57 protein-coding genes and 1 tRNA gene (2 of these 58 only partly in view) are annotated in these 55873 nt (G+C 64.5%); 14 read left to right on the top strand and 44 right to left on the bottom strand.

Translation table 11 applies throughout. The annotated features are described in order from the left end of the window. The 3 genes in view from yidC to rpmH are tightly spaced (at most 27 nt apart) and all read right to left on the bottom strand, a layout consistent with a single transcriptional unit that may run on beyond the window. Positions 1–317: the 5' portion of a membrane protein insertase YidC gene (gene yidC, locus UB31_RS04215; RefSeq protein WP_045009919.1), read on the bottom strand. It extends 1531 nt beyond the left edge of the window; the window shows 317 of its 1848 coding nt (coding positions 1–317); the start codon lies at positions 315–317; the stop codon falls past the left edge of the window. Positions 318–333: 16 nt separating this feature from the next. Then, positions 334–729 (bottom strand): ribonuclease P protein component, encoded by a 396-nt coding sequence (rnpA, locus tag UB31_RS04210; protein WP_045001951.1) that lies wholly within the window; start codon positions 727–729, stop codon positions 334–336. Positions 730–756: 27 nt separating this feature from the next. Continuing rightward, entirely contained in the window at positions 757–891 is a 135-nt protein-coding gene (gene rpmH, locus UB31_RS40190) for a 50S ribosomal protein L34 (RefSeq protein WP_008542748.1), read from the bottom strand. Positions 892–1320: 429 nt separating this feature from the next. Between rpmH and UB31_RS04205 the strand changes: the two genes are divergently transcribed. Together UB31_RS04205 and UB31_RS04200 are read left to right on the top strand one after the other, a co-directional pair. Continuing rightward, positions 1321–2787 carry an ATP-binding protein gene (locus UB31_RS04205; protein ID WP_045009918.1) on the top strand — a complete coding sequence of 489 codons (1467 nt, stop codon included), beginning with the start codon at positions 1321–1323 and terminating at the stop codon, positions 2785–2787. Positions 2788–2954: 167 nt separating this feature from the next. Then, a tRNA-Arg gene (locus tag UB31_RS04200) sits at positions 2955–3031 on the top strand. 112 nt (positions 3032–3143) lie between these two features. On the opposite strand, the gene UB31_RS04195 is transcribed toward UB31_RS04200, so the two are convergent. The 7 genes from UB31_RS04195 to UB31_RS04165 all read right to left on the bottom strand — a co-directional run bounded on the left by UB31_RS04195 (position 3144) and on the right by UB31_RS04165 (position 8145). Continuing rightward, complete coding sequence (locus UB31_RS04195) at positions 3144–3533, bottom strand: type II toxin-antitoxin system VapC family toxin (protein WP_502691246.1); 390 nt, start codon at positions 3531–3533, stop codon at positions 3144–3146. 8 nt (positions 3534–3541) lie between these two features. After that, the gene (locus UB31_RS04190) at positions 3542–3778 is read right to left on the bottom strand and encodes an antitoxin (RefSeq protein ID WP_045001946.1); all 237 of its coding nucleotides are present in this window, start codon (positions 3776–3778) and stop codon (positions 3542–3544) included. A 197-nt stretch (positions 3779–3975) separates the two neighbouring features. Then, a complete protein-coding gene (locus tag UB31_RS04185; RefSeq protein WP_045001944.1) occupies positions 3976–4848 on the bottom strand; it encodes an amino acid ABC transporter substrate-binding protein in 873 nt (290 codons plus the stop codon). 75 nt (positions 4849–4923) lie between these two features. Continuing rightward, a complete protein-coding gene (locus UB31_RS04180) occupies positions 4924–5994 on the bottom strand; it encodes an NAD/NADP octopine/nopaline dehydrogenase family protein (protein ID WP_045009916.1) in 1071 nt (356 codons plus the stop codon). 53 nt (positions 5995–6047) lie between these two features. Next, entirely contained in the window at positions 6048–6776 is a 729-nt protein-coding gene (locus UB31_RS04175) for an amino acid ABC transporter ATP-binding protein (RefSeq protein ID WP_045009915.1), read from the bottom strand. Beyond that, positions 6773–7429, bottom strand: coding sequence for an amino acid ABC transporter permease (locus tag UB31_RS04170; RefSeq protein ID WP_045009914.1), 657 nt, complete (start codon positions 7427–7429; stop codon positions 6773–6775). Before UB31_RS04170 ends, UB31_RS04175 begins: the two co-directional genes overlap by 4 nt. Beyond that, on the bottom strand, positions 7426–8145 hold the full coding sequence (locus UB31_RS04165) for an amino acid ABC transporter permease (protein WP_045009913.1): 720 nt from the start codon (positions 8143–8145) through the stop codon (positions 7426–7428). The genes UB31_RS04170 and UB31_RS04165 overlap by 4 nt, the downstream gene beginning before the upstream one ends. A 392-nt stretch (positions 8146–8537) precedes the next feature. Between UB31_RS04165 and UB31_RS04160 the strand changes: the two genes are divergently transcribed. Continuing rightward, positions 8538–10568, top strand: coding sequence for a methyl-accepting chemotaxis protein (locus UB31_RS04160; RefSeq protein WP_045009912.1), 2031 nt, complete (start codon positions 8538–8540; stop codon positions 10566–10568). A 57-nt stretch (positions 10569–10625) separates the two neighbouring features. Here the strand turns inward: UB31_RS04160 and UB31_RS04155 are convergent, their stop codons facing one another. Continuing rightward, positions 10626–11936 (bottom strand): MFS transporter, encoded by a 1311-nt coding sequence (locus tag UB31_RS04155; RefSeq protein WP_082078400.1) that lies wholly within the window; start codon positions 11934–11936, stop codon positions 10626–10628. Between the two features lie 87 nt (positions 11937–12023). Here UB31_RS04155 and UB31_RS04150 point away from each other — a divergent pair, with 87 nt between their 5' ends. Continuing rightward, complete coding sequence (locus UB31_RS04150; RefSeq protein ID WP_045009911.1) at positions 12024–12620, top strand: TetR/AcrR family transcriptional regulator; 597 nt, start codon at positions 12024–12026, stop codon at positions 12618–12620. A gap of 15 nt (positions 12621–12635) precedes the next feature. Here the strand turns inward: UB31_RS04150 and UB31_RS04145 are convergent, their stop codons facing one another. From UB31_RS04145 to UB31_RS04090, 12 genes are all read right to left on the bottom strand, one after another. Beyond that, positions 12636–12986 (bottom strand): type II toxin-antitoxin system RelE/ParE family toxin, encoded by a 351-nt coding sequence (locus UB31_RS04145; RefSeq protein ID WP_045009910.1) that lies wholly within the window; start codon positions 12984–12986, stop codon positions 12636–12638. A 6-nt stretch (positions 12987–12992) separates the two neighbouring features. Then, positions 12993–13280, bottom strand: coding sequence for a type II toxin-antitoxin system ParD family antitoxin (locus tag UB31_RS04140; protein WP_045009997.1), 288 nt, complete (start codon positions 13278–13280; stop codon positions 12993–12995). Between the two features lie 145 nt (positions 13281–13425). Beyond that, positions 13426–14448, bottom strand: a complete 1023-nt coding sequence (locus UB31_RS04135; RefSeq protein ID WP_045009909.1) for an LLM class flavin-dependent oxidoreductase — start codon at positions 14446–14448, stop codon at positions 13426–13428. A 252-nt stretch (positions 14449–14700) separates the two neighbouring features. After that, positions 14701–16722, bottom strand: a complete 2022-nt coding sequence (locus tag UB31_RS04130) for a YgiQ family radical SAM protein (protein ID WP_045009908.1) — start codon at positions 16720–16722, stop codon at positions 14701–14703. A 114-nt stretch (positions 16723–16836) separates the two neighbouring features. Continuing rightward, entirely contained in the window at positions 16837–17844 is a 1008-nt protein-coding gene (locus UB31_RS04125) for a dimethylarginine dimethylaminohydrolase family protein (RefSeq protein ID WP_045009907.1), read from the bottom strand. Between the two features lie 65 nt (positions 17845–17909). Then, positions 17910–19511 carry a zinc-binding metallopeptidase family protein gene (locus UB31_RS04120; RefSeq protein WP_045009906.1) on the bottom strand — a complete coding sequence of 534 codons (1602 nt, stop codon included), beginning with the start codon at positions 19509–19511 and terminating at the stop codon, positions 17910–17912. Between the two features lie 17 nt (positions 19512–19528). Next, the gene (locus UB31_RS04115) at positions 19529–20323 is read right to left on the bottom strand and encodes an ABC transporter permease (protein ID WP_197087142.1); all 795 of its coding nucleotides are present in this window, start codon (positions 20321–20323) and stop codon (positions 19529–19531) included. 2 nt (positions 20324–20325) lie between these two features. Beyond that, positions 20326–21246, bottom strand: a complete 921-nt coding sequence (locus UB31_RS04110) for an ABC transporter permease (RefSeq protein ID WP_245305944.1) — start codon at positions 21244–21246, stop codon at positions 20326–20328. A 6-nt stretch (positions 21247–21252) separates the two neighbouring features. After that, positions 21253–22329, bottom strand: coding sequence for an ABC transporter substrate-binding protein (locus UB31_RS04105; RefSeq protein ID WP_045009905.1), 1077 nt, complete (start codon positions 22327–22329; stop codon positions 21253–21255). Positions 22330–22372: 43 nt separating this feature from the next. Continuing rightward, the gene (locus UB31_RS04100; protein ID WP_045009904.1) at positions 22373–23467 is read right to left on the bottom strand and encodes an ABC transporter ATP-binding protein; all 1095 of its coding nucleotides are present in this window, start codon (positions 23465–23467) and stop codon (positions 22373–22375) included. A 62-nt stretch (positions 23468–23529) separates the two neighbouring features. Next, positions 23530–24807 (bottom strand): 4-aminobutyrate--2-oxoglutarate transaminase, encoded by a 1278-nt coding sequence (gene gabT / locus UB31_RS04095; protein ID WP_045009903.1) that lies wholly within the window; start codon positions 24805–24807, stop codon positions 23530–23532. A gap of 67 nt (positions 24808–24874) precedes the next feature. Next, positions 24875–25789 (bottom strand): LysR family transcriptional regulator, encoded by a 915-nt coding sequence (locus tag UB31_RS04090; protein ID WP_045009902.1) that lies wholly within the window; start codon positions 25787–25789, stop codon positions 24875–24877. Between the two features lie 315 nt (positions 25790–26104). On the opposite strand from UB31_RS04090, the gene UB31_RS04085 reads away from it, so the two are divergent. From UB31_RS04085 to UB31_RS42040, 3 genes are all read left to right on the top strand, one after another. Then, complete coding sequence (locus UB31_RS04085; RefSeq protein WP_045009901.1) at positions 26105–26392, top strand: hypothetical protein; 288 nt, start codon at positions 26105–26107, stop codon at positions 26390–26392. Continuing rightward, positions 26373–27311, top strand: a complete 939-nt coding sequence (locus UB31_RS04080) for a DMT family transporter (RefSeq protein WP_045009900.1) — start codon at positions 26373–26375, stop codon at positions 27309–27311. The genes UB31_RS04085 and UB31_RS04080 overlap by 20 nt, the downstream gene beginning before the upstream one ends. Before the next feature lie 128 nt (positions 27312–27439). Then, positions 27440–27604, top strand: a complete 165-nt coding sequence (locus tag UB31_RS42040; RefSeq protein ID WP_197087141.1) for a hypothetical protein — start codon at positions 27440–27442, stop codon at positions 27602–27604. A 6-nt stretch (positions 27605–27610) separates the two neighbouring features. Here the strand turns inward: UB31_RS42040 and UB31_RS04075 are convergent, their stop codons facing one another. Together UB31_RS04075 and UB31_RS04070 are read right to left on the bottom strand one after the other, a co-directional pair. Next, on the bottom strand, positions 27611–28306 hold the full coding sequence (locus tag UB31_RS04075; RefSeq protein WP_045009899.1) for a GntR family transcriptional regulator: 696 nt from the start codon (positions 28304–28306) through the stop codon (positions 27611–27613). Between the two features lie 8 nt (positions 28307–28314). Next, positions 28315–29727 carry an FAD-binding oxidoreductase gene (locus UB31_RS04070; protein WP_045009898.1) on the bottom strand — a complete coding sequence of 471 codons (1413 nt, stop codon included), beginning with the start codon at positions 29725–29727 and terminating at the stop codon, positions 28315–28317. Between the two features lie 178 nt (positions 29728–29905). Here UB31_RS04070 and UB31_RS04065 point away from each other — a divergent pair, with 178 nt between their 5' ends. After that, a complete protein-coding gene (locus UB31_RS04065; protein ID WP_045009897.1) occupies positions 29906–30790 on the top strand; it encodes a dihydrodipicolinate synthase family protein in 885 nt (294 codons plus the stop codon). Between the two features lie 9 nt (positions 30791–30799). On the opposite strand, the gene UB31_RS04060 is transcribed toward UB31_RS04065, so the two are convergent. The 4 genes from UB31_RS04060 to UB31_RS04045 are packed head-to-tail and all read right to left on the bottom strand — an operon-like array spanning position 30800 to position 33429. After that, a complete protein-coding gene (locus UB31_RS04060; RefSeq protein ID WP_045009896.1) occupies positions 30800–32029 on the bottom strand; it encodes an MFS transporter in 1230 nt (409 codons plus the stop codon). Beyond that, entirely contained in the window at positions 32026–32355 is a 330-nt protein-coding gene (locus UB31_RS04055; RefSeq protein ID WP_045009895.1) for a hypothetical protein, read from the bottom strand. The genes UB31_RS04060 and UB31_RS04055 overlap by 4 nt, the downstream gene beginning before the upstream one ends. After that, positions 32352–32921: an isochorismatase family protein gene (locus tag UB31_RS04050; protein WP_045009995.1), complete on the bottom strand. Its 570-nt coding sequence runs from the start codon at positions 32919–32921 to the stop codon at positions 32352–32354. Before UB31_RS04050 ends, UB31_RS04055 begins: the two co-directional genes overlap by 4 nt. Before the next feature lie 55 nt (positions 32922–32976). After that, entirely contained in the window at positions 32977–33429 is a 453-nt protein-coding gene (locus UB31_RS04045) for a MarR family winged helix-turn-helix transcriptional regulator (RefSeq protein WP_045009894.1), read from the bottom strand. A gap of 439 nt (positions 33430–33868) precedes the next feature. Between UB31_RS04045 and UB31_RS04040 the strand changes: the two genes are divergently transcribed. From UB31_RS04040 to UB31_RS04030, 3 genes are read left to right on the top strand one after another with little or no spacing between them, the layout of a single operon-like run. After that, the gene (locus tag UB31_RS04040) at positions 33869–36196 is read left to right on the top strand and encodes a TonB-dependent siderophore receptor (RefSeq protein WP_045009893.1); all 2328 of its coding nucleotides are present in this window, start codon (positions 33869–33871) and stop codon (positions 36194–36196) included. Positions 36197–36198: 2 nt separating this feature from the next. Continuing rightward, positions 36199–37221, top strand: a complete 1023-nt coding sequence (locus tag UB31_RS04035; protein ID WP_045009892.1) for an extracellular solute-binding protein — start codon at positions 36199–36201, stop codon at positions 37219–37221. Continuing rightward, complete coding sequence (locus UB31_RS04030) at positions 37214–38461, top strand: PepSY-associated TM helix domain-containing protein (protein WP_197090763.1); 1248 nt, start codon at positions 37214–37216, stop codon at positions 38459–38461. The genes UB31_RS04035 and UB31_RS04030 overlap by 8 nt, the downstream gene beginning before the upstream one ends. On the opposite strand, the gene UB31_RS04025 is transcribed toward UB31_RS04030, so the two are convergent. Beyond that, the gene (locus UB31_RS04025; protein WP_045009891.1) at positions 38342–38956 is read right to left on the bottom strand and encodes a LysR substrate-binding domain-containing protein; all 615 of its coding nucleotides are present in this window, start codon (positions 38954–38956) and stop codon (positions 38342–38344) included. The two genes, UB31_RS04030 and UB31_RS04025, sit on opposite strands and share 120 nt — an antisense overlap. Positions 38957–39043: 87 nt before the next feature. Here UB31_RS04025 and UB31_RS04020 point away from each other — a divergent pair, with 87 nt between their 5' ends. Together UB31_RS04020 and UB31_RS04015 are read left to right on the top strand one after the other, a co-directional pair. Then, positions 39044–40276 (top strand): rhodanese-like domain-containing protein, encoded by a 1233-nt coding sequence (locus tag UB31_RS04020; protein WP_045009890.1) that lies wholly within the window; start codon positions 39044–39046, stop codon positions 40274–40276. Between the two features lie 148 nt (positions 40277–40424). Then, on the top strand, positions 40425–41582 hold the full coding sequence (locus UB31_RS04015; RefSeq protein ID WP_045009889.1) for a radical SAM protein: 1158 nt from the start codon (positions 40425–40427) through the stop codon (positions 41580–41582). On the opposite strand, the gene UB31_RS04010 is transcribed toward UB31_RS04015, so the two are convergent. The 11 genes from UB31_RS04010 to UB31_RS03960 form a co-directional block, all read right to left on the bottom strand. After that, on the bottom strand, positions 41579–42460 hold the full coding sequence (locus UB31_RS04010) for an NAD-dependent epimerase/dehydratase family protein (protein WP_045009888.1): 882 nt from the start codon (positions 42458–42460) through the stop codon (positions 41579–41581). The genes UB31_RS04015 and UB31_RS04010 overlap by 4 nt on opposite strands. Before the next feature lie 9 nt (positions 42461–42469). Beyond that, positions 42470–43381 carry a transketolase family protein gene (locus UB31_RS04005; RefSeq protein ID WP_045009887.1) on the bottom strand — a complete coding sequence of 304 codons (912 nt, stop codon included), beginning with the start codon at positions 43379–43381 and terminating at the stop codon, positions 42470–42472. Next, positions 43378–44193 carry a transketolase gene (locus UB31_RS04000; RefSeq protein ID WP_045009886.1) on the bottom strand — a complete coding sequence of 272 codons (816 nt, stop codon included), beginning with the start codon at positions 44191–44193 and terminating at the stop codon, positions 43378–43380. The genes UB31_RS04005 and UB31_RS04000 overlap by 4 nt, the downstream gene beginning before the upstream one ends. A gap of 15 nt (positions 44194–44208) precedes the next feature. After that, complete coding sequence (locus tag UB31_RS03995) at positions 44209–44865, bottom strand: class I SAM-dependent methyltransferase (protein ID WP_045009885.1); 657 nt, start codon at positions 44863–44865, stop codon at positions 44209–44211. Positions 44866–44895: 30 nt separating this feature from the next. After that, a complete protein-coding gene (locus UB31_RS03990; protein WP_045009884.1) occupies positions 44896–46170 on the bottom strand; it encodes a nucleotide sugar dehydrogenase in 1275 nt (424 codons plus the stop codon). Further along, positions 46167–47096, bottom strand: a complete 930-nt coding sequence (locus UB31_RS03985) for a Gfo/Idh/MocA family protein (RefSeq protein ID WP_045009883.1) — start codon at positions 47094–47096, stop codon at positions 46167–46169. The genes UB31_RS03990 and UB31_RS03985 overlap by 4 nt, the downstream gene beginning before the upstream one ends. Before the next feature lie 7 nt (positions 47097–47103). Beyond that, a complete protein-coding gene (locus UB31_RS03980; protein WP_045009882.1) occupies positions 47104–48663 on the bottom strand; it encodes a PfkB family carbohydrate kinase in 1560 nt (519 codons plus the stop codon). Then, positions 48660–49670 (bottom strand): NAD-dependent epimerase/dehydratase family protein, encoded by a 1011-nt coding sequence (locus UB31_RS03975; protein WP_045009881.1) that lies wholly within the window; start codon positions 49668–49670, stop codon positions 48660–48662. Before UB31_RS03975 ends, UB31_RS03980 begins: the two co-directional genes overlap by 4 nt. Next, positions 49667–50659, bottom strand: a complete 993-nt coding sequence (locus UB31_RS03970) for an NAD-dependent epimerase/dehydratase family protein (RefSeq protein ID WP_045009880.1) — start codon at positions 50657–50659, stop codon at positions 49667–49669. Before UB31_RS03970 ends, UB31_RS03975 begins: the two co-directional genes overlap by 4 nt. Positions 50660–50674: 15 nt before the next feature. Continuing rightward, positions 50675–51445, bottom strand: coding sequence for a transaldolase (locus UB31_RS03965; protein ID WP_045001877.1), 771 nt, complete (start codon positions 51443–51445; stop codon positions 50675–50677). 163 nt (positions 51446–51608) lie between these two features. Further along, the gene (locus tag UB31_RS03960; protein WP_045001963.1) at positions 51609–52193 is read right to left on the bottom strand and encodes an SIS domain-containing protein; all 585 of its coding nucleotides are present in this window, start codon (positions 52191–52193) and stop codon (positions 51609–51611) included. A gap of 354 nt (positions 52194–52547) precedes the next feature. On the opposite strand from UB31_RS03960, the gene UB31_RS03955 reads away from it, so the two are divergent. Further along, positions 52548–53330, top strand: coding sequence for a TylF/MycF/NovP-related O-methyltransferase (locus UB31_RS03955; protein ID WP_045009879.1), 783 nt, complete (start codon positions 52548–52550; stop codon positions 53328–53330). 6 nt (positions 53331–53336) lie between these two features. On the opposite strand, the gene UB31_RS03950 is transcribed toward UB31_RS03955, so the two are convergent. The 3 genes from UB31_RS03950 to UB31_RS03940 all read right to left on the bottom strand — a co-directional run. After that, the gene (locus UB31_RS03950) at positions 53337–54548 is read right to left on the bottom strand and encodes a class I SAM-dependent methyltransferase (protein ID WP_045009878.1); all 1212 of its coding nucleotides are present in this window, start codon (positions 54546–54548) and stop codon (positions 53337–53339) included. Next, entirely contained in the window at positions 54549–55700 is a 1152-nt protein-coding gene (locus UB31_RS03945; RefSeq protein ID WP_045009877.1) for a UDP-galactopyranose mutase, read from the bottom strand. Between the two features lie 80 nt (positions 55701–55780). Next, positions 55781–55873: the final stretch of a D-glycero-alpha-D-manno-heptose-1,7-bisphosphate 7-phosphatase gene (locus UB31_RS03940; protein ID WP_050044717.1), read on the bottom strand. Its footprint extends 522 nt past the window's final position; 93 of the gene's 615 nt are visible here — the last part of the coding sequence; its start codon lies beyond the right edge, outside the window; the stop codon is at positions 55781–55783.

Raw genomic sequence — 55873 nt, 5'->3', positions numbered from 1 at the left:
GCGATGCTGCCGGCGAGGCGCGGTGTGTCGATCTTCACGCGCGGGCTGGCTGCAATCGCGGTGTCGCGGGCCACGACCGGCTGGACCTGCTGGTTCGCGCCCGGGGTCGTCGCGGGCGCCGGCGCACTGCCGGACTGCGGTGTGGCGCCCGGCGTTGCGGACGCCGTCGGCTGCGGCGCGGTCTTCTGGAGCTCGGCCTGCGTCTGCTGCTGGGCGCGCTGCTTCTCCATCGCCGGCACGTTGTAGAAATACTGCCAGGCGATCAGCACCAGGCCGGACAGAATGACGGCGAGGATGGTGTTGCGATTGTCGGTCATCACTATTGTCTCGTCATCAATCCGGTTTGCGGCTGGTCGCTGGGGCGGGCTTTTGGCCGCGTCCCTTGTGCGCCTGCCGCGCGGGCTTTGTGAACGCTGCGCGGAGATCGTCGATCATGGTCGCGAAGTCGCGCGTGAGCGCGTCCCTGCGTCCGACCAGCACATAATCATGATGGGGTAGCATCGATACCGGATCGAGCCGCTTCACCACTTCGCGAAGCCGGCGCCGGATGCGATTGCGCTCGGGGGCGTTGCCGTTCTTTTTGGTAACGGTGAAGCCGATCCGGATCGGGCCGCTGTCGTCGCGGCCAAGGCTTCTGCGGTCAAGGCTTTGCAGGACGAACGCGGGACTATTCACCCGCGCGCCATTGGCAACGGCGACGAAATCCGCCCGCTGCCTCAGCCGATCCATGATGAAATCCCAAAAAGGGGGTCCGGCTCAGGCGCTCAGACGCTTGCGGCCGCGGGCGCGGCGTGCGGCGAGAACCTTGCGGCCGCCGGCAGTGGCGAGACGAGCCCGGAAGCCGTGACGACGCTTGCGCACCAGTTTGCTGGGTTGATAAGTCCGCTTCACGGGTTTTTCTCCGCTGACCGGGCAATTTGCCTGTAGAATTAAGGGTAAAGTCCGGAAGATGCGGCCCAAAATGGGCCATTTCCGGCCCCAAGAGAGCCGCTCCCAGCTTCACGCCGGGTCATCGCGGACAATTTGGCCGGCTTATAAGGGAGCGTCCCCTCTTCGTCAACGTCGCAGGACCGCACAGGTCGGATGAATATCACTGTTTCGGCGGGGTTTTTAACTCTTGAGGTAGCGGCTCGCCGGATCAGCGCTTACATCCCACCTTGGGAGATTAGCGATCCGTAATTTGACCGGCCCTAGTGTGGGTCGCATCCTCCAATAGCCAGTCCTCCAGTAGCAAGGCCAGCAGGGGCGAATTTTGTGGCGACAGACCTCCAGCCGACCCAAGACTTGGATAGAGCTTTGGATCGAGCCACAGATCGGGTCATGGATCAGCCGGACCCGCCGGTGACGCGGTCGCGCGGGCCGGCGGGGCTTGGCCTGTCCGGCAAGCTGCTGCTGCTGACCGTTCCCCTGGTGATGATCGCGGCGAGCCTGCTCTATGTCCCCGCGATCGCCAATTTCTGGGTCAACCGGCTCAACGACCGCGTCGCGGCGGCCAACACGGCGGCGCTGGTGCTCGATGCGGCGCCGCTCGGCATGGTTCCCGATTCGCTGTCGCGGCAGATCCTCAAAAGCATCAATGCGCGCGCGGTCGCGATCAAGATGGGCCAGCAGCGCCGCCTGCTCGCCAGCGACAATCTGCCGGCCACGATCGAGCACGACATCGACCTGCGCGACATGACCGCGTGGGAGGCGATCACCGGCTCGTTCCAGATGATGCTGGAGACCGGCAACCAGCCGATCCGCATCGTCGGCCCCGGTGTCGGCAACGCCCAGTTCATCGAGATCGTCACCGACGAGCTGCCGCTGCGGCAATCGATGTACCGCTTCTCCCGCAACGTCGTGGTGGTCGCGCTGATCATCGCGGCGCTGACCGCGGGCCTCGTCTACCTCGCGCTGCATTATCTGTTCGTGCGGCCGATGCGGCGGCTGACCGCGAGCCTGGTCGGCTTCCACGAGAATCCCGAGAGTTCGGCGCGGATCATCGTGCCGAGCCAGCGCAGCGACGAAATCGGCGTCGCCGAGCGCGAATTGTCGGACATGCAGCGCGATCTGATGTCGATGCTGCATCAGAAGAGCCGGCTCGCCGCCCTCGGCCTCGCCGTCTCCAAGATCAACCACGATCTGCGCAATCTGCTGGCGTCGGCCCAGCTGCTGTCGGACCAGCTCGCCAGCGTGCCCGATCCGCGGGTGCAGCGCTTTGCGCCAAAGCTCGTGCGCTCGCTCGAGCGCGCTATCGCCTTCTGCCAGTCGACGCTGTCCTATGGCCGCGCCCAGGAGGCCGCGCCCGACCGCCGCATGATGCTGATCGAGCCTGTCGTGCTGGAGGTGCGCGAGACCGCGGGTCTCGCCAACGACGCCTCGATTGCCTGGGTCGCCGCCGTCGAGCGCGGGCTCGCGGTCGATGCCGATCCCGACCAGCTGTTTCGGGTGCTGCTCAACCTCGTGCGCAACGCCGCCCAGGCGCTGGAAAGCCATGCGGCCGGCGACGGCGGCGTGCAGCAGATCCGGATCACCGGCAAACGCGAGGGCGCGGTCGCCATCCTGGAGGTCTCCGACACCGGCCCCGGCGTTCCCCCGCGGACCCGGGAGCATCTGTTCGAGGCGTTCCAGACCTCCGGCCGCCCCGGCGGCAGCGGGCTTGGGCTGGCGATCGCCGCCGAGCTCATCCGCGCCCATGGCGGCGACATCCACCTGGTCGAAGGCACCATCGGCGCCACCTTCCGGATCGTCATCCCCGACCGCCCCGTGGAACTCCTCTCCATCCGCAACGAGCGGGCGCGGGCGTAATCGGCCAAAGGCCGACATCGAAATTGTCATTTAGCTGCAAAATCTCCCTAACCCGGACCTTGCCAATCGGGGCAAGAGCGGTTAGTCAGAGCGCTCTTTCGCACCCCTCCGGCGCTGTCCGGAGGCTGCGTGCGGGCTTTGGCCCGCCAACGCTGTTCGCGAAACACGCGCCCGTAGCTCAGCTGGATAGAGCATCAGACTACGAATCTGAGGGTCGGACGTTCGAATCGTTCCGGGCGCGCCATTTTCTCATCATTCAGAATAAAACTGCGAACTCAGGGTCCTGAATCGGCCCTCTCATTGCATCAGCCGCGTCTGTTTGTGTTGCTAAGCTAGGTTGGTTTGCTCGTAAGTTTTCAAGCAAGCCAATTCTCCACGTTCAGGCCGGGGATACGTTTGAATTCACCGGTATTGGCGGTCACGATCGTGGCGCCGGTCGCATAGGCATGAGCGGCGATCAGCAGGTCGTTGCCGCCGATCGGCTTTCCCGCCGCTTCCAGCTTGGCGCGAATTCCGCCGTATTCGGTGTCGGCTGGCACTTCGAATGGCAGCACATTTATCTCGCCGAGCAGGTCTTCGACAGCTTTGAGCAGTCGCTTCGACCCGCTCTTCGTGCAGCCGTAGCGCAGTTCGGCCGCCACGATGATACTGGTGCAGATGTTGTCCTCGCCCAGCTTGGCGATCCGTTTTGCAACTTTGCCCTGCGGATTTCTGATCAGGTCGGAAACGATGTTCGTGTCCAGCATGTAGCGAGTCAAAACACGCTCTCCGGCGCGGGCGGGGGGTCGTCGATTTCAGGAAAACTCTCTTCCAGCGGCTTCATCGTTTTGAGCAGGGCGACCAGTCCGCGCTTACGCACCGGCTCGATCACCAGACGATCGCCGTCGCGGTGCATGATCGCTTCGTCGCCCGGCAGTTCGAACTCCACAGGAATACGGACCGCCTGGTTGCGGCCGTTGCGGAACAGTCTGACGTGCCTCTGCTCAGGCATGGGTTATCTCCAAGCATATGCCGTAGACATATGCCACTGGGCGCGGGATTACAAGGACCCGCCAAGCCGGGTAGTTTCCGTTTCGGCCTGACGCCAAGGGCGCTGACGGATTGCGCAGGCGATCGCCAAGGGACGACCACCCCCGTCGATCCGCCCTGCGCAAGGCGAGGCGAAACCGGCGCGATGTCAGGCCGGGCTCATTCGGCGTAGGACTGGGTGGACCACGCCGCCCTTAGTTTCGGCGTGACGTGAGCGCCGAACTGGCCGAACCATTTGTTGAACAGGGCCTCGGCCTCGCCCGATTTGAACATCTTCCCCATCGAGTGGTTGACGATCCAGAGGATCGTCGGATTGAGCTTGGGCACCATGAAGCCCTGCGGCGCGTAGCCATATTCGTCACCGACGATTTCAAGCGCGTCCGGCTTCTTCGACTGCCGGATCAGCCCGTAGAAGGCGCCATTGTCGCTGAAATAAGCGTCGGCGCGCCGGGTCTCGACGGTGATGAGCCCGGCCGCGTGGTCGTCGACATTCACGATCCGGATGTTCAGCTTCTTTTCGGCGATCAGGTTTTTGAGGTCAGGCTCGCTGCTGCCGCCGGTCGCTACCGCGACGATCTTGCCGTTCAAATCGTCATAGCTCTTGATGCCGGCGCTCTTAAGGACGAGCATCTGGCTCGACGAGACATAGGAGACCGACGAGAAGTCGACCTGCTTGTTGCGGCCGAAGGTGTTGACCGTGCCTTCGCATTCGAGGTCTATCGTGCCATTGGCGACGAGCGCCTGACGGTTCTGGATCGTGACCGGGACGTATTTGATCTTGATCTCGGGCAGCTTCAACTCGCTCTTGATGTCGTCGATGATGCGCGTGCAGAACTCGACCGAATAGCCGGTGGGGTTCTTTTGGTCGTCGAGATAGCTGTAGGGAAACAAGGCGTCCCGAACGCCCATGGTGATGGTCTGGGTGTCGCGCAACTTCTTGACGATGGAGTCCACTTCCTGCGCTCCTGCAGACGAAGCTGCGAGACCGATGGCCAGGAACGCGCCTGTGGCGGCAGCAAGATTGAGTGTCATGGGTCTCTTTCGGTTGTCGCGATCGCTCGCATGGTGATCCGCCCCCGGCGGAGGGCAAGTGTCTAGTATCCTCGTCTAGTATCCTCCGCGTGCCCGCGCCTGGAGTTCCTCCCTCGTCATCTGCGCGAAGCCGAGCGCGGGCAAAAGGTCGTTATCTCCTGCGAAGTCGCGGCCGTAGGCCGCCGAAAGCATCGTCATCCCAGCATCGTGCAACGTCGCCGGCCGCCCGACGAGTTGCCCGAGCAGCACCGTCGGCAGCAATCCGAAGGGCACGTCCTCGAGGACATAGCGGCTGTCCAGCGTCGCGGGGCCGAAGCCGCCGCGCCCGCGGTTATGTAGTTCGGCATTCATCTCGGCGATGCTGGCGACCGGGAGTTGGTAGGAGTAGGCGTAGTGTTCGTGGATGGTGCGGACCGAAACGCCGAAGGCTTCGGCGATCGCCAGCCGCTCGGCGTCGAGCGCTTCCATGACACGCCCGACGGCGGGCGTGACGTTCTCCGCCTGCCCCCAGCGCTCGCCGCGCTCCATGCGGGTCAGGTTGTACAGGGCGATGGCGAGGTGGTTCTGCGGGTTGAGATTGCTGAGCGCGATGGCGAGAAGCCCCTCGCGTTCGACGAAGCGGTCGCCGAACAGCGCCGTGCAGAGCGCGAGACCTTCGGCACTGCCGCCTTGCGGCACCGTCGCGAGATCGATCTTCGAGCGCACCGAGTTGACGGCGACCTCGGTCGGCGAAGTCTTGCGGCCGGTCGTCAGCGTCGTGCCCCAATTGATGATCGGCGAACGGACGCCACGCGCCGCGAGCTGCCGCGAGAGATAGAGCGCGCCAAAGGAGGCGTGCGAGCTGATGATGATCGGCTGTCCCTCCCGCAGGTGCCGCGCCGCTTCATCGAGGGCCATCTTGTGGGCATAGCCTGGCATGGCGAGCATCACGACGTCAGCGTCGGCGATAGCTTTGGCTGCACTGTCAGCGATGCGCGGATGGAAGCTGGTCTCGATCGCCATCGTCGCTCGCAGCGGCTCTCCTGCCGCGAGGGCTTGCGTGCTCCGGCCGGAAGGCGACCACAGCATCGGGTCATGTCCGGCCGTCGAGAGATAGGCGGCAGCGCCGCAGGCAGCGGAGCCGGCTCCAAGAATACTTACGCGCATCGTGCGAGCGCCTTTTCTGGGTCTGGTTGGGGAAAGGCGATCATCTCAGCCGCTCAATGCGTCAGGACGTTGGTGAGGAACTGCCTGGCTCGCTCCGAGGCGGGGGCGGTGAAGAACTGGGCCTTGGGCGTGTCCTCCACGATCTGGCCGCGGTCCATGAACAGCACGCGATCGGCGACCCGCTGGGCGAAACCCATCTCATGGGTCACGACCATCATGGTCATGCCTTCGAGTGCCAACTCCTGCATGACTTCCAGCACCTCGTTGATCATTTCTGGGTCGAGCGCCGACGTTGGCTCGTCGAACAGCATGGCTCGCGGGTCCATGGCCAGAGCGCGGGCGATCGAGACGCGCTGCTGCTGTCCGCCTGAAAGCTGGCTGGGTCGGCTGTCCCGCTTGTCGCCGAGCCCGACCCGCGCCAGAATTTTCTCCGAGCGCGCATCGGCCTCGGCCCGCGAGCGCTTCAGCACATGGATTTGCGCCAGGCTGACGTTCTGCAACGCCGTCATGTGTGGATAGAGTTCGAAGCTCTGGAACACCATGCCGATGCGCGCGCGCAGGGCCGGCAGGTCGGTCTTGGGTGAGGACACTGAGACGCCATCCACCGTGATCGTTCCGCGCTCGAACGGCACGAGCCCGTTGATGCATTTGATCAGCGTGCTCTTGCCGGAGCCGGACGGTCCGCAAACCACCACGACCTCGCCGAGGTTGACGGTCGCGGAGCAGGCGCGCAGGATTTGCTGGTGGCCGTAGGATTTGTGCAAATCGTCGATGACGATCATGACGGAAGGCCCTTCCTGTAGAACTCGGCGGCTTTCGTCGTGCCCAGGCAAATCACCAGATAGACCACCGCGACCAGCGCATACATCTCAGTAGCGCGCCCGTCGCGGGATGCGACGACGCTCGCGGCGGTCAGGAAATCATGCAGCGAGACGACATAGACCAGCGAGGTGTCCTGGAAGACGATGACGATCTGGTTCAGGATCAGCGGCATCATCGCCCGCAATGCCTGCGGCAGGATGATGAGGCGCAGCACCTGGGCGCGCCGCAGCCCGGTCGCAAGTCCCGCATCACTCTGTCCATGACGAACGTTCGAGATGCCGGCGCGGACGATCTCGCAGTAGAACGCCGCCTCGAACAGCACAAACGCCAGCAGTGCGGAGGTGAGCGACCCGACCGGCCTGCCGATGGCGAGTGGCACGAGGAAGTAGAACCAGAACAGCACCAGCACCAGCGGCAGCGTGCGCATCACAGTGACGTAGGTCGAGGCGGGGACGGAGAGCCACCGGTGCGAGGACAGCCGCATCAGCGCAAGCCCGAAGCCCAGGATCAGCCCGCCGACGGTCGCAACCAGGACCAGCAGCGCGCTGAGCGCCATGCCTTCCGCCAGAAACGCCGAGGAGCGGGCGATGATACCCCAGTCGAAATCGCTCATGCCGGCGTCTTTCGCAGGGCTGCGCCGCCGATCCTGATATCGATGAAGCGCATCAGTCCCGTCACGCACAGGCCGATGACGAGGTAGCCGATCGTCGCGAAGGTGAAGGCCTCGAAACCCTGGAAGGTGTAGTTCTCGACATGGCGGCTCTGCGCGGTGAGTTCGAGGACGCCAATCGTGAGGCTGAGAGAGGAGAGCTTGACGGTGATCAGGAATTCCGAGGTCAGCGGCCCGACGATGGCGCGCAGGCCCAGCGGCAGAACGATCAGCCGGTAGGCCTGCGCCGGACGTAGCCCCGTCGCCAGCGCCGCCGGCATCAGCGGCGCGCCGACCGCGTCGATTCCGGCGCGGACCTGCTCGGCGACGCGCGAGCCGGCGAAGAGGCCGATCGCCACGACCGCGGTGACGACCTCCGGATAGGGCAGGTCCCGCTTGAGCCAGAGCCCGAAGGAATCGGGGACCACTTCAGGCAGCACGAAATACCAGAGAAAGAGCTGCACCAGCGGCGGAACGTTGCGGAAGACGTCGATATAGAGTCCGGCCAGCAGCCGGGCACCACGCGAGGGCGAACTCCGGGCGGTCCCGGCCAGCAGACCAACCATGAGCGCGACGGCCCAGCTGGCAAGGCTGATGATCACGGTCCAGAGCAGGCCGCTCCACAGCCAACCCATATAGGTATCTTTGAAGAGGATCGACCAATCCCAACGGTAATTCATGCCGCGGGGGGCCTGTCGCGCAATATCTCCATGATGCAGCGCGGGTCTCGGTCGTCCATCAGCAGCCCTTGAATTCCACTATTCCCGGAATGATTCCGCCATCGATTGAATATTGTCATACCTGCCGGGTGCAAGCGTCGGGCCAATTGGCACCATTCTGGAAAGAGGCGCCTACGATCGGGAAGCCCAACGAGCGACCACACCATCAGAGTTCGGCATCAAACACGTCGGTCACCATCGCAAAGCGTTTTTGACCCGTCAGTCTACGGGGCACGAATTAACCCTAAAATAATGCGCACCGGCTACGCTTTCCGCCGCCTGATTGCGCCTCGTGGGGTTTGATTCGCTCACCCCAGAACTTCTGTCATCCAGAATTTGGACAGTTCGCCAACATGCCCAAGCTCAATCGTATTGGTTACAAACTCGGCGCCGTGGGCCTGTTCGGCGTTCTGCTTTCGGGAGCCATGGTCGCCAACCAGATGGTCTCGGAGCAGGCCATCAATTCAGCCCAACACCGCGCCAGCGTGCTCCAGACGATCGCCGACCACACCCTTCAAGGCAACATTGCCTTGCGGGGAATGGAGCTGGCGGTACGCGATACCAGGCAGTCGAAGAATTCGTCCGAACTCGAGAAGGGCCTGGGCGGCCTCAACGCCGCCTTCACGGCCGTGACCAGGGAGCTCGATGTTGCGATCGGCAATGTCGCCAATCCGGCCGACAAGGAGCGGCTGGAGAAAATCAGATTCCTTGCCGCCGAATATAACAACCAGGCATCGGAGATCGGAAAGGCCCAGCTCAGGATCTTCGAGATCACCAAGAAGCGGAACGATCGCTCCGCCGAGTGGACCAAGACATTTGAAGACCTGCTGCTGTCGTCGGCGCTGATCCGCGCGACAAATCGGTCCGATATCGAAAAGGTCCTGAACGAAGCCGATTCAATGTTCAATTCGGTTCGTTCAGCGACCTGGCAATTGATCGCAACCGGCGACGAGGGCCAGAAGAACGTCATCGACAACCGTACCGCTGGACTGGATGACACGTTGGACAGTGCCAGAAGCATCGTCAGCGACGCTGGGCTTCTGGGGACGATCGATTCGCTCGCGACCATCGTGAAGAAATTTTCGGCAGCAACCCGCGAGGCGATTCAGGCAGAAGCGGACAAGAAGCAGCTCGTCGATGTGAAGGCGCTGCCGGTTGCCAACCAGATCCTCGAGTTGATGCGAACGGCCGTGGAAATTGCCGAAAAGGGCGCCGGGGAAGCCAAGGCGCAGGCCGCGGCCGAATTGGGCCAGGCGAACCGTCTGAGTTTCGTCTTGGCTATCATCATGATGCTGTCGCTGATCGGCTCGGTGATCTTCACGTTTGTTGGCGTTTCACGGCCCCTGACCCGCCTGAGTGGCGCACTCGGCAAGATGGCGGGCGGTGAGCTGAATATCGAAATTCCCGGCGCAAATCGCGGTGACGAAGTCGGCGATGTGGCCAAGACGGTCGTCGTGATCCGCGAGAATGCCGAACAGAGAGCGCGGGATGAAGCCGATGCCAAGGCAAATCAGGACAAGCGCGTCGAGGGGCAGCGCAAGGCTGATATGATCAAGCTCGCCGACACTTTTGAGACCGCCGTGGGCGAGATCGTCGAAACCGTGTCGTTGGCCGCGACCAAGCTCGAAGCCTCCGCCTCGACGCTCAGCTCGACCGCGGAGCGTGCACAGGACCTCACCACGACGGTCGCCGCCGCGTCCGGGGAAGCGTCCACGAATGTGCAGTCGGTTGCCGCCGCCACCGAAGAAATGGCGTCATCCGTGACCGAGATCAGCCGCCAGGTGCAGCAATCGGCGCGGATGGCCAACGATGCGGTCGGCCAGGCCCGCATCACCAACGAGCGGGTCAGCGAGCTGTCGAAGGCTGCAAGCCGCATCGGGGACGTCGTCGAGTTGATCAATACCATCGCAGGTCAGACCAATCTGCTGGCGCTGAACGCCACCATCGAGGCGGCGCGTGCCGGCGAGGCCGGCCGCGGCTTCGCGGTCGTGGCATCGGAAGTGAAGGCGCTCGCCGAGCAGACCGCGAAAGCCACCGGCGAGATCGGCCAGCAGATCGCGGGCATTCAGACCGCGACGGCAGAGTCGGTTGGCGCGATCCAGAACATCAGCAGCACCATCGAAAAGCTGTCCGAGGTTTCATCGACGATTGCAGCCGCGGTCGAGGAGCAGGGCGCGGCGACCCAGGAAATCTCCCGCAATGTGCAGCAGGCTTCGCACGGCACCCAGCGGGTTTCTGCCAACATCACCGATGTGCAGCGTGGCGCGTCCGAAACCGGCACGGCCTGTTCGCAGGTGCTGTCTGCGGCGCGGTCATTGTCTGGCGACAGCAATCGCCTCAAGCTCGAAGTCGGCAAATTCCTGGACTCGGTCCGGGCGGCCTGACGGGCGCAGTCCGAGGGCTCCGCTCACCGAAGCACCTCGGACAATTCGCGTCACCCTTTACGCGGTGGCGAGCGCCGGTTGCACCGGCCGCCGGCCGATCATCAGCGACAGCACGGCGGCGAGGATGCCTGTTACACCTGCGATCATGAAGGCTTGCAGATAATCACCCTGCGTTGAGCGCATGAAACCGGCGAAGAAGGCGGCGCAGGCGGCCCCTAACTGATGACCGGCGACGACCCAGCCGAAGATCAACGGCGCATTCTTGTCGCCGAACGTCTCGTTGGCGATGCGCACGGTCGGCGGCACGGTCGCGATCCAGTCGAGCCCGTAGAACACGGCGAACACCGACAGGCTGACAAACGAGAAATCCGAGTAGGGCAGATAGATCAGCGAGAGCCCGCGCAGGCCGTAATAGAAGAACAACAGCTTGCGTGGATCGAAACGGTCGGTGAGCCAGCCCGACAAAGTGGTGCCGAACAGGTCGAAGAACCCCATCAGCGCGAGCAGGCTCGCGGCCTGCACTTCGAAGATGCCATGGTCGCCGCAGAATGCGATCAAATGGGTGCCGACGAGACCATTGGTGGTGAAGCCGCAGATGAAGAAGGTCGCGAACAGGAACCAGAACGTCTGTGTCTTGGCCGCGCGCACGAGGTTGCTGATCGCGGCGGCGAACGGATTGCCCTGCGCCGGTGGCGCGGGCTGATCCTCATGCGCACCGCCGTAAGAGCGCAGCCCGATCGTGGCGGGCCGCTCCGGCACCAGAATGTACACCAGCGGAATCAGCGCCGCGCAGCACGCGGCCACGGTCAGCACCACCGGCTGCCAGCCGCCCCATTCGACCAGGGCCGCGAGGCCCGGCATGAAAATGAGGGTGCCGGTGGCGGTGCTCGCCGTCAGCAATCCCATGACGAGGCCGCGATTGGTGGTGAACCAGCGGTTGACGATGGTGGCGCCGAGCACGTTGGCCACCGCGCCCGAGCCGATGCCGGAGAGCAGTCCCCAGGTCAGGAACAATTGCCACGGCGCAGTCATGAAATAGCTCGCAGCCGTCGAGAGCGACATCAGCACCAGCGCGCCCAGCACCGTGCGGCGGATGCCGAAGCGCTGCATCACGGCCGCGGCGAAGGGACCGGCGAGGCCATAGAGAAAGATGCCGACCGCGGCCGACGACGAGATCACGCTGACGTCCCAGCCGAAAGTCTTTTGCAGAGGCAGCATCAGCACGCCGGGCGTCGCGCGCAGTCCCGCTGACGCAAGCAGCGCCAGGAAGATCACGGCGACGACCACGAAGGCGTAGTTCCGGCCGAACGGCCGCTTCGAGACGGAGGCGGATTGAACGGAGGCAGGTTGAACGGAAGAAGGGGGCATGTTACTTACCGGTACGTATTGCGATGCGGCATTAGTACGTACCGGTCAGTAACATTGTCAAGCCCATCCGAGAGGCAGCCAAGTCCGATGAAGAAGAAAGTCGACATGCCTGCGGACCCGCCGCTCCGGGCCGCCGATCGCATTCGCGCCTCCGCAAGCGAGCTGTTCTACCGCGAAGGCATCCGCGCCGTCGGCGTCGACGAGGTGGTGGACCGGGCCGGCGTGACCAAACCCAGCCTCTATCGCAGCTTTGCCTCCAAGGACGATCTCGCCGCAGCCTATTTGCGCGATTACGATGTGAGCTTCTGGGAGAACTTTGAACGACCTGGCGGCAAGACCTACAGCAATGCGCGCGATCATGTGCTCGCCTATATCAGCCAGCTGTCGTCGCGCGCCGTGGCCAAGGGCTATCGCGGCTGCGGCCTGAGCAACGCCGCGGTGGAATATCCGTCGCGCGACAATCCGGCGCGCCAGGTCGCCGAAGCGCACAAGAAGGTCTTCCGCAAGCGCCTGCGCGAACTCGCAGCCAACATGGGCGCGCGTCAGCCGGCCGTGCTCGGCGACGCGCTGCTGCTGTTGATCGAAGGCATCTACGTCACCGGCCAGCAATCCGAAGACGGCCCCGCGCAGTCGGCGCTCGCGGCGGCGAAGATGTTGATCGATGCGAGCGTGAAGGCGGGGTGAGGGGCCATCGGAAGATTATGCGCTGCTTTCGTCGGTGGGAATGTGGCGCCGGAAGTCCATCCTGTCGTGGAGGATGCGCACGATTTCGATCGTGCTATTCGGCGCGGCGCGGTACATGAGGAAGTGGCTTCCGCGCCGACCGCGTCGTGCAACGTGGAGCGTGCGAAGACCCGGCGCGATCTCGTCCCGGGTTTTGGAGCCTGTAACCTCAGGGCCATCGGCGAGTTCGCCAATCGCTTGAACCAGCACGTCCCGATAGACGCGCGCTTGGCGCGGCCCGAAATTCTCAGTGGTCCATTTCAGAATATTGGCAAAATCGACTTCCGCGGCAGCACCGAGGCGGACGCGCCATTGTTGCCGGGCCATACGGCTTTATTCGTCCGTTCCGGAGATGACCTTCTCCGAGAGATCAGTCAGATAGGTTTGCAGGTCGTCGATTGTCCTGAATTCTTTGAATTCGCCACGCTCTAATGACCCAATCCCAAGGCGAGCCGCGGCGCGCAACGCCTTGAGCTTGCCGGCGTCCTCGGCCTCGCGTTGCTCCACCAGTCGCAGTCCGTCGCGCAGCACTTCGCTGGCGTTCTGGTAGCGGCCGGACTCGACGAGGGTCTCAATGAGTTCCTGTTGGTGTTTCGTCAGCACGACGTTTCGCGTTGGCATCGTCGTCCTCACTGTTTCGGCCTCTATGGCATAATATGCCACAAGGGTCCTGTCGCTTCAATCTCGCAATCGACGTCGTGCTGTTGGCTGTCGCGGCGCATTTGCGTGGATGCTACGCCGAGCAATGGCGCGGCGAATATGCAGGTCAGCGCCACCCCATCGCCGGCGCGACGTGCGTCAAGATTGCCTCGATCGAATGTGCGCAGTAGTCGACGCCCAACTGGTTTGGAATCGTCAGCAGCAGCGTGTCAGCCTCCGCGATCGCCTCGTCCTGCCGCAGCTGCTCGATCAGCGCCTCCGGCTCCGCGGCGTAGCTCCGTCCGAAGATTGCCCGCGTGCGCGGGTCGATGAAGCCGATCTGGTCTTCACCTCCGCGCTCTCCGCCGAAATAGGCGCGGTCGCGATCGTCGATCAGCGCGAAGATGCTGCGGCTGACGGACACGCGCGGCTCGCGGGTGTGGCCGGCCTCTTTCCACGCCGCGCGATAGGCGCGGATCTGGGCGGCCTGCTGCACGTGAAATGCCTCGCCGGTCTCGTCGTTCTTCAGTGTCGAGCTCTGCAAATTCATGCCGTGCTTCGCTGCCCACACCGCGGTCGCGTTCGAGCCGGCGCCCCACCAGATCCGTTCGCGCAGGCCTTCGGAATGCGGCTCCAGGCGCAGCAAGCCGGGCGGGTTTGGAAACATCGGCTGCGGATTGGGTTTTGCAAAACCCTCGCCGCGCAGGACGTCCAGAAAGACCTCCGCGTGGCGCCGGCCCATGTCGGCGTCACTCTGGTCCTCGGCCGGCTGATAACCGAAATAGCGCCAGCCATCGATCACCTGCTCCGGCGAGCCGCGGCTGATTCCGAGCTGAAGTCGCCCGCCGGCGATGAGGTCGGCGGAGCCGGCGTCCTCCGCCATGTAGAGCGGGTTCTCGTAGCGCATGTCGATCACGGCCGTGCCGATCTCGATCTTGCTGGTCTTTGCGCCGACGGCAGCGAGCAGCGGAAAGGGCGAGGCAAGCTGCCGCGCGAAGTGATGCACGCGGAAATAGGCGCCGTCCGCGCCGAGCTGCTCGGCTGCAACGGCAAGCTCGATCGATTGCAGCAGCGTGTCCCCGGCCGAGCGGGTCTGCGATTGTGGCGAGGGCGTCCAATGTCCGAAGGACAGGAATCCGATTTTTTTCATGCGGTCATCTATGGATGGTGGGGAGGGGTTCGTCTTCTGACATTCGGGTGAGACCGAAGGTGTGGCCAGGAAAGCCCGCGTACCCCGATGATGCCATCCTGCCCCTGTTTTGCCCGACGGAGCAACGTCTCTGCAAGCCACCTAAGCCATTGATCCCGCTCATGCCAGCTACTGTGCATGGGGTTGTTTTCGACATTTTTGTTTGAGGCGGCACGAAGCGGCGTGCGGAGCCGGACCTCATCCGGCTCTCGCCTACTTCATCACCCGCAGACCCTTGGTCGTAAACCGCTGCGTCTTGTCGCCCGGCCGCACGGGCCGCCGCGTGCCGGCGGCCTTGCCGGTGCCGGGCGGTTGGTGCGCCGGCACAAGCTGGTCGGGGCGCGAGCCGATCAGATCGGCGCGGCCCATCTCCTTCAACGCCTCGCGCAGCACCGGCCAATTGTCGGGGTCGTGGTAGCGCAGGAACGCCTTGTGCAGCCGTCGTTGACGAAGGCCCTTGATCGCCTCGACCTTGTCGCTGCCGCCGCGGCGCACGCCGCGCAGCGGGTTGACGCCGGTGTGGTACATCGCCGTTGCGGTCGCCATCGGCGAGGGCAGGAAGGTCTGCACTTGATCGGCGCGATAGCGGTTCTTCTTGAGCCAGAGCGCGAGGTTCATCATGTCCTCGTCGGTCGTGCCCGGATGCGCCGCGATGAAATACGGGATCAGGTAATATTTCTTGCCGGCCTGTTCGGCCGCCGCATCGAACATCCGCTTGAACTGGTTGTAGGCGCCGATGCCCGGCTTCATCATCTTGTCGAGCGGCCCGCGCTCGGTATGCTCGGGCGCGATCTTCAGATAACCGCCGACGTGATGGGTGACGAGCTCCTTGATGTATTCGGGGCTCTCGACCGCGAGGTCGTAGCGCACGCCGGAGGCGACCATCACCTTCTTGATGCCCTTGGTCTCGCGCACCTTGCGATAAAGCCGGATCAGATCGTCATGCGAGGTGTTGAGGTTCGGACAGATCTCCGGGAAGACGCAGGACGGCCGGCGGCACGCCGCCTCGACCTTCGGGTCCTTGCACGCCATCCGGTACATGTTGGCGGTGGGGCCGCCGATGTCTGAGATCACGCCGGTGAAGCCCGGCGTCTTGTCGCGGATCTTTTCGATCTCGCGCAGGATCGAGCCCTCCGAGCGGTTCTGGATGATGCGGCCTTCATGCTCGGTGATCGAGCAGAAGGTGCAGCCGCCGAAGCAGCCGCGCATGATCGTCACCGAGAATTTGATCATGTCCCAGGCGGGGATTTTGGCTTCGCCGTAGGACGGATGCGGCGCGCGCGCGTAAGGAAGGTCGTAGACCGCGTCCATCTCGTCGCTGGTCAGCGGGATCGGCGGCGGGTTCAGCCACAGGTCGCGATCGCCGTGCCGCTGCACCAGCGGCCGCGCATTGCCGGGATTGCTCTCCCGGTGCAGCACGCGCGACGCGCGCGCATAGGCTTCCTTGTCCTGCTCGACCTGCTCCAGCGCCGGCAGCCGGATCACGGTCGGGCCTTTCGTCCGCGAAGCGCCTTCATCCGCTGAGTCGAGATCGTCGGCATGCAGCTCGGAATAGTCCTCAGGCACGCGGCGGAACAGCGCGACGCCCCTGATGTCGTCGAGCTCGCGCGGCGCCTCGCCCGCGGCGAGACGGTTGGCCACCTCGACGACGGCACGCTCGGCATTGCCGTAGAGCAGCAGGTCCGCCTTGGCGTCGGCCAGCACCGAGCGGCGCACCTTGTCGGACCAGTAGTCGTAATGCGCGATCCGGCGCAGCGACGCCTCGATACCGCCGAGCACCACCGGCACGCCCTTGAACGCCTCGCGGCAGCGCTGGGCATAGACGACGGTGCAGCGGTCCGGCCGCTTACCGCCTTCGCCGCCCGCCGTATAGGCGTCGTCATGGCGCAGGCGGCGGTCCGCGGTGTAGCGGTTCACCATCGAATCCATGTTGCCGCCGGTGACGCCGAAGAACACTGTTGGCTTGCCGAGTGCCTTGAACGGCTCGGCCGAATGCCAGTCCGGCTGCGAGATGATGCCGACCCGAAAGCCTTGTGCCTCCAGCAGCCGGCCGATGATCGCCATGCCGAAGCTCGGATGGTCGACATAGGCATCGCCAGTCACCAGCACGATGTCGCAGGCATCCCAGCCGAGCGCATCCATCTCGGCGCGGCTCATCGGCAGGAACGGCGCCGGCTTGCGCGGCCGGGCCTGGGCCATCAGGGGCTCTTCGGCGGTCATGATTTGGGTGTCCATGGCGCCTACGCATAGGACTCCGCGCCCGCGAATACAACCGACGGGCGCGTGAAGAATCGCGGGTTCCGGGCGGGGACGCCCATCCGGGGCGGACAGGGCCCTTGGCGGCCCCTGTCAGAGCGGATCGCGGATCAGCGGCGAGGTGGAGCAGTGGATGCCGCCGCCGCCGAGCGCAACCTTGTCATAGGCGACGATGCGCGTGGTCACGCCGGCCTTGGCGAATTTCTCCATGGTTCGCGGCGAAATCCCTTCGGGCACGATCACGTGCCCGGGCCGAACGGCCAGGCAATTGATCACCCAGTTCTGGTCGTCGGGGCAGACCTCGATCTGGCGGATCTTCAATTCCTTGAGCTTCTCGAGAAACCAGAACGGCAACAATGTCGGGTTCACGAACGCGGTGTCGCGATCGATCATCACGAACATGCCGTCGATGTGTAAACGGTAGCCGGTGAGATGAACGCGCAGCAGCTCGACGCCCTGGGTGCGCAGCACATCCTCGAGCTGGCGCGCGCCTTCTTCATCGACCCGGCTCGACAGCCCGACAACGGCGACCTTTGGCGTGATGAAGGCAAAGCTGCCGCCCTCCATCAGGCCGACGCCCGAGATGGTCCGCAGGATCGGCATTCCGAGATTCGCCAGCGTCCGCGTCACCGGCAGCTCCTCGCCGCGGCGGATCGGTGGCCCGAGGCGCGTGACGATGGCGCCACCGCCCACGGCGATGACGCTGTCGCGGGTGTAGACGCTCTTCATCTTGCCGGGTGCGCATTTGTCGATATAGACGACCTCCGCGCCTTCCTCCCGCAAGGCGCTGGCGAGCGCGTCGTGTTGCGCCTGCTGGGCGGCGAGATCGGGGATCGTGTCGCCGCGCCAATACCATCCCTGCTCCGGATCGCCGAAGGCGCCAATCTCCGGCAGCCGCTTGCTCGGGTCGACGATGTTCAGTTCGGGACCGGGGCGATGCATCAGCACCATGCGGAGCCGGCCGACATCGTTGTTGCAGCCCCATCGACGACCCCACACGCCGATCTGCTGTGACTCCGCCTCGAAGGCCGGCTCGGCCTGCGACGCGAATGTCTTGATCAGCATGTTGTAGCGGTATTCGGGTTCGGAGATGATCGACATGGACGTCTCTCTTTCAAGTCGTAATGAGGGGTGTCATGAGGCCCGGCCGCGGCCGGTGCGGCGTCTCATGATGCGGCGGTCGGAATGGTCCATTCCTCACCGCGCACGGTGGTGACGTATTCCGGCCAGCGGTAGTGCACCGGCGGCGCGAAGTCCTTCGGCAGCAGCGGCGCGACCCATTTCGAGCCTCCGATCCCGCCGCCGGTCCGTTCGCGAAATTCGGCCACGGCCTTGTTCAGCGACACGCCGTCGGTCAGCAGATCGAGAATTGTCGTTGCGATCACTTTGCCGGCGGTGAGCCACATCGGATCGATGCAGGCCGGCACGCCGCCCATCGCATAGCGGGTCCAATCGGGATAGCGATAGCCGGGATCGGGCGCGCGCAGCGTCGGACGGCCGACATAGAGCCGCACGGTCGGCGCATGCCAGGTGTAGTCGACATAATCATCGGCCGCGAGGTTGGTCTGCCAGGGCGGCAATTGCTCGCGAAACGCTTTCTCGCCGTCCCACGGTGCGGTCAGGTGCTGAATCTCCGGCGTGAAGGGGTCCTCCATCGGCGCGATGCCGAGGCTTTCCTGAATCTTGCGGCCGAAGAGCCGCGCTTCGTCGTTGTACTGCGGGGCACCGATCGCCTCGAAATTGCGCCACGCGACCTCAGCCATCGCGTGATTGGCGAGACCTGCCCGTGTCCGCGTGATCCAGCGCGCGGTGACCTTGCAATGGGTCATCGCCGCGCAATGTTCGGCATTGCGGTCGAGCACCTCGAACACACGCGCGCACATGTCGAGCGTCGGGGCGCGCAGCGAATATTGAATCTGGCCGAGGCCAGGTGCGATATTGTCTGCGGCCGCCTGGCCTGCATGCAGGATGAATTCATTCAGGCTCCAGCTGCCGTGATGCGGCAGCATCGATTCCTTCATGAACTTGCTGGAGCTGTACATCAAGCAGACGGCATCGATCGCTCCGGGTGCGCGTGCCGCCGAATGCGAATGGGCGACGCCGGTGACTGCGCCGGAGTTCTGCCAGGTCTCCGGAGATGCACATTCGAACGTGTAGATGCGGCTCCAATAGGGTGCGCTGTGCGTATCCCAGAAGCAGCTGTTGGCGAGCCTCGGGAATGAGTGCGGGTGGAAGCTGATCGCCGCATCGAGATCGTCGTAATAGCCCTTGGCGGCGTGGACCGGCTTGGAGCCGCACATCTTCTCGGCCGGCTCGCCGAAGAATTTCAGCCGCCCCTTGATGCCGCTGCGTTCCATCACATGTTTGGCGGCGAGGAAGCCGGTGAACGACCCCATGCCGAGCGCTGAATGTGGGTCGGTATGGCCGGCGGCGTGGGGACTCACGCCGACGCGGGGCTGTCGGTGCGGCACCGGATCCTGCGAGGCGCCCGGAACCGCGTCGTACTCGGCGTAGCCGCCGATCGTGGGGCCATCGCCGTTCGACCACACCGCGGAAAAGGCGGTGGGCATTCCGCCCGACCCTGCCTCGACCGCGAAGCCTTCCGCCTTCAGGCGCTCGACGTACCAGGCTGCCGATTTGTACTCGCGCCAGGATGGCTCGTGCAGATTCCAGATCGTCAGATGGTCTTCGGACAGGCGTCCTGCATGATCGTCAATCCAGTCGAGGGCCAGATTCTTGTCGGGACTGAAGTCGTTATTGCGCGGCATGATTATCGTTGTTCCGGTTATTGGGAGCGTCGCTGGCGAATGGCGATGTCGATGAACAGGAGGGATACGGTCGTCAGAATCAGCACGGCTGCGACCGCGGCGATGGTGGGGTCGAGACTCTCGTTGATGCCGTCCCATATCCGCTGCGGCAGGGTGAACACGCTGCGTCCGGCGATGAACAGCACGATGACCACTTCATCCCAGCTATGGATGAAGGCGAAGATCGCGCCGGAGATGATGCCGGGCAGGATGTTGGGGACGATCACCAGCCGCAGCGTCTGAATCATGCTGGCCCCGAGGCTCTGCGACGCCTGCTCGAGCTTCGGATCGAAGCCTGCGAGCGCAGTCGAGACCGTGATGACCACATAGGGAAGCCCGGTCACCGCATGGGCGATGATCACGCCGGCGAAGGAGCCGATCAGCTTGAGATCCACCCAAAGCTGATAGATGCCGAGTGCGTACACGATGGTCGGCACGATGATCGGGATCAGCATCAGCACCCGCACCGCGTCGCTGGCACGGCTGTTGATGCGCCAGCAGCCGATCGCGCAGAGCGTGCCGGCCGTCACCGCAATCGCCGTCGAGGCGATCGCGATCACCAGGCTGTGCCAGATGCTCGTCAGCCAGGCCCGGCTGGTCAGCAGGCCGCGGTAATATTGCAGCGACAACCCGTCGTGGGGCAGGGACAAATAGGGTTGGTCGGTCAGCGAGACCGCGAACACGATGCTGATCGGCAGCACCAGGAAGCAGACCACTGCCCACGCCATCGAGCGCGTCATCACCGAGATATTGCCGGGTGCAGGAAATGCCACGGTTACACCGATCCGAACAGCTTGCGCAGGTCGATGATGCGACCGAGGATCGCGAGCAGGAGCCCGATCACGACGAGCAGCGTTGCCGCGAGCATGGTGCCCACGCCCCAGCGCACGATTTCGAGAATCTGGACCTTGATGTATTCGGCGATCATCAGCGTCTTGCCGCCGCCGAGAAGCGCCGGCGTCACGAAGAAGCCGAGCGAGAACACAAAGACCAGGATGCCGGCGCCGATCACGCCCGGCATGGACAGGGGCAGGAACACTTTGCGGAACGCGGCACCGCGGGTCGCGCCGAGGCCGCGGGCCGCGGCGACGCAGCGCTGGTCGATGTCATTCATGTTGGCGTAGATCGGCAGAATGCCGAACGGCAGCATGTAATGCACCATGCCGATCACCACGCCGGTCTCGTTCCAGATCAGGCTGAGCGGACTGTCGATGATGCCGCTGGCGATGAGAACGTTGTTGATGAGGCCCTCGCGGCGCAGCAGGATGAACCAGGCGAACGCGCGCACCAGCACCGAAATCCACAGCGGCACGATCACGCCGAGCAGCATCCAGCGCTTGCCGCGTTCGCCGCTATGCACCAGCGTGTAGGCGACCAGATAAGCGAGAACCAGCGTGATGACCGTGGTGAGAATGCTGATCCGTGCCGTCGTCACCAGCATCTTGTGGATCGACGCGCTGGTTGCGAGCAGCGCAAAATTGTCCAGCCCCGGTTTCGGCTCCGTGACGCTGATCCAGAGCACCCGGCCGATGGGATAGAGATAGAACGCGAGCATCAGCAGCAGTGCTGGCATGATCAGCAGCCAGTAACGCATCGCGCCATGCAGCCGGCGCGGCGACGGCGGCCGCAGCGCCCCGGCGACATCGGTCGCCGGGCTCGTTTCGGTCGAGGCAATGCGCGACAGCAGCGCTCGCATGACAGCTCAGGACGAGATGAAGTCGAGATAGGCCTGGAACGTCTTGGAGTGGTTCTCGATGTACCAGGCCGCATTGATCTTGGCCTGAACCGCGACATTGGCCGGATCGCCCGGGTTCGTCTGGCGCAGGTCAGCCGGCACGAGGCTTTGCGCAGCCGGGTTAGCCGGTCCATTGCCCATCGCGGCGAGCAGCTTCACCTGGCCTTCGGGTTGTTGCATCGATGCGATGGCGCGGAATGCTTCCGCACCCGCCGGATTGCCCTTGGGCACGACCCAAAGGCCCGGCTGCAGCAGCCCGTCCTTGAAGGAATAGGCGATCCGGCCCTTGGTCTCGGCCTTGAGCACGTTGGCGCGCGTATGCCACAGCAAGCCCATGACGCATTCGCCGTCACGCATCAGGCTCTGACTTTCGGCGCCGCTGTTCCAGTACAGCAGTTCCTTCTTGATCGTGGCCATCTTCTCGAAGGCGCGCTTGGTGTCGAGCGGATAGAGCTTGTCCAGCGGCACACCGTCGGCGATCAGGCAGAGCTCCATCATCGCCTGGGAATCCTTGCGCATCATGCGCCGGCCCGGATACTTCTTGAGATCGAAGAAGTCGGCGAGCGTCGGCGTGTCCTTCACCTTGGCGGTGTCCCACGCCATCACCGACGAGAACATGTAGTTCACGACGCCATTCTCATAGGCGAATTCGGCCGGCACCTTGGTCTTGTCGACGATGCCGTAGTCGATCTTCTCCAGCGCATTGCGCGGGTTGAGCTCGGCCAATGTGGTGATGCCGCCATCGCAGATGTCCCAGGTGACATTGCCCGACTGCACCATGGTGAGGATCTTGCCGTTCAACGCGCCGCTGCCGTCGAGCACGATGCGGCCGCCCTGGGCGGCGAATGGCTGCACATAGGCCTCATCGAAGGCCTTCATGGCGGCGCCGCCGAAATTGACCAGCACGACGTCCTTGCGCGTTTCGGCGAGCGCGAGATCGGTCCTGAGCAGTGCTGGCGCTGCGATGAGGGCGGCGCCCGCGAGTAACTTGCGGCGCGAGATCACCAGAGCAGTCTTGTCGAGAGCAGTCTTGCGGTCGGTCATGGAGGGCTCACCTGGTTGACTGGGTTGAGTGACGAGAAGGAGATCAATTGTCTGAGACGAGTGTCGCGGCGGAGGCGTCCCATCCGATCGACACCGGCTGGCCGGTGGCCGGAGGTGCGCCGCTCTTCCAGGTTGGAATCACGATCACGACGGCGCCGAACTCCAGGGTGTCGACCACGAGCCGGAATTGGGCGCCGAGATAATTCCATTCGGAGATCACGCCCTTCAGGGCGTTGTCGGACGGCGCGCCGCCGTCCACGATCGAGATCTTCTCCGGGCGCAGTGCCAGCACCACGTCCTGCCCCGGTGCCGGACAATCGCCGCCCGGGACGGCCTGTGTGAATCTTGTGCCCTGATGCGTGAAAGCGAAGCCGCCGGGGATGTGTGCGTCCACGGCGCCGCGAAGGAAGTTGCTTCGGCCGAGAAAGTTGGCGACGAATCTCGTCGCCGGCTGGTCATAGAGCTCGCTTGGCGACCCCTGCTGGATGATCCTGCCGTCGCGCATGACGGCAATCCGGTCCGACATCGACAGTGCTTCATCCTGGTCGTGGGTGACATAGATGAAGGTCAGGCCGATCCGCTTGTGCAGCCTCTTCAATTCGTCCTGCATCTCGCTGCGGAGATTCTTGTCGAGCGCGCTGAGCGGCTCGTCGAGCAGCAGCAGATGCGGCGTGAACACCATGGCCCGGGCGAGCGCCACGCGCTGTTGCTGACCTCCGGACAATTGGCGCGGATATCGATCCGCGCGCGAGGCGAGCTGCACCAGGTCGAGCGCCGCGTTGACCTTGGCCTGGACCTCGGCCTGCGAGCATTTGCGTATGCGGAGCGGGAAGGCGACGTTGTCGAACACGGTCAGATGGGGGAACAGCGCATAGCCCTGAAAGACCATGCCGAAATTGCGCCGTTCGGGCGGCAGCCGCACGATGCTGTGCCGATCGAGCTGAATGTCGCCGCGGTCGGGCTGGACGAAGCCTGCGATAGACATCAGCAGGGTCGTCTTGCCCGAGCCGGACGGGCCGAGCAGGGTCAGGAACTCGCCGCGCCTGACCGTCAGCGAAACATTGTCGAGCGCAGCGAACTCTCCATAGAGTTTCGTGACGCCCTCGACATTCAAATCATGACCGATCTGATCAGCCATCGCGCGCCATGAACTCCCATCCCGTCTCGATCGCCGTCTCAATTCGCGAATGAACGTCGCTGTCAGCAGGCAAGAGCCGCCTCCAGGATATCCAGGCCTTCGTCCACGACGGCCTCCTCGGCGGTCAGGGGCGCCAGGATCCGGATCGTGTTTGCATTGGTGCCGCAGGAGAGCAGCACGAGACCGTTCTCGTAAGCGGACTGGACGACACGTCTGGTGGCCTCCGCATCGGGCTCCGAGCCGCCTCGCTCCTTGACGACATCGAATGCGACCATTGCACCGAGGCCGCGGATGCCATCGATCGGCAGCACATTGTTCTGGGATCGCAATTTTTCCAGCCGCGCCTTGAGCTGCGTGCCCTGCCTCGCCGCGCGGTCGAGCAGCTTTTCTTCAGTGAACACATCCAGCACGGCGAGCGCCGCGGCGCAGGATACCGGATTGCCCGCATAGGTGCCGCCGAGGCCGCCAGGATCGGCCGCATCCATGATCGCGGCGCGGCCGATCACGCCCGACAGCGGGAAGCCGCCGGCAAGGCTCTTGGCAACGCAGATCAGATCCGGCGTGACGTCGTAATGCTCCATGGCGAACATCTTGGCGGTGCGTCCAAACCCGGTTTGGACTTCGTCGGCGACCAGCACGATGCCGTGTTCGTCGCAGAGACGGCGCAGCGCGCGCATCAACTCCGGCGGCGCTTGATGGAAGCCGCCCTCACCCTGCACAGGCTCGATGATGATCGCCGCGATTGCCGAAGGATCAGCATCGGCCTTGAAGATGAAGCCGAGATATTTCAAGGCATCCTCGACGGTGACGTCGAGCTGCGGCACCGGGAACGGCACGTGCCAGACTTCGGGCAGCGCAGAGCCAAGGCCTTTCTTGTACGGCGTCACCTTGCCGGTCATCGCCGAGGCCATGACCGTGCGTCCGTGAAATGCCCCGGTAAACGCGATCACGCCGGAGCGCCCGGTTGCGGCGCGCGCGATCTTGACCGCATTCTCGGTGGCCTCGGCGCCGGTCGTGAAGAACGCGGTCTTGCGTCGTCCCTGAATCGGCGCGAGCGCGTTCAACCGCTCGGCAAGCGCGATGTACGGCTCATACATCAGGACCTGAAAGCAGGTGTGGGTAAAGCGCTGCATCTGCTCGGCAGCGGCCGCCATGATCCTCGGATGGCAGTGTCCGGTGTTGAGGACCGCGATGCCGCCGGCAAAGTCGACATAGCGCTTGCCCTCGACGTCCCAGATTTCGGCATTGCGGGCGCGGGCGGCCGAGATCGGCGTCGCATGGCTGACGCCGCGAACGACGGCGTCCGCGCGGCGAGACAGCAATTCGGCATTCGTCGGCATGGGCGCATCCGGCAAAGGGATGAAACGCCCGTGAGGCTAGAAGCGGCCCGGCCGGGGAACAATCAGCTTATTCGGCGGCCATTGCTGCATCTAATGCACTGGTCGGCGGCGCGCCGAGCGTTTCCTTCAACCACCGGCGCAGCACGACCAGATCGGGATCGCCCCATCGTTTGGTCGCCGCGAGAAAATAATAGCCGCCGAGCCTGACCGGGCGCGGGCTCAAATCGAGCAGCCGGCCGGTGACGAGGTCCTGTTCGACCAGCAGCGTATTGGCCAGCGCCACGCCCTGGCCGAGGCGGGCGGCCTCGATCGTGAGGTGAGCGTGCCACAGCCGCGGGCCGCGCAGCATCGGCAGGTCGGTGATGCCGAAATATTCCAGCCATTGCTCCCAGTAGAGCGTCGATGCCTCATGGATCAGCGGCAGCTTGAGGATGTCGGCAGCCTCCCGGACCTCGGGAAAGCGCGAGCAGAAGGCCGGACTTGCGACCGCGTGGACCAGCGGGTGGGCGATCAACTCAGTGCTGACGTCGGGTTGGGCGTCGAGCCCGTTGATGCAGACGACCTCCGCATCGGCCTCGCCGCGCACGAGGTCCGGTCGCGACAGCGTCGGTTGCAGGATGATTTCGTAATTGCCCAGCCGGCTTTGCAACTGGGGCAGCGCGGCCAGCAGGCGCTGATTGGCGATGCCCGGAATGCACCACAGCGTGAGCGTGCGCGAGGTCCGACGGATCTCGTCATTGGCCTGCCGCATGATATCGAAGGACCGCCGGATCTGGCCGTAATAGGCCGTGCCCGCCGAGGTCAATCTCAGGCCTCGGCCATGCGGCTCGACCAGCGTGACGTTGAGATCCTGCTGAAGATTTCGCAGATGGCGGGAGACGACCGTCGGACTGACGGCGAGTTCGTCACTCGCGGCCTTTACGCTTCCGGTGCGCGCGAAGGCCTCGAAAGCTTTGATTGCATTCAGAGAAGGAAGGCGCATCGCGTGGCGATCTCTCGACGGACTTCCCGGCCGGAATGGCCTACCTCACCTGAGCGGTCGACGGAAGGGCAGTCGCGGTGTGTCTGATACGGCCGCGGCGCCCGTGTTCCGCCGGACGTCCCTGTCGCGGAGATTATATCATGATTTCAATGGCGCGCCATTTGCGTCGGGCCAGCCTGTGGCAAAGGCCCGCGCGCGGGCATTGACGCTACGGGGGGCGATCGTGGCAAGGCGGTCTGGACCGCACTGTGACACCGCCCACATACCGCACGGCCGCGCCGCGTCATCCTCATCCCGGTTTCGAGGGAGAGAACCATGTTTCTGGTCGACGCACTGCTGATCCTGGCGATGATGTTTTTCCTGTTCCTGCCGATCACCGATCGCAGAACGGTGCGGATGAGGCTCTGCATGCTCTGCGCGCTGCTGGCAGTGTTCTCGTTCTCGGTCACCCGCACCCATGTTGCGCGGGTGCAGCTCGCGGGCATCGCCTCGTCCCCCGGAGCACTGCGAGCGCCGCCTATGCACACCAGCGATCCGTCTTCCGGGTTCTCACCGCGGCCGGTATCAGATATTCAATTGCTCCATGGGCAAGGAAACTTCTGACGGCGGTGACGACGCCGGCGCGGTGCCATCCACTGAGGCCTGGCTCGGCGCGGTTGCGCTGATCGGCTTCATCCTGGTGGCGACCGCGCAGGCCTCCAATCAGATTTTGGCACGCGGCCTTGCGGGCTCGGTCCCGCCGTTCGCGCTCGCTTTCTTTCGCTGGAGCATCGTCGCCATCGGTCTCGCGCCGATCGCGCTCACGGAGATCCGTGCCGGCCGCGTGCCGCTTGGCAGAAATATCTGGCCGATCCTCGCGGCCGGCTTCACGGGCATGTATCTCTGTGGCGGTCCGGTGTATGTGGCGGGCGTCTCGACCACGGCGATCCACATTGCGCTGATCATGGCGCTGTCGCCGATCACCGTGCTGCTGATCTCCGCCGCGCTCGGCATGGAGCATATCGGCCCGCTGCAATGGCTCGGCACGGCGCTGGCGCTTGCCGGCGCGCTCCTGATCATCTCCGGCGGCCATATCGAGGCGCTAACGCAATTGGAGACAGCGTCGGGCGACGGTCTTGTCGTGATCGCGATGCTCGGCTGGTCCGGCTATACCCTGCTGCAGTCGCGCGCGGCGCCGCGCGCATCCTTGCTTGCGCGCATGAGCCTGTTCGCAGGCGCCGGCGCGTTGTTCTCGCTGCCGCAGGCGCTCCTCGAGATGTGGGCCATGCCGGCGCAGGTCTTCAGCACGAAAGCGCTCGCAGCCTATCTCTTCGCCGGGATCGTGCCCGGCCTGCTGGCCTATGCCGGGTTTGCCTGGCTCGGCGGCAAGTTCGGCTCGGTGCGGACATCACTGGTTCTTTATATCGGGCCGGTCGCGAGCGCCTTGCTGTCGTTCGCGATCCTCGGCGAGCCGCCGAGGCTGATCCATCTTTTCGGCGGCCTGCTGATCCTCGGCGGGGTCTGGGCGAGCCTGCGCAAGTAGTTCCATCGGCCTGCCGTCGTGTTTCATCCGCGGGAACCAACCGCCGTCGTGCACATTCTGATTGAGGTGGTGTGCGAGGCCAGCGCTCGCGCCCTACGACCGGGCGATGGGGGAGCGATGGGGGAGCTGTGAGTACAGTCATAGAGAACTTGCTGGCGCGGAAGCAGAAGCTGGTGGAACAGCTCGAGGCGGCGCAGACGGTCGAGGAGCGCGACAGGATCGAGCACCAACTCGAGCAGATCAACACCGCGCTGGATTTTCTCGACAGGCCCGGACCGAAGGGCGGGCAGTAGCCCCGCTCAGCCCACCTTCAGCGCTTCCACCTTCAAGGCCTCCACCTTCAAGGCCTTGGCATAGACCACGCCCGAATTGGTGATGTGCGTCGTCATCAATTTTTCGAAATCAGTAAATTCGCAGCGGGCGAACAGGTCGAGCAGCCTGCGATGCTCGTCGAAGGAGGTGCGGGTCCGGACGTCGATCGGCGAGGTCAGGTTGGTGCGGAGCGCGGCGACGCGGCCCGAGACGAGCTGATAGGATTCGATGAGATAATGATTGCCGCAATGCGCGAACAGCCCCTCGTGAAACGAGGCGTCGGCGCGGCCATAGGCGATGTTGTCTCGCGCCGTGACCGCCTGCTCCATGGCCGCGATTGCATCGCTCATCGTCGCGACGGCGCCGTCGCGATCATGGCGAAAGGCGAGCTCGGCGGCTTTCGGCTCAAGCGCGATCCTGAAAGTGCAGAGCGCAGTGATATCCTCGGCGCTCGGCGTGAACACAAAACTGCCGACCTGCGGCCTGATCACCACGAGCCCCTGCGCCTGTAACTGGCCCATCGCCTCGCGCACTGGCGTGCGGCTGACGCCGAAGGAATTCGCCACCATCTCCTCGGAGATCGCCGCACCCAGCGCGAACTCGCCGTCGATGATGGCCTGGCGCAGCCGCTGCATCACCCGCTGGGACAGCGATTTTGGTGTATCGAGCTTCAGCGATCGCATGCGTTGTCTCAGATCACCTTGCCCGGATTGAGCAGATGATCCGGGTCGAGCGCGGCCTTCAGCGTCCGCATCAGCGCGATCTCGGCGTCGCTGCGGGCATGGCCCAGCCATTTCTTCTTCAGCGTGCCGATGCCGTGCTCGGCGGAGACGCTGCCGCCCATCTCGCGGACGAGACCGTAGATGATCGCGTCCATTTCTTCCTTCGGCTGCTGCTCGACGCTGAGGCCCGTCACCCAGGAGACGAGGTGGAGATTGCCATCGCCGATATGGCCGTAATAGACGCTCTCGCATCCCTTGATGCCTGTCGCGAGCGCGGCCTTGCAGCGCGTGACGAACTCGTCCATCCGTGCCACCGCAAGGCCGATGTCGTAGGAGATGTGCGGCCCGAGCACCTGGCCGAATTCGGCGCAGATGTCGCGCACCCGCCAGAACGCCTGCGTCTGCGCCAGCGATTGCGCGACCGCGGCATCGGCGAGCAGCCCGCGCTCCATCAGCTCTTCCAGCCAACTTTGGAAGCGCGGCGCATCGTGGCTCTCGTCGGTGCCCTGCGCCTCCACCAGCACGTAGAGGCCGTGGCCTGCGGCGACCGGTGGCTTGACCCCGGCGCGCGACGTGATGACGTCCCAATAATCCGGCCACATCACTTCGAATGCCGACAGCAGCGGGCCGAGCCCGGAGCGTGCCGCATCCAGCAACGCGATCACTGCTGCATAGTCCTTCAGCGCACAAAGCGCGGCCATGGTCGAGCGGGGCTTCGGAAACAGCTTCAGCACCACGCGGGTGATGATGCCGAGGGTGCCTTCCGAGCCGATGAAGAGATGCTTCAGGTCGTAGCCGGCATTGTTCTTCATCAGCTTGTTGAGACTGGTGATGATGGTGCCATCCGGCAGAACCACCTCCAAGCCGAGCACCAGTTCACGCGTCATGCCGTAGCGGATCACGCGATTGCCGCCGGCATTGGTCGAGAGATTGCCGCCGATCGCGCAGGAGCCGCGCGAGCCGAGATCGAGAGGAAAAAAGAAGCCGGCTTCGTCGGCGGCTTTTTGAATCACCTCCAGCGGCGTGCCGGCCTTCACGGTCATTGTTGCCGACGCGCGATCGATCTCCTCGACGCCGGTCATGCGCTCCAGCGAAATCGCGACCCAGCCCGGCTCGGGCGAGGCGCCGCGGCACAGTCCGGTCAATCCGCCCTGCGGCACGAAGGGCAGCCGCGCCTGACGGCAAGTTGCGATCGCGTCCGCAACGCCCTGCGCATCGAGCGGGCGGATCACCGCGAGCGGCGTTTGCGGCAGGCTCGCGCTCCAGTCGTTGTGATTGCGTGTCGGCACGTCGCTGCCGGTCAGCACGGCAGCCGCGCCGAGCTTGTCGCGCAAGGTGCCGAGCAGTTGGTCGGGATGTCCCGCGGGGGTCACCATGTCCATGTGAGACCTCTTGCAGATCTGGCTGGGCGCCTGTTGCGCGCCATCGCGGCGAGGGAATTGCATCCTCCTTGTATGTAAGGTACAAGATCAAAAGTAAAGCAAAAACAAGGCTTCGATCAGCCCCGAAGATCGTTATGGATCAGGGGCTTATTCCGAAGCCGCAGCAATGGGTGGTGCTATGACGGAGGCAATTCGCGGATTCTGGGTGGCGTCGGCGACGCCGCTGACATCGGATGGCAGCGTGGATTCCGCGAAGCTCGCCGCTCACGCCAAGCAGCTCTTCAGCAAGGGTGTCGACGGTGTCGTGCTGTTCGGCACCACCGGCGAGGGTACTTCCTTCAATGTCGGGGAGCGCGTCGCGACCGTCGAAGCGTTGCTCAAGGCCGGCGTCGCCGCGGAGCGCATCGGTATAGGCGGCGGTTTCCCTGCCATCAGCGACAGCATCGCGCTAACCCGCGCGGTGCTCGGCCTCGGCCTGCGCCATGTGCTGTTCCTGCCACCTTACTTCGATCGCAACGTGACGCCTGACGGCATCGAGGATGCCTTCGCCGCCATCATCGACCGCGTCGGCGATGATCGTCTGCGCGCCGTGCTCTATCACATCCCCCAGATCTCGGGCGTTGCGATCCCGACAACCGTCGCAGCTAACCTGCGCAAGCGCTACGGCAAGCTGGTCGCGGGGTTGAAGGACTCCAGCGGCGACTTCAAGCAGTTCCAGGCGTTCCGCGCCGCCGCGCCCGAGCTCGCCATCACCGTCGGCAATGAAACCGACATCGCCCGCGCGATCGCCGGTGGCGGCGCCGGCACCATCTGCGGCATGGCCAACATCGCGCCGGAGCTGGTCAAGGCGATGATCGACGGCAAGGATGTCGAAGCACGCATGCAGGCCGCGGTCGACATCGTGGTCAAGAGCCCGTCCTTCCTCGCGACGCTCAAGGCTATTCTCGCCGCACAGACCGGCGACGCAGGCTGGCTGCGTGTGCGTCCGCCGCTGCGTGCATTGTCTGATGGCGCGGCGCTCAAGTCGAAGCTGGATGAATTGACCAGCCCCGCGATCGCCTAAAACCGCTTTTCATTCGAGGCAATCGTCCGGGGTGCGCGCCGACATCGCGCGGACCGCCACGAGCGCTGCCGCAAAGCCGGCCGCCGCACCCACGCCGAGCGCCCAGCGTGGGCCGAGATGGTCCGCCACCCATCCGACGATCGGGGCACCGATGGGGGTGCCGCCGAGCGCGACGCCGAGACGCAACGCCATCACGCGCCCCCTCATCCTCGGTTCGGTCGAGAGCTGCATCAGGCTGTTCGAGGTATTGGTGACCGTCAGTGCGGCGACGCCGATCACGACCAGGCTGCCTGCGAACAGCCAGTAGCTCGGTGCAAGCGCGGCCAGCGTGCACCCCGCCCCAAAAGTTGCAGCTCCAAGAAGCAGCGAGACGAACCGCGGCTGGGCGCGCCCTGCGGCCAGCAGTGCGCCCGAGATGGTGCCGATCGCCATCGTCGACGACAGCAGACCAAAGCCGCGCGCATCGGTGTGAAAGACGGTGACCGCCATGGTCGAGATGAAGATCGGGAAGTTCAGCCCAAACGTGCCGATCAGGAACAGCATGATCATGATCGCCCTGAGATCCGCGCGCGACCACACGTAGTAAAAACCCTCGGTCATGCCGCCCTTGGCCCGCTGCGCCCGTGCGTTCGGGCGAAGTTCCGAGGCGCGCAGCAGCGAGAGTGAGCCAAGCACCGCCAAGAAGGATGCGGCGTTGATCAGGAATGCCCATCCGGTGCCGATCGACGCGATGATGATCCCTGCGATCGCGGGCCCGATCATCCGCGCGGCGTTGAACGACGTCGAGTTCAGCGCGATGGCGTTGGAGAGGTCGCCGTCGCCAACGAGCTCCGCGACGAAGGTCTGGCGCACCGGGGCGTCAAAGGCCGCGGCGCAGCCGAACAGGAAGGCGAACACATAGACGTGCCAGAGCTGCACCAGGCCGCTGACCGTGAGAAGGCCAAGGACCAGCGCCAGCACGCCCATCGTCGCCTGCGTCGCGATCAGGATCCGTCGCTGGTTGAAATGGTCGGCCGCAAATCCCGTCCACGGCATCAGCAGGAGCTGTGGTCCGAACTGGAGCGCCATCACCACGCCCACAGCCGACGCATTGTGCTGCGTGAGCTCGGTGAGAACGAGCCAGTCCTGGGCAGCGCGCTGCATCCACGTCCCGGTATTGGACACCAGCGCGCCCGCGGCCCAGACACGGTAATTGAAGTTCCGCAGTGAACGAAACGTGCCCGCGGCCGCCACGCTCACGAACCTGTTGGCGTGTTGCCGCCGTGGAACCGGCCGAAATGTCGCGCGCAAAACAGGCTTAGCAAGAGGGCGCCGAGCCCGAGCGCGGCGACATCGCGCGTGTCCAGCAGCGCGAACTCTCCGACACGACAGACCAGGAGATATCCGACGACCATGTTGAAGAAGCCCCAGAGCACGTTGACCGTCGACGAGGATAGTCCTTCCCCTCGCGGCTGCGCGAACGGGCTCTGGAACGGCTCGCCTCTCAGGCCGCTGACGAGATGCGGAATGGCGTTGGCCAGAAAGGCGCCGCCAAAGAAATAGGAAACTAGATGAAGCCAGTTCATGCCTGCGGGCTCCGTGTTGCCAGCAATTCGATGATCGCTTGTGTCGAGCCGCTCTCGCCGAGCCGCGGAAAGACGTTTGCGATGCTGTAGTCGTGAGCCTCCGGACGCGGATCGGTCATCGCGTCGGTGGCAAGGGTGACATTGAAGCCCGCCTCGTAGGCCTGGCGCGCTGTGGACTCGACGCCGGTGCCTGTGGCTACGCCGGCGACCACGACCTGCGTGACGCCGCGCGATCGCAGCTGGCTTTCGAGATCAGTACTGGCGAAGGCGCCCCATGTCCGCTTGGTCACGGTGATATCGGCGAGCTGTCGATCAAGCTCCGGAATGAGAGCGGTCCATCCGTCGGGGAACGGACCGCCGGCACGCGGCCGCTCGGTGCGGCCCGGCGCTCCGCCATCGACGTTGACCAGCACGACCGGCAGGCGGTGTCGCCGGAATGCAGCGGCTAGCGTGCAGGAGCGCTCCACGACGTCGCCCATGGAATGGACGGAAGGTAAGCCGACGATGCCGCTTTGCAGGTCGACGACAATGAGGGCGGTGATCGGGTCGAGGGTCGTGAGAGCCATGATTGTGTCCTTCCGGCAGCCGAATGTTTCGCGCCGCGGATGCGGCGGGGCCGCATCAATCGTCGACAAGCCGCTTGAGCAAGGAGACGGCGGCGGCCAGCTCGTCCTGCTCCCGCGATGAGAGCCGCGCCGAAATGGTGCGCGAGAGCCAATCCTGCCGCGCGGCGCGACCGACCCGGATCCAGTCGCGGCACGCCTTTGTCAGCGACAGAATGGTTTGACGGCCGTCCTCTGGATCGGGGACGCCACTAACAAGACCTGCGGCCTGGAGCACGGCGACCGCGGTGCTCATCGATTGCGGACGCATCTTTTCCGATCGCGCCAGGCTCGACACCGTCGCAGGGCCGTCCTTTTCCAGACGCAGCAAAATGGACACCTGTGAGGGTGTCAGGTCGCCTTGAGTTGCCTGTTCCCGTAGTCGGCGCTTCAGCTTTCCGACCAGCGAACGCAAATCTTCAGCGAGCGCGCCCGCGCGGGCGGACGGGCGTCGGTCCGAAGAATTGATCATGCCGGATCGAATACAGATATGAATATAAACTGTAAAGATTATCTGTGCAGATGATCTGAACAAAATCGCGTGAATTGAGAATACCGACCGCCGCAATGACGACATGGAGAAGTTGTGCGGGCTCCTGGATCGCTGGGTAATTGTGTGGCATGGCGCCGCATCGCCGTGGGCCGGCTAAAGATGCCGCCTCGCCGGCGATGCGTGATCAGCATCGACAATGTGCAGGCGTGCTTATTTCGCGGAAGTTCCAACTGCGACGTGCTGGTTTCTGCTCATGAAAGCATCGCAACTTGAATGGTTGCCTCGTCATGCGATCGCGACCGCTCTTAGAACGATTCAACACTAGAGCGATTCAAGTCCGCCTCCGGTTCTCTTCATGCGCAGCGACTGCTAGATGCGCCAGCTTCAGTGCTGTCTCTGACTTGGAAGTGAATCGAAAGTGCGTGCCTTTGTGGATGGCCAGCGCGACCGCTGTCATCGAAATCGTGCCGGCAAGAGCCGTGCAGGTCTTTTCATCGGAGCGGCGGTGCTGCTCGCCGAATACCCCTCCAACAGCACGACCGCGCAGGCGCAATCGGCGCTGCCGCCGGTAACGGTCGATGCGCCGACGCAGCCGCCGAAACCGACGCGCGCATCGGAGCAGTCCCAACGCCGTGCGCAAACAGCTGCACGCCAGCGCAGCCGGAATGCCGCCGCGCCGGCAGCTCCGACGCCGTCGGAACGCGCCGCCGCTGAAGCCGCTGCTCAACAAGCCGCAAAGCTCGGCTATCGCGCGACGCCGAGTTCGACCACGCTACGCTCGGGTGCCTCGCCGCTCAACACCTCGCAAGCCGTCAACGTCGTGCCCGAGCAGGTTCTGAAGGACCAGCTGCCGCGCAACATCGACGATGCGCTCATCAACGTCTCCGGCATCACCCAGACCAACACCCTCGCCGGCAGCCAGGACGCGGTCATCCGCCGCGGATTCGGCGACAACCGCGACGGCTCGATCATGCGCAACGGCATGCCGCTGGTGCAGGGCCGCAGCCTCAATCCCGCAGTCGAAAGCGTCGAGGTGCTGAAGGGGCCGGCTTCGCTGCTGTACGGCATCATGGACCCCGGCGGCATCGTCAACACCATCAGCAAGCGTCCGGAGCTCTATCAGCACGGTTCGGTCACGCTGCTCGGCTCGGCCTTCAGTGCCTCCAAGACTGGTGCCGACGGCTTGCTCGACGTCACTGGTCCGATCGGTGATCAGGGCCTTGCCTATCGCTTCATCGGCTATGGTGTCAGCGAGGACTACTGGCGGAATTTCGGGCGCCACCGCGAGATGCTGGTCGCGCCGTCACTGGCCTGGTACGGCCAGGACACCACGGTTCAGCTCAACTACGAGCACCGCGAGTTCATCTATCCGTTCGACCGCGGCACGGCGTTCAATCCGGCGACGAAAGCGCCGCTGGCGGTTCCCGCGACGCGCCGGCTCGACGAGCCCTTCAACAACACGTGGGGCACGTCGGACCTGATGCAGGCTTCGGTCGAGCACCGCTTCAACCAGGACTGGAAGCTCTACGCCGGCTACAGCTACAACACCGAAACTTTTAGCGCCAACCAGCTCCGCATCACCGGTATCAACTTCACGACCGGCGCCGAGACGCGCAGCAATGACGGCACGGGAAGCTCGCTCAGCAATGTCAGCTACGGAACGTCCTACATGTCCGGCGGCTTCTGGCTCGGCAACATGCGCAATGACGTGGTGTTCGGCGGCGACGGTCAGTATCGCACGATCTACCGTGACATCTTGATCCGGCAGGCAACGCCCGTCTTCAATGTCTACAATCCCGTCTACGGATTGATCGGGCCGGGGACGACGGCGTCGAACTCCGACAGCGCCCAGACAGACAAGCTCGGTCAGTGGTCGATGTTCTTCCAGGACACGTTGCATCTGACCGAACGCTTCGCGTTGGTCGGCGGCGTGCGCTACATGGACTACGACCAGATCGCCGGGCGCGGGAAGCCCTTCGTCACCAATACCAACGTGTCCCAAGACAAGGTGCTTCCGCTTGGAGGTGCCATCTTCAAGCTCACTGACCAGATCTCGCTTTATGCGAGCTACACCGAATCGCTGAAGCCGAATTCGACCATTGCGCCGATCGGCGTCGTGATCGGCTCGAACGTTGCGCCTGAAGAAGGCGTGTCATACGAGACTGGCGTGAAGTTCGATCTGAACAAGCGCATCTCCGGTACGCTGGCGCTCTACGATCTCGACAAGAAGAACGTGCAGACGACGGTCACCAACAGCGCGAATGTCGTGGAAATCCACACCGTCGGCCGCGCACACTCGCGGGGCGTCGAGTTGGATGTCACCGGCAGGCTCACCGACAGCTGGGCCTTGATCGGCAGCTATGGCTATACCGACGCGCGGGTGACGGCGTCCGAAGATTCGACGCTGCTCGGCAGGAAGCTGCAAAACGTCGCCCTGAACACGGCCTCGCTCTATCTGGTCTATGACTTCGGCACCGCTTTGCCGGGCCAGCTCCGCCTCGGTGGCGGCGCGCGCTATGTCGGCGACCGTCCCGGCGATGCCACCAACACCTTCGTCTTGCCGTCCTATGTGGTCGCCGATATCTTCGCGACCTATGAGACGAAATACGGACAGTTCCCGGTGATCTATCAGTTCAACGTCAAGAATCTGTTCGACACCGTCTACTATCCCTCCGCCGTGAATAATCTGAACGTCGCGATCGGTGACGCGCGGCGTTTCTCGCTGGCGGCCACGGTGAAGTTCTAGGCATGACGGCGCAGCGCAAGGCCATCGCGATCCTGGTCGCGCTGGCGTCTGCCTGTGTCGTGACGGCGAGCCGCGCCGACGAGATCACGCTCTATTCGACCAGGGAGGCTAACCTGGTCGAGCCTGCGATCGCGGCGTTCACGAAAGACAGCGGCATCAAGGTCAAGGTGGTCTTCATCGAAGACAGCCTCGTCAAGCGCCTCGCATCGGAAGGCGAGGCGTCGCCTGCCGATGTTCTGATGACGATAGGGCTCGACAAGACCAGCCAGCTCGCCGGTCGAGGTTTTACCCAGGCCTTCGCATCGCCGCTGCTTGATCAGGCCGTTCCGCCGAACTTGCGCAACGGCAGCGCGCAATGGCTTGCGCTGACCGTCCGCCCGCGCGTCGTGATGGCGCGCCAGGACAGTGCGCTTGCTGCGATCGATTATGAAGACCTCGCCGATCCGAAATGGCGTGGCAAGCTCTGCATGCGCGCGGGCCTGCATCAGAACAATGTCGCGCTGGTCGCGGCCTATCTCGTCCATCACGGCGAGGCCGCAACGGAGACTTGGCTCGCCGGCCTGAAGGCCAATCTTGCGCACAAGCCGGCGGGCAAGGACAACGACGTGATCCGCCAGATCGCGCAAGGAGCATGCGAGATCGGGATTGGTAACATCGTCGCGCTGGCCCAATTGCGTGACGGACGGGAAGGCGCCGACTGGCGCGCCTGGGCCACGGCGGTCAAGGCAGTCCCGACGGTCTTCAAGGGTGGTGGCACACATGCCAATCTCACCGGCGCAGCCATGGCGAAGCGCGCGCCGCATCCGGCGGCCGCGCAAAAACTCCTCGAATTCCTGGTCACGCCGGCTGCGCAGCGGATCTTTGCTGACGCCGAGCTTGAATATCCTGTGCTCGCCACGGCAGAGCGGGCTCCGATTCTCGCCGATATCGGCCCATTTACGCCGGATGCTATGCCGATCGATCAGGTCGCCGCGCAACAGCAGGCGGCGATCGCCCTCATCAAGAAGGTCGGCTTTGATGAGTAGGCTGGGGCACAAGATCAAGGCCGTTCTGCATCAGGTCCACTCCATTGCCGGCCTCGTGCTCGCATTGCTGCTGTCTCTGATCGCTCTCACGGGAACGATCATGAGTTTTGAGGATGAGATCCTCGACCATCTGAATGCCGGGATCATGCAGGTCGCGCCGCGAACGACACCGGCACTGATGCCGGACGAGCTGGTCGCACGGCTGAAGGCCGGCAAGGTCTCCGCCGTCACGCTTGCGAGCGATCCGTCCGCGGCCGTGCGTGTCCGCTTTGCTCGCGACGAGCAGGGCGCGCGGCCGTCCTCGCTCTATATCGATCCCTATGACGCGCATGTGCTCGGCACGCCGCGAGGCGAGGAGTTTTTTGCGACCGTGCGCAGGCTGCATCGCTGGCTGCTCATTCCCGGCGATGCAAAGGGCTGGGGCCGCCAGATTACCGGTGTTGCCGCGCTCGGCCTGATCGTCATGCTGATCTCAGGCCTCGTGCTGCGCTGGCCTCGCCGCGCGAGCAGTGTGAAGATGTGGCTGAAGCCGAATCTCGGGCTCAGCGGGCGCGGCCTGCATCGCTCGCTGCACGCCGTCCTCGGCACCTGGGTGCTGCCGATCTATCTGGTGATGACGCTGACCGGGCTCTGGTATTCGTTCGACTGGTACAAGGACGGTGTCGTCTGGCTGCTGTCGCGTCCACAGGTGGGCGTAGCGAAGATGCAGCCCAAGGCGCCGCGCGCGGCCGGCGGCCGCGAGACGGTTCAGCCGATCGGATTCGATCGCGCGTGGTCAACCCTCCTGCACGAAGAGGGCAGCCGTTTCTCCCGAGCCTTGCTGACGCTGCCGGCCGGTCCGGGCACGGTGATCCGGATCCGCTCGTGGGGGAAAGACAGCACGCTCGATACCACGCGCGACGAATTCCGCATTGATGCCGTCACCGGTCAGGTGGTCTCTGCCGAGCGCTACGCCAACAAGTCGCTCGGCGAGAAGATCATCGCAAACCTGCTCGACATTCACCGTGGCGCGATCCTTGGCTGGCCCGGCAAGCTTGCGTTCATGATCGCGGCGATGCTGATGCCGCTGTTCGCGATCACAGGCGTGCTGTTGTACCTGTCGCGCCGCAAGCTGCGGCCATCACGCCAGCGCGCACCGCTCAGTGATAATGCCGCCGATCGCGCGGGCGAACGGCAAGTTGCAGCCCTCGGCGACGCCAAGGGCGAGCTCGACGGCATTGAGCTGCGGCAAGTCCAGTAGATCGCCTGCGTGACGCAGCGACTTGCGCTCGCCGAGCCTGATCGGCAGGGCGGCGTAACCGAGGCCGGCCTTGACGGCACCGACCAGCGCGGAGAGGCTTCGCGCTTCGCAGGCGGTGGTCCATTCCCGTCCCATCAGGTGCAGGCTGCGCAGCGCCTCGTCGCGATAGGCGCAGCCGTCCGCAAATGCCACCAGCGGAACGGGATCGTTGGATTGGTGTGAGGTGGCGACCTTGCCGAACCACGCCATCGGCTCGAACGCAATCGCGGCGTCTGCGGCGTTCGACGGTGCGCGCTTATAGAAGGCGAGATCGAGCCGGCCGTGATCGATGTCCTCGGCGAGCCGTGCCGATAAATCGGTGCGCACGGATAGCCGTGCCTTAGGGAAGCGCGACCGGATATCGCCGAAAGCCGACGCGAAATCGCGCTCGAGAAAGTCCGCAGGCATGCCGAGCCTGATCCGCTCATCCGAGGTCGAGAAGCAGGTCGCGGCCACGGGCTGAGCCGCAATGCAGCGGGGCGGCTAGCCAAGGCCGCCGCAATCGTTCAAAAGCCATGGCCTGTCCTCGTCTAGGTTCACGCCATGAAGCTTCCGACCGTTACCCCCGCCGATATCCGCCGCGCGCTGCTGTTGCGTGAGGAGATCGCGCTGCTCGATCTCAGATATGAGGCGGCCTTTGCCACCGGACATCCGCTGTTCGCGGCCAACATGGCCGCGAACCGGATCGCGATCGAGGCCGAGGTGAGGCTGCCGCGCAAGGACGTGCCGGTCGTGCTCTATGATGACGGCGAAGGGCTGGTCGTGGCCGGCGCCGAACACTTTGCGACGCTCGGCTACTCCAATGTCCGCGCGCTCGACGGCGGGCTGAAGGCCTGGCGCGCGGCCGGCTATGAGGTGTTCGAGGACGTCAATTCCTATTCAAAAGCGTTCGGCGAGATGGTCGAAGCGCGCCGCCACACGCCCTCGCTCAGCGCTGACGAAGTGGCAAAGCTGATCGCGGACAAGGCCAACATCGCCATCCTCGACGTCCGCCGCTTCGATGAATATGCGACCATGAACATCCCGGGCTCGGTCAGCGTGCCCGGTGCGGAGCTGGTGCTGCGGGCAGGGCAGGCCGCGCCCGATCCCGACACCACCATCATTGTCAATTGCGCCGGCCGCACGCGCTCGATCGTCGGCACCCAGTCGCTGATCAACGCCGGCGTGCCCAACAAGGTGCGGGCGCTGCGCAACGGCACGATCGGCTGGACGCTGGCGCGGCACGCGCTCGATCACGGCGCCGAGCGGCGCGGCGCGATCGGACCGTTCGAAGGCGGTCCGGCCAATGCTCGCGACGTCGCCTATCGCGCCGGCGTCCGCCATATCGGCGCCAACGAGATGTCGGCACTTGTGGCGCAGACCGATCGCACGCTCTATCGCTTCGACGTGCGCGACGCGGAGGAACATGCCGCCGGTCATCTCCCGGGCTTCCGCCACTATCCCGGCGGCCAGCTCGTCCAGGAGACCGACATGGCGGCACCTGTGCGCGGCGCGCGCATCGTTTTGACCGACGACAAGAGCGTGCGCGCCGACATGACGGCATCCTGGCTCGCGCAGATGGGCTGGGAGGTCTATGTGCTTGAAGGCGGTTATGACGCCGCGCGCGAGGTCAGCCCGCCACTTGTCCTGCCGAAGCCCGATCCGGCCCACCGCTACCGCCGTCCCTATGAGGGTACGAATGTCGACGACCGCGCGATGCAGGCCTATCTCGACTGGGAATACGGCCTCGTCGACCAGCTCCGCCGCGACGGCACGCACGGGTTTTATGTGATCTGAGTGCGGTGGCGTTAGTCCACCGGAGTTGTACGGAGCAGTCTGGTCGGGCCTTGCCACGCCGCACGAATGGTGGTCGATTTTAACCCGAATCAGTTTGCGTTCTGCCCAGATATCCTGGGTCCCCGGGATCCCGCCGCGACGGACGCAAATGGCTCAAGACGCCGACACGATCGAACGACCAGTTTTGGCGCAGGGCGCCGCCGCAGGCGCCGCGTTTCTGCGCAGCCTGCCGGCGCCGGAACCATCGATGGGGTCTGCCGCCTACGCCGCGCAACGCGAGCGCGCGCTCGCCTTCGATCCGCGGCGGCGTGCCAACTACGAAAAATACCTGCGCGCGCGGACTGATCGCAGCATCGTCGACTTTTTGCCGATCAAGCTCGACATTGAGAATGTCAGCCGCTGTAATTTCCGTTGCACCATGTGCCAGGTCAGCGATTGGCACAAAGGCCAGCGCGCCGGCGATATGTCGCTCGAGAGTTTCAAGGCGCTGCTCGACCAGCAATACGGGCTGATCGAGATCAAGCTCCAGGGCATGGGCGAACCCCTGATGCAGGGCGATGCCTATCTCGCCATGCTGCGCCACGCGCGCGAGCGCGAGATCTGGGTCCGAACCACCACCAATGCCTCGCTGCTGCATCTCCGTGAAAACTATCGCCGGCTGATCGACGCCGATCCGAACGAAGTGCAGATCTCGATCGACGGCGCCGACGAAGCGACGTTCGAAGGCATCCGGCGCGGCTCGGTGTTTTCTCGGGTCATCGCCAATTGCAAGCTGATCAACGCCTATTCCCGTCAAATCGGCGTTGACCGCACCAAGATGTGGGTGGTGGTGCAGCAGTCCAACCGGCATCAACTGCCTGCTTTCGTCGAGCTCGCCGCCGAGGCCGGCTTCACCAGCCTCGCCTTCTCGCTCGATCTCACCAATTGGGGCCAGGACAAATGGGGTGAGGCGCTGCGCGACATCGTTGCCGAGGGTGCCTTCACCGAGGAGCTCTGCGACCGTTTGATGACGCGGGGTCGTGAGCTCGGGGTGCGCGTGGCGTTCTGGAACGTCACCGACAAATATAATTGGCGCCAGACTGACAAGCTCTGCCCGTGGCCGTTCGAGCGGCTTTATGTCAGCTCGGACATGCGCGTCGTTCCCTGCTGTACCATCGCCAATCCTGAAGTCGTGGATCTCGGCAATGCCGAGGATCTCGTTGCGATCTGGCATGGCGAGGCCTATGAGACCTTTCGCAAGGACCATCGCGAGGGCCGCATTCCCGAGGTGTGCCGCGGCTGCTATCGCGAGGACGATCGCGCTTAAGTGCCGTTGATCTCGCGGCCGTAACGATCGATCAGCGCGCCGATCTCCGACGGCTGGTAGCCGTAGCGCGCGATCGCGTGCGCGCTGGAGAGGATGAACGACGCGTTCGTTGGCGCGATCTCTTCGATTTTGGCCGATGTGCCGAGCGCTAACGCAAGGCGTTCAATGGTCTCGCGCACCGTCAGCGATCCCGCCGCACCGAGCACCGCGGCGTCGAAGCCGCCCCAGGCCTCATGCGCCAACACGGTCGCGACGAGCGCGGCCACGTCGTCGATGTGGGCTGCGTTGTTGAAGGGGCGGTCGAGATGGAAGGCACGCACCGGTTCGCCGGCGCGCAGCCGTGACACCATGCTTGCGAGCCAATGCCGATGCGCACCTCGGCCGACGATCCCCGGCATGCGCAGCGCCAGCGTGGAAAACTCCCCAGCGAGCTCGACGAGCCGCCGCTCGGCGATGAGCTTGGTTGCGCCATAGGTGTCGGGATCGCGCATCGGCGTGGCCTCGTCAACGACGTCCTGTTCGATCCGGCCGTAGTAGGACAGCGACGAGAAGAAGATGAAATGGTTCGTCCGCCAGCGGCGAGCCGCCTCGATCAGCGCAAAACTTGCATCGATGTTGTCGCGAACCAGCGTTGCGACGTCGACGCCCGGGCCCGGTGACGTCGCGGCCGTATGCACGACGGCGTCGAACGGGCCGGCGAGCTTGCCGGCGTCGATGAGACCGGTGCGGACCAGGTCAAGCCGCGGCGCCTCGCGCAGCGATGCCAGAAAGTTCGTGTCGCGGCGATAGGTGCCGACGACGTCATGTCCGCCGCTCGCGAGCCGGCGTGCCACCACGCTGCCCGAGAAGCCGGAGACGCCGGTCACGAGCACGCGCATTGTCTGCCCTCAGCCGATTGCGGCCAGGATCCGCTCGGGCGACAGGCCGTGCGCCGCGAGCAGATCGTTGGTCGAGCCGTAATTGTGGATGAAAGCGTCCTGCAGCGTAAAGGTATCGAGCCGGCAGGTGGTGCGGACGTCCCATGCAATCTGCTTCACCTGCGAGGCGAGCCCGCCCTGCGGCGCGTGCTCCTCGATCACGACGACATGCGGGTGCTGCCGCAGGGCTTCGGAGATGCCGTCGCGATCAAGCGGCTTCAGCGTATGCGCCGAGACCAGTGAGACCGAGCGGCCTTGGGCAGCGAGCTTGTCGGCGATATCAGTCGCCATCGCCGTGATAACGCCATAGGTGAGAATGCAGACATCGCTGCCGCGCCTAAGGTAGCGCAGCTTGCCGAACTGCCAGGGCTCGGCCTGCGCCGTCAGCACGGGCTCGCCGGCCTTGCCGATGCGCAGATATACCGGCCCGTTCTTCTGCCGCGCGCACCAGCGCGTGGCCTCGATGCATTCGAGGGGATCGCAGGGCGCCAGCACCTGCATGTTGGGCAGCGCCGACGCAATCGCAATGTCTTCTTGGGTATGGTGTGTGCCGCCCAATGTCGAATAGATGACGCCTGCGCCCATGCCGACCACGGTCACAGGAAGGTTCTGGTAGCAGAGATCGTCGCGGATCATCTCGAACGGACGATAGAGGCTGAAGGTCGCGATGGTGTAGGCGAAAGGCTGGCAGCCCTTCAGCGCGAGCCCTGCGGCGATACCGATCATGCTCTGCTCGGCGACGCCGACATTGATGAAGCGTTCGGGATATTCGCTGGAGAATTTGGCCATGCTGCCGGCCGGCGAGATGTCGGCGACGACGATGTAGACGTCCGGATTGGCGGTCGCCTCCGCGTACAGCGTCTCGGAAAAGGTGTTTCTCACGCCTGCGTCTCCAGCTCGCGGATGGCCTGGGCATACTCGTCCTTGTTCGGCGAACGGTAGTGCCAGATCGGGGCGTTCTCCATGTAGCTGACGCCCTTGCCCTTGGTGGTGCGCGCCACGACCATCAGCGGCCGGTCGCCCTTGCGCGACGAGACCGCGCGAAAAATCGCCGCGGGATCATGGCCGTCGATCTCAGCCGTCTCCCAGCCGAAGGCCTCGAACTTGGCACCCAGCGGATAAAGCGAGGGATGCGTTTCGGACGTGCGTCCGAGACTCTGGAAGTCGTTGTTGTCGATGAAGGCGACGATGTTTGTCAATTTCAGTGACGACGCCATCAGCACGGCTTCCCAGGTCGATCCCTCCTGGGTCTCGCCGTCGCTGAGTACGGTATAGATCATCCCGTCGCGGCGTTTGCCCCGTTCGGCGAGCGCCATGCCCACCACCATCGACAGACCGTGGCCCAGCGAGCCGGTCGAGGCCTCGATGCCGGGATTGCCATAGTCCGGATGGACGCCGAGGCGGCCATGCGGCGTGCAATAGGCGTCGAGATCAGCCCGCGTGAGCACGCCGAGATCCTCCAGCACGACATACTGGATCATGCAGCCATGGCCCTTCGACATCAGGAAGGTGTCGGGCGATGACAGCCCGGGCTCGCGCATCAGGCCGTTGTAGATGCCGTCGACGATCTCGGTGCAGGAGTAGGCGCCGCCGATGTGCAGGGCCGAGACGCGCTGCGAGATGTCGAGGATTCGCCTGCGATAGCGCTGGCAGCGCGATTTTGCTGCCTTTGCGTCGAAGCTCGTTGAGCTCATGAAAGCTTCCTCGTCCTACTCGATGATCGTCCAGAAGTAATCGCCGGTATAACCGGCTTCTTGGAACAGCGCGATCCATCCCTGCGGATAATCGTGGAAGCGGGCGGTCAGCACCCACTCCTCGAAAATCGCCTTTTGCTCCGGCGTGCGATAGGAATCGACCTGCACGAAGGCGCGCCCGCCCGACACGCGCTGGATTTCCTTCAGCGCCTGGAGGCAGCCGGCGCGGTCGAGATTGTGGATGGTGTTGAGCGAGATCGCAGCCTTGAAGCTGTTATCGGGAAACGGCAGCTCCAGCGCATTGCCGAGATGCAGGCGCCCGATCGTCTCCACCTCGCAACGCATCAGCGCGTAGCGGGAGACATCGAGACCGAACGCCTCGAGCCCCTCGCAGGCGATCATGAAGTCCTTGACCAGAAAGCCCTTGGCGCAGCCGATGTCGAGCACGCGGTCACCGGGCTTCAGAGAGAAGTGCTGGATGAAATCCTGCGCCACCGGAACCCAGCGGCCGTCATACCGGTAGCCGCCATAGCCATATTCGCGCGGGCCATCGAAATACGCCTCGCCATATTCGCGGGAGATGCGGATATGCTCCTCGGTCTTGGCGGTGGCGCGTGCCGAAAGGTTCCGCTTGCCGCGCGGCAGTTTGGAGAGGAGGTTTACTTCGGCCATGGGAATCGTCCGATCAACAAATGATGCGCTTCACGTCGCTCGCGCGCCGAGCGTGCGATAATCGAGCCCGGCCGCGTGCGCGGCGGAGGCATCGAGCACGCGGTAAGGATCAAGGACAAGTCGCCCGCGCATGATACGCGCAAGATCCGCAGGCGCGATCTCCCGGAACTCGGGCCAGGGCGTCATGATTGCGAGCGCGTCAACGTCGTGCGCGGCGTCGATCGCGCTCGATGCGGCCGTCAGGTTCGGATGCGTCGCGGCCGATGCCGGCACCGCCGGGTCGAATGCACGTACCGGCCATGCCTGGAGCTGCGCGATCAGCGCCAGCGCCGCCGAATTCTTCACCGAATGCGTGTTTTCCTTGTAGGCGAGGCCGAGCACGCCGATCTGCGCCTCCGGCGTCCTTGCCAGCAACGCTTCGTGCAGCTCGCGCAGCGCCCAGTTCTTGCGATGCTGGCTGTTGGTAACGATGGCGCGGATCATGCCGGCATCGGTGCCGTGCTGCTCCGACAGCCGCATCACGGTAGCAAGGTCGCGCTCGATATTGCCACCGGCGAGCCCAAGCCCCGGCGCGAGATAGGCGTACGGGCCAATGCGCGCGTCGAGCTTCAACGCCGGTGCGATCTCCGACCAGTCGGCGCCGACACGCTCGCAGAGCTCGGCGAGCGTGTTGGCCGTGGTGACGGACGCCGCCAGCGCGCAGTTGATGGAGATTTTCGCAAGCTCGGCGCTCTCCAGCCGCATCGGCAGCAGCGGGCAGCCAAAAGCCTCGAGGAAGCCCCGCCAGGCGGACGGCAATGGCGCATCCGGATCGAGGCAACCCAGGATGAAGCGCTCAGGTTTGGTCGCACGTTCGACGGCGCGACCAAACACCAGCGTTTCGACCTGGTAGAGAATGATGCGGCCGGGGCGCTGCCGCGCGCGGGTAAAGCCCGGCGGCACTTGGCTCAGGATCACGATGGTCGCATCGTCGCGCGTATTGGCGAGCACGATGTCGAGCAGGCTGTCGATGCCGCTGAGATCGCTGACGCCGGCGCCATCGGTCGGCACGTCCGGCGCGACATAGACCAGGTCGCAGTCGCGCAGTGCCGCTTTGTCCGCAGAGAAAGTGATGCGATCGCGATGCGAGTGCAGGAGGTCGTCGAGGTCGGGTTCGCGCACCGGCAGGTCGCCCGCCACGATACGGCCGATCAGGTGCGCATCGGCATCGAAGCCGAGCGTCGCAAATCCCTTGGCTGCGGCGGCGATTGCCGAGCAGAGGCCGAGATGGGTCATTCCGGCATAGCCGACTCGGGGCAGGGTCATGCGCCGCTCCGAGCCTGTGCCTCGTGGCCAAGTCGCGCCAGGGCACGGTGCAGCCAGAGATCATTCGAGAGATCGGTCTGCGTGCGTGTTCCGCACAATTGCTTAAAATGGGCATATTCGAGCGCCCAGGTCGGATCGTCTTGCACCAGGATCTCGCTCACCTCCGGCGGCCGGCCGCTGGGCAGCACCCGGGTGCGGTGAACGAAGCTGCTCGGACCCCATTTGCACAGGGATTCGATGTGGGCGGAGCCGTGTTCGGCGAAGACGTCGCAGGTGAAATGGTTGCGCCAGGACAACAGCGTCATCTCGAGCTCGATCTGCGGGCGCCCCTCCGCGGCGATCACCACATGGTCCGGCGCGCGGTTCTCGAACCGCTCCGCCGAGACGATGCGGAAAGTGTCAGCGATCTCGCCGAACCAGAACCGCGCGGTGTCGAGCAGATGAGAGCCGAGATCGCCGAGCACGCCGTCGCCAGTATCGCGCCAGGCTGAATTACGTACCAGCCGCGCGGTGCCGTTGCCGTAAAACATTCGGCAGCGATAGATGGTGCCGAGCCGTCCCGATCGCAGCAATTCGCGCATCCGCACGAAATGCGGCTCGAAGCGGTGATTGTAGGCGGTGACGCAAAGTGCGCCGGTTCGGCGGGCGAGCGCCTCGAGCGCGCGGAGGTCGTGCTCGCTGTCTGCAAACAGCGGCTTTTCCGCCAGCACATGCTTGCCACGCTCCAGCAGATAGCGCAGCAGCTCGATCTTGGGCTGATCCGGCGTGCAGACGATCGCGGCGTCGAAGCGGTCCGCAGGCACGTCTTCGAGGCGGCGCCAGTTCGCTTCCGGCGCGACGGGATCGACGATGCCAATTGCGTCTTCGCCTGCGACCTTGAAGCGCTTGTGGCCCTGAACTCCGTAGCCGACGACGATGACCTTCATCGCGCCCTCAACGGTACTGCGCCTGTCGCTCGAGACGGTCGATCTTGTCGAGAATATCGTTCGGCTCGGTCGGAACGTTGCCCTGGTGCCCGCAGGCGACCGCGGCGGAGAGCGAGCCGAGGACGGCGGCGACGACCGCATTGTTGGTGAGAAACATCGCCGGTGCCGCATAGGCGAGCAGCGCATCGCCGGAGCCGACGGCATCAACGACGTTGTCGGCAAAGCTGTCGATGGCGAAGAAGGAGCGGACGTCCTCGTCGCTCTTTGGCTCGCCCCGGAACGCCATCAGACCGCGCGGCCCGAGCTTGAGCATCAGCGTCTTGCAGTGCGCCTGGCGGTACAGCTCGGTGCCGAGCGGGCGCACCACCGAATCCTGATCGCCGAGCGCGAATCGCGCCTCGCGCTCATTCGGCGTGATCAGGTCGAAACCCTGGAACTCGAGGATGTTGCCCCAGCGGCTCGCGACCTGCGAATCGGCGACCCGGAATGCGGTCTTCGGGATCGCCTTGACCAGATGCGGGATAGTCTCTCGGTTGAAGATGCCGTGGCGGAAATCCGTGAACACGACGATGTCAGCGGGCACGGACGCGATTCGATCGACCAGCGTGCGGAGGATGCGCTCGGCGATCGGTCGGTTGTCGACGCGGTCGACCTTCAGCAAATGGTGGCCCGCGGCGACGATCACGTCCTTGTTGGTTGTCGGCCGGTTCGGATCGACAATTGCATGGAAATCAATGTCGGTGCCGCCGAGGTCGCGCTTGACGAATTCGCCGGTCGCGTCGTCGCCGAGCACGGTGGAGAAGGTCACGCGCGTGCCGGCGCAGGCGAGATGTTTTGCGACGATACCGGCGCCGCCGACGAAATCCTGCTTCTCCTCGAAGCGCACGCTCATGGTCGGCGTCTTGGTGCCGCCGCCGATCACGGCGCAGCGCGTATATGTGTCGACGATGGTGTCGCCGATCACGTGGACGCGCAGATCGTGAAAGCGGTCGAGCACGCCGCGCAAGCTGTTGAAGTCGAGATGCTCGGCATAGAGCAGCGTCAGCAGCTTTTCCGTCGCGATCGAAGGCGGCGCCGTCTCGATGATATGCGAAGACGAGAATACGATGTCACCTGGCGTGAAGATCAGCTCGCCGCCATAGGCCTCGACCGCTTCATTCTCCTCGGCCGTGCGCGGATGCAGCCCGGTTGCCGTGTATTCGTAACCCTTGGCGAAGATGTCGGGCTCGATCAGACGAATGTTGTCGATCGGCGTCGGCTTCGGGTCGATCATGACGTAGTCGACGGCCTCGAGCGCGGCGAGATTGAAGGCGCGGAGTTCCTGCGGAACGAAGGGCCGGAAATTCGCCTTCAGGATATGCGCGTCTGCCGTCAGGCTCGCGATCAGAATGTCGCCCTTGCTCTTGGCGTAGAGCAGATGGCGGACATGGCCGGGATGCACGACGTCGAACGTGCCATGGCACATGATGACCTTGCGCGCGCGGGGCCGGCGGCCGATCAGCGCGGCGATCTCGGCCGCACTCTTCAGCTTGTGGCTCACCATGCGATGGGTCGCATCGTCCATCATGCCGGCGCTCCCTTGGTCGCAAGAGCGTTGAACCACGCCGACGTCGCCGCGGCAATGGAGTCCGGGTTCCACAGCGGCGCATCGCGCCAATAGTCGATCACGGCGAGGATGCGGCGGACGCCCTCCTCGAAGCTCACCTTCGGCTCCCAGCCGAGCTCGCGGCGGATTTTGGCGATATCCGCAAAAGTGCAGTCCGGCTCGCCCGGGCGCTTGGGGATGTGGATCACGGGGCCGCCGAGCAGCGCCACCAGCCGGTTGACCGATTGCGGATTTCCGGCGCCGAGGTTCCAGATTTCGCCCGTGAGCTCGGTTTCACCGGCGCGCAGGAACGCGTCCGCGACGTCGCTGGCATAGACGAAGTCGCGTGTCTGCGTGCCGTCGCCGACGACCGTGAAGGGCTGGCCGGCCAGCTTCTGCCGCAGGAACACGCCGAACACCGCGCCATAGGCGCCGGAGGTGCGCGAGCGCGTGCCATAGGCGTTGAAAATGCGGATGACGTTGACCGGCAGCTTGTAGACGGCGTGCCAGTGCAGCACCGCCTGCTCGCCCTGGTATTTGCTCAGCGCGTACGGATATTGCGGCGAGATCGGATGATCCTCGCGGGTCGGCGTTGTGGCCAGCCCATAGCAAGAGGACGACGCCGCATAGACGAGCTTGCGCACATTGGCCTGCCGTGCGCATTCCAGGACCTGCGCGGTGCCTTGCACGTTGATCTGCATGTAGTCGAGCGGCGCCTCGATCGAGGGCACGATGTCGCCGATGCCGGCGAAATGGAACACGCGGGCGACGTCGCGAAACAGCGCGCTGCCGGGCTGCACATCGCGGATGTCGCCACGCTCGAAGGCGAGATCGGAATTGGCGGAATGCGCAGCGAGATTGGCCTCGCGGCCGCCGACGAGATTGTCGATCACCCGCACCCGATAGCCCCGCGCCAGCAACAGCTCGACCGTGTGGCTGCCGATGAAGCCGGCGCCACCCGTCACCAGTGCGATCGGACGCGCGGTCATCTGGCCCCGAGCTTCTTCATGGTGCGGACGTTGTAATACCAGTCGTCGTCAAAGCTGTTCGGCAGAAGCTGGTTGACGAAGGCGCGGGTGAGGTCGCGCATGGCATCCTCGATCGTTCGCGCGGGCGCATAGCCGAGCACGCGGCGGATCTTGTCGGAATTGACGTGGTAGGAGCGATTGTCGTCCGATGGCGTGGTGACGATGCCGATCTCGCGACCGCCGCTCGCCTCGACGACGGATTTCACCATGGTGGCGAGGTCGGCGATCGCGTGGTTCTCGAAGCCGATGTTGAAGGTCTCGCCGTGAATCTTGTCGTGCGGCGCGCTCAGCATCAGCCGATAGGCGTCGACCATGTCCTCGATGTGGAGGTTCGGCCGCATCTGCTTGCCGCCGAACACGGTGATGACACCCTTGTTGACGGCGTGGTTGGTGAGGATGTTGACCGAGAGATCGAGCCGCGTGCGCGGGCTGTAGCCGCAGACCGTGGCCGGCCGCACCGTCACGCAGGTGAAATCGTCCGCCTTGTGCTTCCACAACAGCGGCTCGCACATGCCCTTGAACCTGTTGTAGAGCGTCAGCGGCACCAAAGGATGCTCTTCGGTCACGTTGGGCGCGTCGCTGACACCGTAGACCGAGCTCGTGGAGCAATAGACGAAGCGCTTCACGCCCGCCTTGCGCGCCGCGACCACCATCGGCTCGAAGCAGTCGTAGTTGATGGTCCTGGAGAGGTTCTCGTCGAGCTCGAAGCTTGCATCGTTGGAGATGCAGGCAAGATGCAGCACGGCATCCTGGCCCTTCAGCTGAGCTGCAAGCTTTGCGGTGTCGCGAATATCGCCCTTGACGACGCGCAGATTCGGATGGTTCGGCAGCCGGCAGCCGAAAAACAGAAGGTCGTAGACGGTGACGCTATGGCCGTCGGCGAGGAGGCGGGGGACCAGGACATGGCCGACATAGCCGGCGCCGCCGGTGACGAGGACGTTCTTGAGCATTGCAAACCGGTGTTGTTAACGATCGATACGGCCGACGACGCGTTTCCTGACCGGCTTGCGCGGCGACAGCTCGTAGCCTGCCGCGAGCGCATCGTTCCGGAACATCGCGACGGTCTCGCGCGAGTAGACGTCGAGGTCCTTGCCGACCAGATCGAACTTCTTCAGGAGGTCGGCGGACAGCGTGATGATGTGGCAGCCGATGGCATCGGCCTGGAACAGGTTGAGCAGTTCGCGCGGGCTGGCCCAGAGCAGTTGTGCCGTCGGGCGATCCGACAGGATCTCGATCGCCTCCGCCATCATCGCGACGGGGTCACGCCCGGTGTCGGCGATGCGCCCGGCGAACACCGAGACGATCGACGGTGTGTCGGGATCGAGGACGTCGCGGACGCGCTCGACCTGGCTCAGGGTGAGAATGGCAGTGACATTGACCTTCACGCCGTCGCGCGCGAGCTGCGCGATGGCCGGGCCGCAGAATTCGCCGCGGGTGGTGGTCACCGGCAGCTTGACGTAGACGTTCGGGCCCCAGGAAGCGATCTCGCGTGCTTCGTGGGCGATGGTGGCGAGGTCGTCGCCCAGCACCTCGAAGCAGATCGGCCGGTCGCGCACCATGCTCAGCGCCGCGCGGCCGAACGTGCGATAGTCACTGACGCCTGCCGCGCGCATCAGCGAGGGGTTGGTCGTAAAGCCCTTGATTCGCGGATCGAGCGACGTGCGCTGGATCGTTGCGAGATCGGCGCCGTCGCCAAAGATCTTGATATTGAGCGCGTCAATGCTCGGTGCGTTCATGTTGCGTAAGCCCCTTCAGCCCGTCGCCTGCTGGATCGTTCCACGGATGTGGTCCAGCCCGGCCAAGTCAAACCCATCTGCTGTCGCGCCGGATGTCCGACGCGAAGAAGACGACTCACGCACTACGCCAAGCTACTCCGCCCGGAGTCCGCATGCCAGCGCCTCACCATTTGGTGGCGCTGCGCTGCAACTTCGGATGCGAGACCAGGCAATGCCAGACCACTGCCTGGAACGCTTCGGCATGCGGCGTGACACGCTGCTCTGCCGCGGTTGGAATCACGACGACGACGTCGCCGGCCTGTTTCGTATAGCCGCCGTCGCGCCCGACGATGCCGAGCACGCGGGCGTCCCGCGCCTTCGCCTCCTTCACCGCCGCGACGATGTTGGGGCTGACATTGCGTTCGAGGTTGCCGCCGCCGACCGAGAGAACCAAAATTGCGTCGCGCGGCCCGATCCGGCTGACCCTCAGCCATTCGACGAACACGCTCGGCCAGCCCTCGTCATTGGTGCGCGCAGAGAGTTCGGAGACGTTGTCGGTCGGCGCGTAGGTCTCGATGCCGCACAGCTTTCGGAAGTCGTTGACGGCGTGGCTCGCATTGGCGGCACTGCCCCCGACGCCGAGGATGAACAGCCGGCCGCCGCGCTCGCGCAAGCCGACCAGCTCGTCGCAGAGTGCCTCGATCTCGCCTGCCGGCAAGGCCTGCGCGATATCGCAGACTTCCCGCAGGTATTGGGCGACGTGTTCCACCTTCGCAACCGGCCTCGTTTGTGCTTCGTCGAGCCCGGTTCGCGGGCCAGCCGGCGAATCACCGTTGACCTGATTATCCCGCCGCGAATCCCGACGCACGGCCGCAACCTGCGCCACCGTAGTCTTACGTGTGTCCGCGTATTGCTGCTCCATGTCCGTGTTCTGAGTCGATTCGAGGCCGCCGACGATAGGTCCGAGGTAGTTATCAACAGGTCCTGCGCTGCCGCGGCTCCCGCAATGCGATAATCCGTTCCGGTTACCGCAGAAGCTGGTCTTGACCGGTGGCTCGCTTAAGCTGACACGCGTTGATTCCACCACGGGGAACTGGGATTCCCCGCTAACCATCGGATTGTCATGAGCCGCGATCGTGCAGACAGCGTCCCCGCGGAGCCCGCGACCGGTATCACGCCGCTCGCCCACGAGCCCTGGGTCGATATCGCCGATGGTGCCGCGCTCGCGAACTGGTCGGCGGAGGACGAGATCCGCTACAACCAGCAGAACCGGCAGAGCGAAAAGCTGAGGTTCTTCCGTCAGGTCTTCGATTTCCTGAAGGAAAACGAGATCGCCGGCGACTATCACGAATATGGCTGCCACCGCGCGCGGACCTTCCGCATGGCGTTGACGGAGGCGCGGCGCAAGAACCTCAACGACATGGAGTTCTGGGCGTTCGACAGCTTTGCCGGGCTGCCCGCGCCGGAAACCGAGACCAGTGTCGGCAAATGGACGCAGGGCGCGCTCGCGACCTCGGAGCAGGAGTTTCTGCGGCTGATCGGCGAGCACGGCATCTACACCGGACAGGTGCGTACGGTGAAGGGCCTCTACGGCAACTCGCTGACCTCCGAGCTGAAACAGCAGTTCGCAAGCCGTGGGCGCAAGATCGCACTCGCCACCATCGACTGTGATCTCTACGAATCCGCCATTCCGGTGTTCGATTTCATCGAGCCGCTGCTTCAGGCTGGATCGGTGCTCTATATCGACGATCTCTTCGTCGGCAACCGTGGCAATCCCGGCCGCGGGCTGGCGCGGGCCTTTGTCGAATACCGCCAGCGCTCACGCTGGCGCTTCGTTCGCCATCTCGACATCGGCTGGTGGGGACGGTCCTACATCGCATCCGAGACCGAGACGGATCTGATCTGAGCCGCCTTACGGGTCGAACAAGCTTGCGATGGCGCCCGGCGCTTCAGGGTCTGGCGCGCGCAGCGTGTAGACGGGGCCGCGAAATTCCATTGCCGCGATTTTTCGCGCGATCTCGGCATCGTGCAGATAGGCCGCGATGACCACGGCTGCCATGCCGGCAAGACGTTCTCCGCTCGGCGGCTCGATTGCGATCTCGCCTGCGGGTCCGTAGACGCAGCGTCCGGCGTAGGAGGTGGTGTCATCGAACATTGCGTCGAAACGCGTGCTGTCCTGGTAGAGGCCGAGCAGGGCCTGCGCATAGGCGTTGGCGCCGTAGAGTGCGATCGGGCCGTTGATCGCAGCGAGACGCTGCGCTGCCCGCGCGCGCCGTTCGGCTAACGCCGCGGCAAATTCCGAGGGCGAGATATCGAACGACGCGCGGGCTTCACGCGCGAGCGGAGTCACCGCACGCAGCAGGAAGCCCATGTCGTGTCCCTGCTTGATGTCGAAGACCTCTTCGATCGCAAACCCGGCGCGTGCGAGGAGCCACTCCATCTCGCCGCGCCGGTAGTAGTGCACGTGCGGATAGTGGAAATCGACGATCGAATGGCGGCGCAAGATGTCGTCGGCACTCGGCAGCTCGAGATAGGCGATGCCGTCGTCGGCGAGGCTTGCGCGAAGCGCGGCCAGGAACGGCGCGGGCTCCGGCACATGCTCGAGGACCTGGCGGCACACCACCGCATCGAAGCGACGGCCGGCCAACGCCGGGGCTGGGAACATCGCGCGGTGCAGCATCACGCCGGTACCGGCAAAGCGCTCGGCACCGAGCGCGCGGCTGGGTTCGACCAGATCGACGCGCGCCGATCGGCGTGCCAGCGCCAGCGATAGTGCCCCGCCGCCGCCGCCGACCTCGAGCACGGCGGGCCCTCGCTTCAGATGCCGCATGATCAGCGCCGCGGTCTCGTCCACGGCCGCGATCATGCCCGCGCTCACCGGCTCGTTGGTCAGCACCAGCGCGCCATAGAGCTCATCGGCTGCGTCAGCGTCGAAGGCCCGGTTGGAGAGATGTCCGCACGTGCTGCACGCCGCGATGTCCAACTGGCCGAAGCCACTGGCGTGATGGGCGACGCCGGACGGCCGGACCGCGTGCATCGGGGTACGCGCCACCGACCACACCGTTACCGCATCGCCCAATCCGCAGACGACGCAGCGAAGCGGCGTGGCGGCGGGCTCTGTCATCTAGCGCCAGGCCTCGATCGGCACCGGATGGTCGCGGCCGCCTTCTGCAATCTGGCGCGCCATCACCATTGCCTGCTCGATACAGTCGTCGATGTCGAGCCCGTAGCGATAGCTGCCGGCGCGGCCGATCGAATAGACGTGGTCGGGCATCAGCGCATAATATTTGCGCGCCAGCTCCTGCTCGGACAAGAACGGCAGCGGATAGTGCTTGCCGTTGTGCGATGGGATCTCCATGCCGACGAGGCTCGTCGGCGATTTGTGATGGGTGAACTGCTTGTATTCGACGAGCCGCGTGAACGCCTCGTCATTGGCGTAATAGAGGAAGTAGACGTGCTCGGGGAAGACGTGCTCGGTCGGTAACACGATCTTGTGGAAGTCGCGGCCGATGAAGGCGAGCTCGCCATGGCAGCGACCGAACGGCTCGTCCGGCGAGATGGTCGAAATGATGACGTCATATGCGTGCTTCTCGCCGCCGAACCAGACCGCGCGCGCCGGCAAATCGTAACGCTCGATGCGGGTCGACAGCAGCACGCGCGCGCCTTCGGTCGCGACGTCGAAATAGCGGTTGTAGCCGTCCTCCGCGTGAGGATAGGCCGACCATGCGGTGTCCCACGCGGCGCGCGAGCCGCTCTTGATGGTGACGCCCTTCGGCGACCAGTTGAACGTGTCGATGCGCTTGTTGTCGTCGACCAGCCACATCTTCTTGTTGTACTTGTCGATGAGCTTGTCATAGAGCGTCTGGCCGACCGAGCCGACCCAATATTCCTCGAGGTTCTTTGCCTCCGCGACGCCGCGCGCCGACTGGCGCTCAGCGGCGATCTTGTGGCGGTCGGGCATCAGCGCGATGTCGTCCTCGTGGATCGGATAGTTGTAGAAGGCGTTGTCGCGCTCGACATAGGTGATGAACTGGTGGTCGGCGCAGGAACGCAGGGGAACGATCGCGTCCATGTAATCGTATACGGCGCGGTTCTGGGTCAGGAAGTGGCGCGGGCCGAAGGTGTAGGGATGACCGCCGTACCAGAAGGTGCGCACGCCGGCGCCGAGGAACGGCGCGGCCTCCACAATCGTGACGTCCCATCCGCCCAGCTTGATGAGCTGATGCGTTGCGGCGCAGCCGGCGATGCCGCCGCCGATCACCAGAGCTGTCTTCATCCGTCCCGTCCAGTCCCCACACGAATCGGCAAGTCGCGCCGGTCCAAGTCATGCCGGTATCGGCGAACGGCCGGACCGCGTCAATCGGGCTCGCCGGCTTGTCCATGTTCCGCCGGGGCCACGCAGAATGCGACGGCCGCGCCAACGTCGGCAAACATCCGGTCGGGCACCGG

Source organism: Bradyrhizobium sp. LTSP849 (genome assembly GCF_000938255.1).
Classification (GTDB): Bacteria; Pseudomonadota; Alphaproteobacteria; order Rhizobiales; family Xanthobacteraceae; genus Bradyrhizobium.
The sequence above is the reverse complement of the archived record's forward strand: the minus strand, read 5'-3'. Positions and strand labels throughout refer to the sequence as shown.

Coding starts and splice junctions, on each gene's coding strand:
- UB31_RS03985 (WP_045009883.1), bottom strand. CDS start 47,096: ATGAAGGTCATCGTCGTCGGCTACGGAGTTCAGGGCCACAAGCGCTTC.
- UB31_RS04065 (WP_045009897.1), top strand. CDS start 29,906: ATGACGGAGGCAATTCGCGGATTCTGGGTGGCGTCGGCGACGCCGCTG.
- UB31_RS04145 (WP_045009910.1), bottom strand. CDS start 12,986: ATGGCCCGGCAACAATGGCGCGTCCGCCTCGGTGCTGCCGCGGAAGTC.
- UB31_RS04015 (WP_045009889.1), top strand. CDS start 40,425: ATGGCTCAAGACGCCGACACGATCGAACGACCAGTTTTGGCGCAGGGC.
- UB31_RS03980 (WP_045009882.1), bottom strand. CDS start 48,663: ATGATGGACGATGCGACCCATCGCATGGTGAGCCACAAGCTGAAGAGT.
- UB31_RS03950 (WP_045009878.1), bottom strand. CDS start 54,548: ATGACAGAGCCCGCCGCCACGCCGCTTCGCTGCGTCGTCTGCGGATTG.
- UB31_RS03995 (WP_045009885.1), bottom strand. CDS start 44,865: ATGGCCGAAGTAAACCTCCTCTCCAAACTGCCGCGCGGCAAGCGGAAC.
- UB31_RS04055 (WP_045009895.1), bottom strand. CDS start 32,355: ATGAACTGGCTTCATCTAGTTTCCTATTTCTTTGGCGGCGCCTTTCTG.
- UB31_RS03975 (WP_045009881.1), bottom strand. CDS start 49,670: ATGACCGCGCGTCCGATCGCACTGGTGACGGGTGGCGCCGGCTTCATC.
- UB31_RS03970 (WP_045009880.1), bottom strand. CDS start 50,659: ATGCTCAAGAACGTCCTCGTCACCGGCGGCGCCGGCTATGTCGGCCAT.
- UB31_RS04155 (WP_082078400.1), bottom strand. CDS start 11,936: ATGCCCCCTTCTTCCGTTCAACCTGCCTCCGTTCAATCCGCCTCCGTC.
- UB31_RS04030 (WP_197090763.1), top strand. CDS start 37,214: ATGAGTAGGCTGGGGCACAAGATCAAGGCCGTTCTGCATCAGGTCCAC.
- UB31_RS04080 (WP_045009900.1), top strand. CDS start 26,373: ATGGGCAAGGAAACTTCTGACGGCGGTGACGACGCCGGCGCGGTGCCA.
- UB31_RS04160 (WP_045009912.1), top strand. CDS start 8,538: ATGCCCAAGCTCAATCGTATTGGTTACAAACTCGGCGCCGTGGGCCTG.
- UB31_RS04170 (WP_045009914.1), bottom strand. CDS start 7,429: ATGAGCGATTTCGACTGGGGTATCATCGCCCGCTCCTCGGCGTTTCTG.
- UB31_RS04045 (WP_045009894.1), bottom strand. CDS start 33,429: ATGATCAATTCTTCGGACCGACGCCCGTCCGCCCGCGCGGGCGCGCTC.
- UB31_RS04140 (WP_045009997.1), bottom strand. CDS start 13,280: ATGCCAACGCGAAACGTCGTGCTGACGAAACACCAACAGGAACTCATT.
- UB31_RS04130 (WP_045009908.1), bottom strand. CDS start 16,722: ATGGACACCCAAATCATGACCGCCGAAGAGCCCCTGATGGCCCAGGCC.
- UB31_RS04020 (WP_045009890.1), top strand. CDS start 39,044: ATGAAGCTTCCGACCGTTACCCCCGCCGATATCCGCCGCGCGCTGCTG.
- UB31_RS04135 (WP_045009909.1), bottom strand. CDS start 14,448: ATGAAAAAAATCGGATTCCTGTCCTTCGGACATTGGACGCCCTCGCCA.
- UB31_RS04205 (WP_045009918.1), top strand. CDS start 1,321: ATGGATCAGCCGGACCCGCCGGTGACGCGGTCGCGCGGGCCGGCGGGG.
- UB31_RS03955 (WP_045009879.1), top strand. CDS start 52,548: ATGAGCCGCGATCGTGCAGACAGCGTCCCCGCGGAGCCCGCGACCGGT.
- UB31_RS04010 (WP_045009888.1), bottom strand. CDS start 42,460: ATGCGCGTGCTCGTGACCGGCGTCTCCGGCTTCTCGGGCAGCGTGGTG.
- UB31_RS04085 (WP_045009901.1), top strand. CDS start 26,105: ATGTTTCTGGTCGACGCACTGCTGATCCTGGCGATGATGTTTTTCCTG.
- UB31_RS04175 (WP_045009915.1), bottom strand. CDS start 6,776: ATGATCGTCATCGACGATTTGCACAAATCCTACGGCCACCAGCAAATC.
- UB31_RS04105 (WP_045009905.1), bottom strand. CDS start 22,329: ATGACCGACCGCAAGACTGCTCTCGACAAGACTGCTCTGGTGATCTCG.
- UB31_RS04165 (WP_045009913.1), bottom strand. CDS start 8,145: ATGAATTACCGTTGGGATTGGTCGATCCTCTTCAAAGATACCTATATG.
- UB31_RS04185 (WP_045001944.1), bottom strand. CDS start 4,848: ATGACACTCAATCTTGCTGCCGCCACAGGCGCGTTCCTGGCCATCGGT.
- rnpA (WP_045001951.1), bottom strand. CDS start 729: ATGGATCGGCTGAGGCAGCGGGCGGATTTCGTCGCCGTTGCCAATGGC.
- UB31_RS04190 (WP_045001946.1), bottom strand. CDS start 3,778: ATGCCTGAGCAGAGGCACGTCAGACTGTTCCGCAACGGCCGCAACCAG.
- UB31_RS03965 (WP_045001877.1), bottom strand. CDS start 51,445: ATGAACGCACCGAGCATTGACGCGCTCAATATCAAGATCTTTGGCGAC.
- UB31_RS04180 (WP_045009916.1), bottom strand. CDS start 5,994: ATGCGCGTAAGTATTCTTGGAGCCGGCTCCGCTGCCTGCGGCGCTGCC.
- UB31_RS04090 (WP_045009902.1), bottom strand. CDS start 25,789: ATGCGCCTTCCTTCTCTGAATGCAATCAAAGCTTTCGAGGCCTTCGCG.
- UB31_RS04050 (WP_045009995.1), bottom strand. CDS start 32,921: ATGGCTCTCACGACCCTCGACCCGATCACCGCCCTCATTGTCGTCGAC.
- UB31_RS04110 (WP_245305944.1), bottom strand. CDS start 21,246: ATGCGAGCGCTGCTGTCGCGCATTGCCTCGACCGAAACGAGCCCGGCG.
- UB31_RS03945 (WP_045009877.1), bottom strand. CDS start 55,700: ATGAAGACAGCTCTGGTGATCGGCGGCGGCATCGCCGGCTGCGCCGCA.
- UB31_RS04000 (WP_045009886.1), bottom strand. CDS start 44,193: ATGAGCTCAACGAGCTTCGACGCAAAGGCAGCAAAATCGCGCTGCCAG.
- UB31_RS03990 (WP_045009884.1), bottom strand. CDS start 46,170: ATGACCCTGCCCCGAGTCGGCTATGCCGGAATGACCCATCTCGGCCTC.
- UB31_RS04100 (WP_045009904.1), bottom strand. CDS start 23,467: ATGGCTGATCAGATCGGTCATGATTTGAATGTCGAGGGCGTCACGAAA.
- UB31_RS04075 (WP_045009899.1), bottom strand. CDS start 28,306: ATGCGATCGCTGAAGCTCGATACACCAAAATCGCTGTCCCAGCGGGTG.
- UB31_RS04070 (WP_045009898.1), bottom strand. CDS start 29,727: ATGGACATGGTGACCCCCGCGGGACATCCCGACCAACTGCTCGGCACC.
- UB31_RS04035 (WP_045009892.1), top strand. CDS start 36,199: ATGACGGCGCAGCGCAAGGCCATCGCGATCCTGGTCGCGCTGGCGTCT.
- UB31_RS04120 (WP_045009906.1), bottom strand. CDS start 19,511: ATGCCGCGCAATAACGACTTCAGTCCCGACAAGAATCTGGCCCTCGAC.
- UB31_RS04125 (WP_045009907.1), bottom strand. CDS start 17,844: ATGTCGATCATCTCCGAACCCGAATACCGCTACAACATGCTGATCAAG.
- UB31_RS04195 (WP_502691246.1), bottom strand. CDS start 3,533: ATGCTGGACACGAACATCGTTTCCGACCTGATCAGAAATCCGCAGGGC.
- gabT (WP_045009903.1), bottom strand. CDS start 24,807: ATGCCGACGAATGCCGAATTGCTGTCTCGCCGCGCGGACGCCGTCGTT.
- UB31_RS04150 (WP_045009911.1), top strand. CDS start 12,024: ATGAAGAAGAAAGTCGACATGCCTGCGGACCCGCCGCTCCGGGCCGCC.